This window comes from Acetobacter sp. A11-2 (assembly GCF_040208445.1).
Taxonomy (GTDB): domain Bacteria; phylum Pseudomonadota; class Alphaproteobacteria; order Acetobacterales; family Acetobacteraceae; genus Acetobacter; species Acetobacter oryzoeni.
In genome coordinates this window covers 245,862-303,532 of record NZ_CP157843.1, presented here as the reverse complement: position 1 = coordinate 303,532, position 57,671 = coordinate 245,862, and the positions used below count along the sequence as shown (strand labels likewise).

Below are 57,671 nucleotides of genomic sequence, written 5' to 3'. Positions count from 1 at the left end.
GATCCAGAATTTCTGGCACGTTTGCCAGATAGTTGCCGGAGTAACACACCACATCGGGCTGAAACTCATCCAGCATTTTCCAGTAATCTTCATGCGTTTCAGCCTGAAGATCCAAAAGCTGTACATCATGCCCCGCACTGCGGGCCGCACCAGCCACCAGCTCCAGGCCAAGAGGCTCCAGACGGAGAAAGACCCGCGTGTACATCAGGGCGCTGGGGTGAACCGCCAGAACTTTCATGTCATTCCTTTTCGCTCGCAAAGCCAACAGCGCGCGGAGGCTTCCTCAACACGCAGCCGGAAAAATTCTTTGGATGCTTACATATTAGAGGAATGCTTATAGAGCAAATGTTAGGCGTGACCCCATCTTTGCAGCCACACCTCCCATGCAAAAGGTGCTTACCTCTTGCATACTGCGCCCAATAGGCCGGCCGCAGCAATATATATTTATATAGCTCTGGCTGGCAGCCTAGGCACCAGCCAGAGTAAATCCGAAAAAGCGGATCAGGGCAGGATTTCGGTTTCCGCAAAGAAGAAGCGGATTTCGTTCGCTGCGTTTTCTGCGCTGTCAGAACCGTGCACGGAGTTTGCTTCAATGCTTTCAGCAAACTGAGCGCGGATGGTGTTGGGTTCAGCCTTTTTGGGGTCTGTTGCGCCCATCACTTCACGGTTTTTGGCAACTGCATTGTCACCTTCCAGAACCTGCACCACAACCGGGCCGGAGATCATGAAGGACACCAGATCGTTATAGAACGGGCGTTCTTTGTGCACTTCGTAAAATGCGCCAGCCTGAGCCGGAGAGAGCTGAATGCGCTTCTGGGCAACAATGCGCAGACCTGCATCTTCAAACACGGCATTGATCTTGCCGGTCAGGTTGCGACGGGTTGCGTCTGGCTTGATAATGGATAGCGTACGTTCTTTAGCCATTGGGTTTCTCCTGTTTTCTGGCATACCAGCACCATAAGGGTGGCAGCCGTAGCGCACCATCTAGAGCATATCGGCGCGGGCTGGTAGGTACCATGCCGGATGTAATGCACGATTCATAAAGAAACGAGAGTTGCGTTGAGCCTTCTTGTCATATCCGATCTTACCCTGCGTATGGCAGGCCGCACCCTTCTGGACCAGGCTAACCTGTCTATAGAGCCCGGGCGCAAGGTAGGCCTTATCGGGCGCAATGGGGCCGGAAAATCCACCCTATTGGCCGCAATTGCGGGCGATATTTCCCCAGATGGTGGTGAAATTCGCCTATCCGCCCGCGCCCGCATGGCACGCGTAAAGCAGGAAGCCCCGGCAGATGGCGCATCGCTTCTGGATACCGTGCTGGCCGGTGATACCGAACGCAGCACCCTTCTGGCAGAAGCCGAAACAGCAACCGACCCCGTACGTATTACGGAAATACATGAGCGTCTGCGTGCCATACGTGCAGATAGCGCACCAGCACGCGCGGCCTCTGTTCTCGCTGGGTTAGGGTTTAATGCGGCCGCTCAGGCTCGCCCTGTTTCAGACTTTTCCGGCGGTTGGCGCATGCGTGTTTCCCTCGCTACCGCCCTGTTTCTTGAACCAGATTTGCTGCTGCTGGATGAGCCCACCAACCATTTGGACTTAGAAGCCACCCTTTGGCTGGAAGATTGGCTACGTCGATTCGCTGGAGCTGCGCTGATTGTCAGCCATGACAGGGGGCTGCTGGATTCCTGCGTGGATGCCATTGCGCATCTGGACCACGGCAAGCTCAGCCTAACACCGGGTGGATACGAAAATTTTGTGCGCATCCGTACAGAGCAAGCCTTACAGCAGGCCCGGCAGGTTGAAAAAATTGCGGCCCAGCGGGCGCATATGCAGTCCTTTGTGGATAGATTTCGAGCCAAGGCTACCAAAGCCAAGCAGGCACAGGCCCGCCTGAAAGCTTTGGAAAAACTGCCCGTTATCGAATCCGTAGTGGAAGAAACGCCTGCGCACTTTTCATTCCCCGAACCTGAGCAGCTTCCCCCTCCCATTCTGACCATGAACCGTGCCAGCGTGGGGTATGACGGCAAACCTGTGCTCAGCAATCTTTCCCTCCGGCTGGATATGGATGATCGCATTGCCCTGCTTGGCGCCAACGGCAACGGTAAATCCACCTTTGCCAAGCTTCTTGCTGGCAGGCTAGAACCACTATCTGGCACGGTAGAGCGGAACCCTCGGCTTAAAATTGGGTATTTTGCCCAGCATCAAGCAGAAGAACTACGCCTGAACGAAACACCTATAGACCACATGGCGCGCGCCCTACCCAAAGCCACGCCTCCGGTTGTGCGTGCCCAGTTGGCACGCTTTGGGCTGGATGCAGAACGCGCTGAAACAGCGGTAAAAGACCTTTCGGGCGGAGAAAAAGCACGCCTGCTGCTGGCTTTGGCAACGCGAGATGCCCCACAACTTCTGCTGTTGGACGAACCCACCAACCATCTGGACCTTGATGCCCGCGATGCGCTTATTCGTGCACTGGCAGATTATGAAGGTGCTGTGGTTCTGATCAGCCATGATCCACATCTGGTTGAGCTTGTGGCGGATCGGCTATGGTTGGTAGGCGATGGCAAGATCACCCCATTTGAAGGTGATATGGCGGAATACCGCGCGTGGTTGATTGAACACAACCGCGCAGCAAACCGCCCCAAACAGGATACTGCGGCCCAGCCCAGCCGCAAGGATGACAGGCGTGAGCGCGCAGAAGCCCGCAAGGCCCTAGCCCCTTTACGCAAGGTTATCAAAGACGCCGAAGCACGCCTTGACAAACTGGCGCAGGAACAGCAGAAAATTGAAGCCAGCCTGGCTGACCCCGCTTTGTATAGCGAAGGAAAAACGCAGGACCTCACGCGCCTGAACACACGCCTTGCTGCCCTTAAAAAAGAACAGGAAGAAGTGGAAGAACGCTGGCTGGCCGCCGAAGCTGAAATGGAAGAAGCCGCCAACGAGGCCTGACCTCCAAATTGGCGTGAGGCATTTTTGCCAATGCGCCAGTTTTTTGTGTCTGACTTTTCAGAATTTTCTTCTCAGATCATGAGACACATGGATAAGAATACATCTCAAACGCAGTAGCACTGCCTCTTTGTCTTACCCTTCCAAACATTCCAGCCTCAAACAGCATTCCGAAAGACATTTGCGCATGCCTTCAGATACCCCTTCTCCTGCCACTCCCCTTGCTGGCGGGCCGTATGAAGGCAAGCCGCATTCGGCAGATTGGCTACAATCCATTTCCAGAATCCTGCGCATGACCTTCAGCGGCGCTGTTATTGCGCTGGTTGTTTGGTTGATGGGCGATGTGCTGATGGTGGTGTTTGCATCAGTGCTTTGTGCTGTCGTGCTGCATGGGTTGTCTAAAATTCTGGTGCGCCACCTTCGGCTGCCATATGGGTGGGCGCTTAGTGCTGTTATCTGCGGATTAATTGGAAGTGCTGTCTTTTTGGTCTGGAACAGCGGGCCAGCCATGATCAGTGAAGCCCTGCGCCTGCAAGATGCCTTGCGCCAGCAGGAAACGGCACTGCGCAGCACCCTGCAAAGCACGCCCACGGGCCAAATGATCCTGAACTATCTCCCTGCCTCTTTAGGTGGCCATCAAGCTGGTGGGGGAGATACCAGCAGCCTTGCTTCTCTTGGTTCCCGCATTGCCGGGTCCATGACAGGCATTCTGGGGTCTGCTTTTGGGGCTATTGGCACATTGCTGGTTGTGCTGATTGCCGGGTTGTATTTTGCAATGTCTCCGGCTGTTTACGCCAATGGCTTTTTGCGGTTGGTGCCTGTTTCCAAACGCCCCAAAGTGCGTGATCTCCTGCTTAGAGCCGGGCAGACTCTTTGGGCATGGGTTGCCGGGCAATCTTTAGACATGCTGGTGGTTGGCACGCTTTCTGGCCTTGGCCTGTGGTTTATTGGCGTGCCTTTGGCGCTGGCGCTGGGTGTGCTTGCCGGGCTGTGTAATTTTATCCCGTATATTGGCGCCATTATGGGAGCTGTTCCTGCGTTACTGCTGGCCCTTTCTCTGGGCACGCGGGAAACCATTATGGTGGCTGTGCTTTATAGCGTGATCCAGTTTTTAGAAGGTAATGTGCTGGCCCCGGTTATTCAGCGCCACGCCGTGCAAATGCCCCCTGCCCTTACAGTGCTATCACAGACCCTCTTTGGCGCCATCTTGGGGTTTCCGGGCCTGATTTTTGCCTCTCCGCTTACGGCTGTGTTGATGGCAACGCTGGATGGCCTCACCCCCAAGTTGGACGAAAAAGATCAGATTTGAACGCGGGCAGTGACATGATTGTATAATTATCGTAAGGTTTTGGTAATACGCTCTGGATAATGTAAGGTCTGGATCATGCGCGTTCTTCTTGTTGAAGACGATCAAACAGTTCGCAATTTTGTTGCCAAAGGCCTTGCAGAAGCCGGACACCTGGTTGAGCAGGCTGAAGATGGCAAAAACGGCTTATCTCTGGCTGCTAGCGAAAAGTTTGATGTCATTATTTTAGATCGCATGCTGCCGGGTGGTGTAGAGGGCCTTCACATCCTGCAAACATTGCGAAATCAAAACAACACAACCCCCGTACTGCTTCTTTCCGCTTTAGTAGATGTAGATGAAAAAGTGGCCGGCCTGAAAGCCGGTGGGGATGATTATGTTACAAAGCCTTTTTCCTTTTCCGAGCTTCAGGCCCGTCTGGAAGCACTGGTCCGCCGCAACAGAAACGAGGCCCAACCCCAGACACGCCTTACAATTGGGGATCTGGAAATAGATCTGCTCTCGCGCAATGTAAGGCGCGCTGGACAGAAAATTGACTTGCAACCGCGTGAATTCCGCCTCTTGGAATTTTTGATGCGTCATGCCGGTCAGGTTGTTACGCGTACTATGCTGCTGGAAGGAGTGTGGGATTACCATTTTGACCCCCAGACAAACGTGATCGACGTACATATTTCGCGTCTGCGCCAGAAAATAGATAAACCCTTTCAGCGCGCCCTTGTGCATACCATCCGCAATGCTGGGTATATGCTGCAAGAATGAATTAAGTGGCACCAAAGGATTAAAGGGAGAAATCCTTTTACCACGGTTTGATTGGATCAGCCGGAACTTGAGGCTTTAATCTCTACAAGCTGGGTAGGAATGATCCGCAAAATGGTCCATCGCATTCTTCATTTCCTCCACCAGACCACCAACGCAATTATGCGCGGTGATCTTTCTCAGCGTATTCCACTGACTGAAAATGAAGATAAAAGCGATGAGGTTGCCACCGCCATAAATGCCATGCTGGATGGCATTAGCCAGCAAATGGATGGCTTACGGCAAACTTCCAACGCCATCGCGCATGATCTGCGTGCACCCATTGCACGCGCGCGCGCTGAACTGGAAGATGCCGTTGTACACGCACATACTGAGGTGGCACTACGCACAACCATTGACCACGCGATTGCGCATCTTGATCATGTTACCAGCATTTGTGATGCCTTATTACGTATCGCGCAGATAGAAATTGGAAGCCGCCATTCTGCCTTTACATGGTTTGATCTGATACCTGCCCTACAGGACGTTCTGGAACTTTACGCTGCCGTTGCAGAAGACCGGGAGATAACAATTAAGACCAATTTTCCCGAAAAACTTCCATTTTATGGTGATCGCGCCATGCTTCAGCAGGCTATGGCCAATGTGCTGGACAATGCCATTAAATTTTCCCCTGCCCAAAGCCTCATTACTTGCTCTGCACAGGTTCTTTCACCAAAACGCCATTCAAAAAATGGTGGCACCATACGGCTTAGCATAGCAGATCGCGGTCTCGGCATGACACCGGAAGACATGGCACATGCCACAAAACGTTTCTTTCGGGCAGAACAGTCACGCCATATTGCTGGCTCGGGCCTTGGGCTTTCTGTTGTGCAGGCTATTGTGCAACTGCATGATGGCCAACTCCATCTAGCCGATAACAATCCGGGTTTGATCGTACGTATTGATATGCCCTTACCCCGCACAGAAAGTGACAACGTAACGGAAATAAACCGTTAATCTATGTTTTCGACACAACTTTTTCTTTGCGGCAGATATATACCCCTCTGCCTTGAACTTGCCTCACTGATGGATTGTTATCTTAACAGCAAGCATTCACCCGTTGTGGCAGCCTGCGTTATTTTATCAGGCTACTGATCTTAAAAGGAAACATATCCTGATGCGTTTTTATTCTCGTTCCATTCTGAGCCTGCTTTCCGCAAGCTCCTGCGCATTCATGGCACTGCTCCCTGCAGCTCATGCAGAAGATACAAACACCTTTACCAAGCTTGAACTCTCTGCTTCTGGCACAACAGATGCAGCGCCAGACCAGCTGACTGCTACATTCCGGGCAGAAGCACGCAATAAAAATGCGGCAACTGCTCAGCAGGCTGTCAATGCACTGGTGCAGAAAATTACTGAACAGACAGGCAAAAATGATGCCGTGCAGTTAGCGGTAACTGGATACGATGTTTCTGAAACACGCCCAGACAAAGACCCCGCTTTTTGGACAGCCACCCAAAGGTTGAGCCTAAAAGCCCAGAATGGCAACGCACTCCTCCCCTTAGCCGGGCAGTTGCAAGCGAATGGCCTTATTCTGGAAAGTCTGGATTGGTCTATCTCTGATGATAAACGAGACGCCCTGCTTCTGGATGCTGAAAAGAACGCTATTGCTGAGCTTAAAAAGCAGGCAGATACGGTAGCATCATCTCTGGGCTTGCATGTCGTGCGTTTTTCAAACGTAACCATGTCTGAAAACCCAATCATGCGCCCCATGCCTATGATGATGTCTATGGCTCGCAGCGCAGATGCCCCAGCAGCCCCATCCAGCACAGCACAAACCCAGCACGTTCGCGCAAACGCGCACGCAACTATCCTGCTTGGTCCGTAAAACAGAAAACCCCAGCCTCCTTAATAAGGAGGCTGGGGTTTTTCCGGAAATCAGACTGAAAGCACGGTTTAGCGCGGGGCCAGAACCATGATCATCTGGCGGTTTTCAAGACGTGGCATCTGCTCCACCTTGGCAACCTCATCCATTTCGCCACGAATGCGTTCCAGAACCTTAATACCCAGTTCCTGATGCGCCATTTCACGACCACGGAAGCGCAGCGTAACCTTTACCTTATCACCTTCACCAATAAAGGTTTTCACAGCACGCATTTTAACCTGGTAGTCATTTTCGTCGATATTCGGACGAACCTTGACTTCCTTGATTTCAATGACCTTCTGCTTCTTCTTGGCTTCGTTACGCTTTTTCTGCTGTTCGTATTTGAACTTGCCGTAATCAAGAATCTTGGCAACAGGCGGCTCAGCATTCGGGCTTATTTCTAGAAGATCCAACCCAACACTATACGCTTTTGCCAAAGCATCGCGCACGGTCATGATACCGGCCATTTCGCCATTTTCATCAATAAGGCGAACCTGCGGCACACGGATTTCTTCATTCACTCGCGGCCCTTCTCGGCTGGGCGGCGCGGGATACGGTGATCTGGCTATGGTCGGCTCCTGTAGTACATTTCAATAACTTGCAGACACACCTCTTCAGGTGCTTCTGCCTATCGTTAGTATGTGCGCAATTATCCGCGCTTTATCAAGCAGGGCAAGCACAAAAACATCTTCATTGCTGCCCTGCTGTAACAATAAAACTCTGCTTCACCCTTTTTTGCGCAAATCTGGCGGTGTTGCTTCGTTTTTCAGGCGCGTAACAGCCTCATCCAAACTCAGAGTCTCCTGCGCCTGCGTGCCAAGGCGGCGCATGGCAACAGTACGTTCTTCTGCCTCACGTCGGCCAACCACCAAAATAACCGGAACACGTGCCACGCTGTGCTCACGTACCTTGGCGTTGATCTTGTCATTCCGCACATCGGCTTCCACAGCCAGCCCGGCTTCACGCAGGGCAGCAGCCACTTCCTCTGCATAAGGTGCAGCATCGCTTACGATAGAAGCCACAACCACCTGCACAGGCGCTAACCAAAGCGGGAAACGCCCTGCGTGCTGTTCGATCAGAATACCAAGGAAGCGCTCGAAAGAACCCAGAATGGCACGATGCAGCATAACGGGGCGATGCCGCCCGGAGTCTTCACCAATGTAGCTGGCATCGAGTCGTTCTGGCAGAACCAGATCAACCTGCAACGTACCGCACTGCCAATCACGCCCAATGGCATCACGCAGCACAAATTCAAGTTTGGGGCCATAGAACGCACCTTCACCGGGGTTATGTTCATATTCCACCCCAGCCACGGTGCAGGCTTCTTTCAGGGCATTTTCAGCCTTGTCCCATACCTCATCACTGCCAGCACGCTGTTCTGGGCGATCAGCAAACTTTACACGCACATGCTCAAAGCCCAGATCCTGATACACATCGTGCAGCATCTTCACGAAACGCACAGTTTCATCTGCAATCTGGTCTTCGGTGCAGAAAATATGCGCATCATCCTGCGTAAAGCCGCGCACACGCATCAGGCCATGCAATGCCCCTGATGGTTCATAGCGATGGCAGGCACCAAATTCCGCCATACGCAGCGGCAGTTCACGATAAGAGCGCAGACCGTGGCGGAAAATCTGCACATGGCACGGGCAGTTCATAGGCTTGAGTGCGAGTGTTTTATTCTCGTCCTCAACCGTCGCAATGAACATGTGGTGGCGGTATTTGTCCCAGTGGCCAGAAGCCTCCCACAGGGCACGGTCAACAAGCTGCGGTGTACGCACTTCCTGATACCCGTGGCGTGTTTGGGCGCGGCGCATGTAATCCTGCAACGCGGTATAAAGCCGCCAGCCTTTGGCATGCCAGAACACCTGCCCTACGGCTTCCTCCTGAAAATGGAACAGGCCCATTTCCTTGCCGATCCGGCGATGATCGCGCTTTTCTGCTTCTTCCAACTGGTGCAGGTGCGCATCCAGTTCCTTCTGATCACGCCATGCCGTACCATACACACGGGTGAGCATGGGGTTACGGTGGTCCCCACGCCAATAGGCACCTGCCACCTTCATCAGCTTGAAAGCAGTGCCAACATCCTTGGTGGTGCGCAAATGTGGACCACGACACAGATCCAGCCATTCACCCTGCCGATAAATGGAAATTTCTTCATCTTCCGGCAGATCGCGGATCAACTCAGCTTTGAACTTTTCACCACGCTCTTCAAAAAAGCGGATCGCATCATCGCGCTTCCAGACTTCACGCACAAAAGGCTCAGCCTTGGCGACAATTTCGCGCATCTTGGCTTCGATGGCCGCGAAGTCTTCCGGGGAGAACGGTTCGGAACGATAGAAATCGTAATAGAAGCCGTTTTCAATGGACGGGCCGATTGTAACCTGAGTGCCGGGATACAGCGCCTGCACGGCTTCTGCCAGCACATGGGCGGCATCGTGCCGGATAAGTTCCAGCGATTCCGGGTCCTTACGGGTAATAAACCGCAGGGCAGCATCTTTGTTGATGGTCTGGCGGATATCGCACAGCTTTCCATCCACTTCCATGGCCAATGCGGCTTTGGCAAGACCGGGGCCGATAGCTTCCGCCACCGTCGTGCCTGTAACCGGCCCGTCAAAACTACGAACAGAACCGTCAGGCAAGGTAATGGCGGGCATGGTCAAAGGCTCCAGAAAAGAAAATCAGAAACTGATGGAAGATGCTTAATGACGCCACCAGAGCGCGGCTGCAACCCTTTGCACACAAAGCAATGCAAGATCACGCACACGTAGTACGCGCACCTGCCCTGCCTGCCAGCCTAACGGGGCTGTAAGCGCTGGGTTACTATCAGCAGAAAATAGCACAACACAGCGGCAGCCCATAACGGCAGCCAGATGCATGGGGCCTGTATCATTCCCCACAGCGCACTGCGCCCGTGCTGCCAGCCCTGCAAGCTCTGGCAGAGTGGTTTTGCCCATTAGGTTTAACGCTTCGGGGCAATATTTCAGGATGTCCTGCGCCAAAGGCTGCTCGGTTTCATGCCCCACCAAGACAGGTTGCAAACCACGGCGAAAAATTTCTGCTGCCAGTTCACCATACCGTCTGGCAGGCCAGCGCTTGGCGGGCCGATGCACAGCCGCCCCGGGCACAATCAACACATAGGGCTCATCCAGCTTTGGCCCTTTATCACGCAACCAAGAAATATCTGGCTGCGGCACATCCTTAATGCCGGCCATAGAGAGCTGATCACGCTGGCGGGCACGGGTGTGCATTTCATCGCGCCACGGGTTTAAATGGGCGAGATGCCCTTCTCCCACATGCCCACACCATGAAACAGGCCGCCCAGCCAGCACAAAATACCGCGCTGTGCGGGCTGATGTCTGCAAATCATAAACCCGATCATACCCACGCAACATCTTACGCAGGGCGAGAATTTGCGGCACATCTGTCCAACGTGGGCGTGTATCCGTCAGCACCTCATCAAACCAAGGCGAAAGCCTGGCCAGCTCAACAAACGGCACGGTTGTGAGCAAGGTGATATGTGCAGCAGGAAATGCCTGCCGAATGGCCTGAAACGGGCCAAAACTTTGCACGAAATCTCCCAACGCCCCCAAACGGATGACAAGAATGCGCTGCGGTATGATGCCTTGAGCTTTTTCAAAGTGCATGAGGGGCTTCATGGTGTATCCGGGTCTGCAGCCATAACGGCAAGATCCTGCCGCGCCAGATCTGCCTCATGGCTATCTGGCGCCAGATCAAGCACGCGCTGCCAATCTGCCTGTGCACCGGTGGCGTCTCCTTTGCGTTCACGCACAATGCCGCGTTCCAGCAAGGCTGCCGGGTTTTCCGGCTCTATCTCCAAAGCATGGGCCACATGTGTCGCCGCTGCATCAAGCTGCCCTACGCGGCGCTCTGCCGATGCCAGCAACACATAGGCTTCGGCCCCGATATCTGGCTTTTTAGCCACCAGCGCAGAAAGTTCTTTAACCACTACATCGGCCTGATCCTGCGCCAGTAAGGCACGGGCACGCAGCAGATGCAGGCGGGTATCATCCTCAAACGCCAGCCCGTAATCTACACTGCTCAAGGCTTTTTCTGGTTGCCCGGCAGAAAGCCAAGCATCTGCCGCATCTTCCTCTAACCCTGCGCGAAAGCTGGAAGGTGCACGCTCTGCATGTTCTATGGGTTGGTGGGCAAGCTCATCCAGTTCCTGCGCCGCGCTTTCTTCATCTCCGGCTTCCAACAATGCCAAGGCGTGGCAATGCTTAGCCTCCTGCCCTCCGTTGCCGTGGCGCTCCCAGTCCAGCGCGTAATCTCTTGCGCCAAAAGGATCATCCCCCACCATGGCCATACAGGCTTCGACCGACCATTTCTGCCCATTAACTGGCCCGGATGCTGCCGCCGCATGGCCGCGTGCCGTGGCCGCCATAACAGGTACGGATACAAGCAAAGCTGTACCTGCAACCACGCAGGGAAGATGCCGCCGTGTAGGCACAAAAGAAAACTTCATCCTGCCTCCATACCAAACAGGTTCATTCACGCACAGGCCGGGAACCTGAAAAGGAAGAACAGTTCTGCCCTACTGTCTCTTATGGCACAAAATGTGCAAATTGTGATAACACCCTGTTCATGAGCAGTTTTCTGGCCTCTGCCTCCATTCTGCAAATCCTGCCCGCTTTGGAGCAGGGCGGAGTGGAAAGAGGCACCATAGAAATGGCGCAGGCCATTACACAGGCTGGGGGCAAGGCGCTTGTTATCAGCGCTGGCGGGCGTATGGAGCCTCTGCTACGACATACTGGTGCTGAGCACATTACCCTTCCCGATTGTGGCAGCCGCAACCCTTTGAAAATTGCCAAAAACAGCCACTTCCTCAGCAATATCATTCGCCAGCATAATGTGCAGCTTGTTCACGCGCGCTCACGCGCGCCGGCATGGGTTGCCAAAATGGCCTGCAAGCGCACGCAAACACCTTTTGTAACAACATGGCATGGCGTGCACGCCAACAGTTTTCCCGGCAAACGGCATTACAATGCCGTTTTGGCATCTGGTGATCGCGTTATTGCCATCAGCAACCACATCGCCCAGCGCCTTGCAGAAGAATACCATGTCGGGCCAGATCGGCTGCGCACCATTCCGCGCGGGGCAGATACCGATCAGTTTTCTCCTCAAGTAGTGTCCGGCCAGCGTGTGCACCGTTTGGTGGAGGCATGGGCACTTCCTGCGGATGCCCCGGTTATTCTCATGCCCGGCAGGCTGACAGCATGGAAAGGCCAAAGCCTTGTGCTGGATGCTCTGGCGCAACTGCTTAACCTGTTACCAGACGTAAACTGGCACTGCGTATTTGCTGGTGGTTGCGCCCCAGAAGATAAATATGCACAGGAACTAAGCACCAAAGCAGCACAACTGGGCCTGACTGACCGTGTCCGTTTTGCAGGCCATTGCGATGATATGCCCGCCGCCATGATGCTTGCAAACATGGTGGTTGTACCCTCCCTCCGCCCGGAACCTTTTGGACGTGTGGTAGTAGAGGCACAAGCAATGTGCTGCCCGGTTATTGTGGCGCATCATGGTGCCGCGGTGGAAACCGTCGCCAATGGCCAAACGGGCTTTAGCTTTACCCCTGCACATGCTGATGAACTGGCACAAACCATCCATAACGTGCTGATTGCGCCGCCAGAAATTCTAGAAGAAATTGGATACGCTGCACGCCAGATGGTACTAAACCATTACAGCACCTTTGCCATGCAACATGCCACGCTGGCTGTGTATGATGAACTGCTTGGCACCACGCTGGCAGAACGCTTTGCCTGCATTAAAAATGATGCTGCCCTCTTTCAGGAACCAACATTTGCAGGATAAGGAAGGAAGACTTTAATTTTCCTGACCTGGAAGGAAGCAGGACACAGGCATGACTGCTACTTCTCTTACAAACCCGCCCTCAATTTTTATGCGGCCTCCACAACATCTGGCATTTATGGCGGCCCCTACAGAAACCGCCCGGGATGAACTTGATCGGCTGGTAACCCGTTATGGCAACTGCCACCCCGGTGAGGCAGACGTTGTGATCTGCTTGGGTGGTGACGGCTTTATGCTGGAAACCCTGCGCGTTATTCTGGAAGCGGGACTGACCACGCCAGTTTATGGCATGAACTGCGGTTCTGTTGGGTTTTTGATGAACCCCACCGATGAGGAAGACCTTCCCTATAGATTAGCGCATGCGCAAGCGGCGGTTATTCACCCCTTGCGCATGAAAGCCGTAACGGCACATGGTGAATCGCACGAGGCTCTGGCGTTGAACGATGTTTACCTGTTCCGCCAGACACGGCAGGCAGCAAAACTACGCATTGATGTGGACAGGCTGGTGCGTATTCCCGAACTGATCTGTGATGGCGCCTTGTTGGCCACACCAGCCGGTTCCACCGCCTATAATCTTTCTGCCCACGGGCCTATTGTGCCGCTTTCTGGCAATTTGCTGCCACTTACCCCTATCTGCCCTTTTCGGCCACGCCGCTGGCGCGGAGCACTTCTGCCTTCCTCAGCCCATGTCGGCTTTAGTGTTCTGGAACACGATAAGCGCCCTGTTGCAGCCGTTGCCGATTCGATAGAAATTCGGGATGTTGTTTCTGTACAGGCATGGGAAGACCGAGAATTGGCTGTAACCTTGCTGTTTGACCCCGGGCAAACCCTTTCCGAACGTATTGCGGCAGAACAGTTTTCTGCATGATGCCGCAGTGTAGCCGCTTTCAGGCACCAAAAGCAGGTTGCCACTGTTCTTCTTCCTCTTTTTCTGGATTAGTCTTCCATTTAATGCAGAACATGTTTCCTTTCTCTCGCCGCCTTGTGCTTCTGTGTGCTGCAAGCCTGCTTGCCACCAGTGCGGTTTCACATGCTCAGATTGTCACCAACAGTCAGGCTCTGGACAGTTTAGGTGGTGCAGCGCCTGTAGCCGCGCCCCCAACACCCGCGGCACCTGTGCATGAAGCGGCTCCGCGCCGCACAACAACGCCCGCGCACACTGAAACGCGCCGCCGCGTTGTAGAAAAGCCGCAAACCACCACAGCGCAGAAAAAAGAAACATCCAGCGTAAAAAATACGCAGCCGGCTGCAACGGCACCTAAAAGTGCGCCTGCCACCAAACCGGTAACCAAGGCCCCGGCTGAAACCAAACCATCTGCTGCACCTGCACCTGCACCTGCACCTGCACCTGCACCTGTGGCTAAGGCCGCGCCTGCCCCGGCGCAAGAAACTAAAAGCGTTACACCTGCGGCCCAACCACGTAAGCCCCCGCCGCCAGCAACAATACCAAATGCACCACCACCGCTGCCGCAGTTGACTCCTGCACCATCAGACGTGGAAGTTCATCCTTTCTCGGTGCCACCACAGCCCACTGTGGACCTGAAAGCCCAAGGCACCGTAACGCCTATTGAAGGCGGCGTACGCATTACCTTTGCACCAGAAGCAGCAACACTTAACCCGGAAACACATCAGGCCATTCTGGCATTTGGGCAGCGTTTGTCTGACAAGCCGCATGTGCGTGCCCTGATAGATGCCTATAGTTCTGGTGCAGTGGATGATCCATCATTGCCACGACGCATGGCATTGGCGCGCGGGTTAGCGGCGCGCAGCGTGCTCATGAATGGCGGCACACCTTCTACCCGCATTTATGTGCGCGTTATTGGGCTGCCCAAACAGTCAGCCCCCAACACACCGCAGGATTATATTGATATTTATCAGTCTGACGTTGAGCCCTGAGAACGGGCTCTTTAGTTCTGCGGCACCTTAAAGGGATGTGGCCACACCAGCAGCGTGTCGCTGCCTATACGTATTTCCCTTTGTACAGGCCCAAACTGTGTTTGCGCCTGCTTGGCCTGATCTGCACTTTCACACACAATAAAATTGCCGCCCATTTCATACCATTGCCGCTTGCTAAGAGTATGAAATGCTTTGATGCCTGATGGCGTGAATTCAACTGGTGCAAGACGTGCCGGAAATGGCAGACTATTGCGCGCTGCGCTCCAATATGGCGCGAAACCTTGCTTTAGCCCCATTTGTTCCAGAGTGCGATTGACCGGAAAATTCTGATTTGCCGCTGCGTATCCCACAACCGGGCGCGGCAAAATTGTTGCCGCATACAAAATACAGCAGCTACCCAACAGCAAGCCGTAGCCATGGGGCACCTGCACATGCCGAATAACCAGCAAAACAGACAACAAGCATGGAAAAACCAGATAGCGAAATGACTGCTCATCCATTGTCAATTCGCCAAAAACAAAGGCTGCCAACATAATAACAATGGCAAATACGGATGAGAGATCAAACAAGCCCCATTGTCTGTTCTTGCGCAGCGCATAAAAGCAGCCCCATACCATGCCACCAGCACAAGCCAGATGAAACAGCTCGCGCCCAGAGCCTGAAAGCGTAATCGGCTTTCCAAAAAAATCGGCACCAAAATACTGTAAAAAGCCGGAAAACAGGACACTCAAATTGTACGAGGCCCGGCTTTGTGAACCAAAAGACGAGCTCCACAACCCCGGCACATGAAAGGCGCCATTATGGGCCAGCACTGTTTTAATAACGTGCTCCAATAGCAATGCGCCCACCATGCTGCTGGCAAGCCCGACATATTTTGGAGTGCGCTGTTCCAGACTGCATCCGATGGCAGCCAAAACAACCGGTAAAGCCAGAGTGTATTTTACCAGATCATCACTGCTCAGCAGCAGCGCAACAAACAGAACGGTACCACTCCAACGCGCGCAGGTGCCGAACAAACTTTTAGATTGTAGGCAGTGAGGCTTCTGCGACCACATCAGCCAGAACAGCAACATGCCCACATAAGCGCCAACATGGTAACAGGGTGACAACACCAGATGAACAGCAAAGGCACTCGGCGCTGCTAACAAAACAAGAAGCGGCCACCCCGTATTGCCCGTTGCCAAACGCGCGATACGAAACGCCAGCAACATGGCAATGGCCCACAGTATGGCGGGCACGATGTAATAAAAAGATACATGCCAGCCAAATAGGCCAAACATCACAACGTAAGGCAGAACTTCAGTAAAATAGAAGGATTGGGTGGAAAGGTCCCACCCCTTCAGCAAAACATTGCCGTGCAGAATATCCTGCGCTGCCAGCAGGGTAGAAACACTGTCTGAATTAAAGGGCTGCGTCATACCCAAAGCGGCATACAGCAGCGTTAACGCCACAAATGCCACCATATATCCGGCTACGCTTTGGTATGCTTTGCGTTCAGCCACAGTGATTTTTCCCTCACAATGCCCCATGAAAAAACCGGCCTTTCAGCCGGTTTGTTTTTAGCTCTCTAAAAGAGACTGTTCTATTTTTTCCCGGGCTTCTGTTGCCAGTTGGTCCACCCGTTCATTTTCTGGCACGCCGGAGTGTCCTTTTACCCAATGCCATGAAACCTCATGCCGTTTGGCTACGTCCAGCAACCTGCGCCACAAATCCATATTGGCTACCGGATCACCCGATGCATTACGCCAATTCCGCCTTACCCAGCCGGTATGCCACCGAGTAATGCCATTGCGCACATATTCACTATCTGTGTGCAGGTTCACCACACAAGGGCGCGTAAGCGCTTCCAGCGCTTCTGCGGCGGCCGTGAGTTCCATACGGTTGTTGGTGGTTTCACGCTCACCGCCAGAAAGCTCCCGTTCCACACCTTTGCAGCGCAGCAGAACGCCCCAGCCACCCGGGCCGGGGTTTGGGCGGCATCCGCCATCTGTCCAGATTTCAACCGCCAGAGCAGGTTGTTCCGTTGCGGTGCTGTTTTCAGAATCCGTAGGCATCAGCACTATCCGTTTCCAAATGGAAGCGCAGGCGCTTCAGGTAATCCATAGGATCTTTGGGCGTCACCAAGGCATCTGCTGGCGTGTTGATCCAGTCATACAGCCGGGTGAGCAAAAAGCGCATGGCCGCACCTCTGGCCAAAACAGGCATAAGCTGACGCTCTGCTGGCTCTAACGGGCGTATTTCCTCATACCCTTGCATCATGTGCCGGGCAAAAGTGATGTTAAACGCCCCATCAGCCTGAAAGCACCATGCGTTCAAACAGATGGCAATGTCGTAGGCCAGAAGATCCGTGCAGGCGAAATAGAAATCAATCACGCCTGAAACGGCATGATCCAGAAAGAAAACGTTATCTGGAAACATGTCTGCATGAATTTGCCCGCGCGGCAGAAGCGGATTATTCCCCCGCCCCGGCCAGAATGGCAAAATATGCTCAAGCGCGTTTTGCAGTTCATCCCGCAAACCTGCGCACACATTATCTGCGCCCGCACCGCAGCTTTGCAGCAACGCAAACCACGCATCTGGCCCCAAGCTGTTCTGACGTTCCGGCTTGTAAGAGCGCCCTGCCACATGTAGCTGCGCCAAAGCACGCCCAAGCGGGCGACAATGCTCAAGCCGCACTACGCGCGGCCAAACACCGGGCAGGAATGTGGTTATGGCAGCGGGCCTGCCTGCCAGTGTTTTCAGCACATGGCCTTGCGAATCAGCCACGGGTTGGGGACATGTTACCCCCTCACGCGCCAGATGCTGCATAAGGCCCAAAAACCAAGGCAGATCCTGCGCATTCACCCGCTTTTCGTACAGGGTAAGAATGTAATCTCCATCTGTTGTACGCAGCTGGAAATTACTGTTCTCCACCCCTTCGGCAATACCGCGAAACGCAACCAGAGACCCTATGGCGTAATCCTGCAAAAACGTTTCCAGGGTCTCGTTCCCAACGTCCGTATAGACGGCCATGCAGCACCTTTAGCCCAGCGGTGCGGGAAGGCGGAACGTTACGTTTTCTTCCTTCACAATCCGCTCTTCAATGCACAGCGTGTAACGCTTGGCCATTTCTGCCAGCATTTCCTGCACCAGTGCTTCCGGCGCAGAAGCACCAGCCGTAATGCCCAGCGTGTTCACGCCTTCCAGCACGGACCAATCCAGAGAATCCAGACGCGGCACCAAAAGCGCACGCGGTGTGCCGGAACGTTCCGCCACTTCACGCAGACGCTGGGAGTTGGAAGAATTGGGAGAGCCAATAACAATAACCAGATCGCACTCAGGGGCGATGGTTTTGACGGCTTCCTGACGGTTTGTGGTGGCGTAGCAGATATCTTCGCGCTTTGGCCCTTCAATCAAGGGGAAGCGAGCACGCAGAATATCTACGATTTCTGCCGTATCATCCACAGAAAGCGTTGTCTGGGTGATAAAGGCCAGACGAGTTGGATCTTCCGGCTCTACCGTGCGGGCTTCTTCTGCATCGTTAATCAGCGTCATGGCGCCGGGTGGCAGCTGGCCCATTGTGCCAACCACTTCCGGGTGGCCTGCATGGCCAATCATCAGAATATGGCGGCTTTCTGGCCCACCACCAGCAAAATGACGCTCAGCTTCACGGTGCACCTTGGAAACCAGCGGGCACGTGGCATCTAGATACAGCAGGTTACGGCGTTCGGCCTCAACCGGCACGGTTTTGGGCACGCCATGAGCAGAGAAAACAACATGGCCATCTACGGGAACTTCATCCAGTTCCTCAACAAAGATGGCGCCTTGTGCTTCCAGCTCTTCCACCACTGTCCGGTTATGGACAATTTCGTGGCGGACATAAACAGGCGCACCGTAGCGGCGGATGGCTTCTTCCACCACACGGATGGCGCGGTCCACCCCTGCGCAGAAACCACGTGGGCCTGCCAGCAGAACCTTAAGAGATCTGCCGTGCTGAGCATCTGCGCTCTGGGGCGGGGTAAGGGTATCAGTTTGATCGGGCATGGTGTTCCCCAAAGTTGCAGCGGACTGTATAGAAGAAAACTGGCTATGAAGAAGCATATTGAAAACAGGCTATGCCCGAAACCCATAAAGGTGACGGAAGTTGTGGCCTACGCAAAGGACGCATGGGATGCAACCCGTTTTACGGCATCAAAGCCTTGAAAAACATACCTATGTGGGTGTGATAGCTGCTATCTGCTGTGTTCAACCCGTTTTAACCGATAATGCCGGATCCATACATGTTCCCTAATCACAACCAACGGCGCAGCCTGTTCCCCCGTATTGCCGCCCCGGGTCTGGCAGCACTTGGGCTGCTGGCCACCCTTGGCGGCTGCGGTGATGGTGAAAGCAAATCCATGGATTTTGCGCCCACCTGCCCCATTACGCATATTCCCTCTGAAGCGGCGGATTACTACCTCTACCAAGGTAAGCAGACAGGCTTTAAAAACATGGTGGCCCGCGCCAGCATCCTGCAATTACAGGGTGATTGCCTTGCCGCAGGCCCCAAGGACCTGAAAACCCGAATCGTGCTGCGATTTGTGATTGAACGCGGCCCGGCCGCAACAGCCAATACACTCACCCTCCCGTGGTTTATTGCCGTGCTGCACGGAGACAGGATTGTGAACAAGCATGTGTTCCACCACACCGTGTCCTTCCCGGCCAACCTCTCTACCTTTGAAGACGACACAAAGGTAATTACGGTAGATCTGCCTATTCCACCCAAAAATGTGGATTCAGATTATCGATTTGAAATTGGCTTCCAGCTAACCAAGGACCAGCTTGAATATAATCAGGTCCATCTGAAACGCGCAGCGTATCAGGCTTACTGATATTAAGCGGTAGAACTTGGCTGGGGGTTTTATCACCCCCAGCCAAAATATCTTTTATCGGGAAGCAGACTGCGTTTCTGGTGGAAAATGTGCGGCCTTGACGGCTGCCTGCTGGCGCTGTGCCAAAGCCTGCTCATCAAAATCCTGCACAATTTCATGGAACAGCTGATACCAGTTCATCTTAACCTTCAGCCGCATGAATACAGACCCCAGCCCAAGGGCTGAACGATCAACCAGCACAAATTCACGCGGCAGGCGCACCCCTCCTGCTTTTTGCAGCCCCTCGTGCACCTTGGACAGAATTTCCCGCCCAAGGGCCGGGTTATTGTCATCCTGAATGTAGCGTTCTTCATCCACCATCAGCGGTGCGTATAACAGCCCCGCCCATTCGTTCAGAACAGCCACTTTCTCACGCGTCAGGTCACGGAAGCCCCATGCTTCATAAGCATGCGCGGCCATGTCCATATCCTTGTTACGGAGCGCGTAATAGAGATCTATATTTCCCTTGATGAACGAAGGCTGGAAAATACGGATAGCCCCAAAATCCAGCAGGTTCAGGCCGGCATCTTCCCGCATGGTGAAGTTACCCATATGCGGGTCACCGTGCACCACGCCATACTGATAGAGTGGCACATACCAAGCCCGGAACAGCGCACGCGCAATGCGTTTTTTCTGTTCCTCTGTCAGACCGGCCTTGATGGCTGCATTGAGGTTTTGCCCCTGCACCCATTCCATTGTCAGCAGCCGCTGCGTGCAGAGCTCATCTATTGGCAGGGGCACCGTAACTTCCGGACAATCTGCCAGCACGGAGTGATAGAGGCGCATATTGGCGGCCTCATGCCGGTAATCCAGCTCTTCCCGCAGCCGTTCAGAAAGTTCCTCCACCACGTCATCCTGCCGGATGGCGTTATCCAGCTTGTGGTAAACCCCAATAGCCATACGGAACTGGCGCAGATCGGCCTCAACAGCCGCCTTCATATCCGGGTACTGCAATTTGCAAGCCACGCGGCGGCCATCGGCCAGCACAGCCTGATGCACCTGCCCAAGGCTGGCTGCCGCAGCAGCTTCCCGCCCGAAGGAGCGGAAGTTCTTTTCCCACCCCGGGCCCAGTTCAGCCGTCATGCGGCGGCGCACGAAGCTCCACCCCATTGGTGGCGCATTAGACTGAAGCTGCGCCAACTCATCGGCATATTCATCGGGCAATGCACCGGGAATAGTGGCCAGAAGCTGTGCTGCCTTCATGAGCGGGCCTTTTAGCCCACCCAGCATGGATTTAAGATCTTCAGCGTGAGAAGCCCCGCCAGAACGCAGGCCTATCTTGTTGCCTGCCAGGCGGGCTGCAATGCCACCAACGGTTCCGGTTGTTTGCACCATACGGCGCAGTTCACCAAAAACGCCGGTATTATCCATATCTCGCGCCATAATCAGCCCTGCTCCAACTGGTCAATAAAGCCGGAAATTACATCCAGCCCCTTGCGCCAAAAGCCCGGATCGGATGCATCCAGCCCGAAGGGGGCCAGCAGTTCCTTGTGGCGGAGGGTGCCGCCTGCTTCCAGCATGGCAATGTATTTATCCTGAAAACCCGGTGCGCCTTCACTGAACACCTGATACAGCGCGTTCACCAGACAATCTCCGAATGCATAGGCATATACATAGAACGGAGAATGGATGAAGTGCGGAATATAAGCCCAGAACACATCGTATTCCGGTGTAAAATTAAAGGCCGGGCCGAGGCTTTCTGTCTGCACACTGCGCCAGATAGCGCCAATCTGTTCAGGCAGTAGCTCACCTTTTTTACGAGCATCGTGCACGCGGGTTTCAAATTCATAAAACGCAATCTGGCGCACCACGGTGTTGAGCATATCCTCAACCTTGGCGGCCAGCAGCAGACGGCGGCGCTGCGGATCTTTTTCTGCATCCAGAAGAGACTGGAATGTCAGCATCTCGCCGAACACACTGGCCGTTTCAGCCAATGTCAGCGGCGTGTCGGACATGAAGTAGCCCTGCTTTGCAGCCAGAACCTGATGCACACCGTGGCCTAACTCATGCGCCAGTGTCATGACATCCCGGATACGGCCATGATAGTTCAGCAGGATGTAAGGATGTGCTGAAGGCACGGTAGGATGCGCAAAAGCGCCGGGAGATTTGCCCGGTGCTGGTGGCACATCAATCCACGGGTTCGTCAGAAAAGTGTTGATGACCTTGCCCATACGCGGGTCAAAACCATCATACGCCTTTTGCACAATATTCTTGGCTTCAGACCACGGAATCAGCTTGTCATCATTACCGGGCAGCGGGGCGTTACGGTCCCAGTGCTCCAGCTTGTCCAGCCCCATCCACTTGGCTTTTAGAGCATAATAGCGGTGGGAAAGGCGCGGATAATCAGCCCGCACGGCAGAAACAAGCGCATCCACCACCTCATCTTCCACCATGTTGGAAAGATTGCGCGATGAGGTTGGCCGCGCAAAATGCCGCAGATTATCCGAAATGGATTTATCCTTGGCCAGCGTATTGGTGATGAGCGCAAACAGGCGGACATTTTTTTCAAACACGCCGCCTACGGCTTTGCCTGCCTGTTCTCGCGTGGCCCGATTTGTATCAGACAAACGGTTAAGCGCATCCCCTACCGTAATTTCCTGCCCATCCAGTGTGACGCGCAGGGCTGCAATGGTTTCATCAAACAGGCGGCACCATGCCTGCCCACCAGTTACGGATTTTTCCAGCAGAACCTTTTCCACATCATCCGAAAGCTGATGCGGGCGATACATGCGGATATCACGCAGATAAGGCTGCCAATGCGCCAGTGCTGGGTCTTTCAGCTTTTCCTGAAGATCAGCTTCTTCCAGCCGGTTTAGTTCCAGCGTGAAAAACAGCAGATGGGTGGAGATAGCCGTCAGCCGTTCATTGATGGACTGGCTGAACTGGCTAATGGAAGCATCTGAAGAATCGGCTGCAAATAGCAGGGAGGCGTAAGAGCCTGCCTTGCCCAGCATTTCCTCAATAACTTCAAAGGTTGCAATGGCGTCTGCCAGTTCCTTGCCAGAAAGGCCGCTGATTTTGCCCTGATACTGCTTGGCAAAATCCTGTGCCTTTTTTTCTGCTTCAGCCAGATCAGCATGCAGCTTCGGATCATCCATCCCCGCGTAAAGGGCTGAAAGATCCCAACGCGGAAGAGAGGCCGCCCCCTGCCCTGCAGGTGTGTTGGCAACAGTACCGGCTTGTGTTGCAAAAACCGGAAGCGGATGTGAACGGAGGGAATGCGCTGTGTGTTCCATATTGAACACTTTACAGTGCATTTCTGCTGGAAGCGAGAGGCCGTGAACACAAGCGCGGTTCACATGCACAACAGACATGAAAAACAAATGGGCGGAAGGTTGCCCCTCCGCCCATCTGCGTATGTCAGCTTACATTCAGCCTTATGGTTCAGGCTGTTTTTTCCAACTGCTGTTCCGGCACTGTAAAGCCGATAATACGGGCGTAATCCTTGGGAACAACGTGCCAGAAGTGCGGCAGAACCTCATCCCATTTATGCAGCAACATGCTGGCATAAGCAGAACCTGTTTCTTCCACATGCCGCTCAACAAGCCCACGCAGCATCTGCTCCCATTTGGGTTCAGTGACGCGCACCCACAGCAAGGATTCGGGGTTTACCCGGCTGTCGAACACATTGTCCTTATCCAGCACAAAGGCCATGCCGCCGGTAAAGCCTGCGCCAAAGTTATCACCGACATCATCCAACACCACCACGGTGCCGCCAGTCATGTATTCACACCCGTTGGAACCACAGCCTTCTACAACTGCGGTTGCGCCAGAGTTACGCACGGCAAAGCGTTCACCCGCCTGCCCTGCGGCATACAGTTCACCCGCAGTGGCCCCATACAGAACCGTGTTGCCGATAATGGCGTTCTTGTTGGACACCAACGTGGAGGACGGAGATGGACGCACCGTAATGGTTGCGCCAGAAAGCCCCTTACCCACGTAATCGTTGGCATCACCCAGCACTTCCAGCTTGAGCCCCTGCACGGCAAACGCCCCCAGAGACTGACCGGCAGACCCACGCAGACGCACTGTAAGATGCCCCGGCGCCAGTGTTTTCATGCCAAACTGACGCACGATCAGAGAGGAAATGCGCGTGCCAATGGCACGCTGGGTGTTCTGCACATTGTAGTGCAGCTGCATTTTCTCACCGTGGTCGAACAGCGGCTTGGCATCGCCAATCATCTGCGCATCCAGCGTATCCGGCACTTCGTTCCGGCCATCCAGCGTGCAGTAGCGGGCAAACGGCCCCGGATCTGCCTGAGACAGCAGGGAGTTCAGATCCAGATCATCCAGATAATCATCCCCGCGGGAAACCTGCCGCAGCAGATCCGTACGGCCGATGATTTCATCCAGAGAGCGGAAACCCAGCGAAGCCAGAATATTCCGCACGTCCTCTGCAATGAAGGAGAACAGGTTGATAACCTTTTCGGGCGTGCCTTCAAACTTGGCGCGCATTTTGGGGTCCTGCGAACACACGCCTACCGGGCAGGTATTGGAATGGCACTGGCGCACCATAATGCAGCCCATGGCCACAAGACTGGCTGTGCCAATACCAAATTCCTCGGCCCCAAGCATGGCGGCTATCACCACATCACGCCCGGTTTTGATGCCACCATCGGCCCGCAAACGCACACGATGGCGCAGGCGGTTCAGCATAAGCACCTGATGCGTTTCTGCCAGCCCAAGCTCCCACGGCAGGCCCGCATATTTAATGGAGCTGAGCGGGCTTGCGCCCGTGCCACCACAATGGCCGGAAATAAGAATGGCATCAGCTTTTGCCTTGGCCACACCAGCTGCAATGGTGCCAATGCCGGAACGTGCCACCAGTTTAACGGTAACCGTTGCTTCCGGGTTAATCTGCTTCAGATCGTAAATCAGCTGCGCCAGATCTTCGATCGAATAGATGTCATGATGCGGCGGCGGGGAAATCAGCGTCACACCCGGGGTTGCATGGCGCAACTTGGCAATCAGCTCCGTAACCTTAAAGCCCGGAAGCTGCCCACCTTCACCCGGTTTGGCACCCTGTGCCACCTTGATTTCCAGCTCACGGCAATCGTTCAGATACTGTGCCGTAACACCAAACCGGCCAGATGCCACCTGCTTGATGGCGGAGGATGCGTTATCCCCATTCGGGCGTGGCTTGGCGCGTGCCGGATCTTCCCCACCCTCACCAGAATCGGACTTTGCGCCGATGCGGTTCATGGCGATGGAAAGCGTTTCATGCGCTTCCGGGCTGAGCGCGCCCAAGGAAATTGCCGGGGAAATCAGGCGTTTACGCAGCTGCGTAATGCTTTCCACTTCTTCAACCGGAATAGGCGTGCGCCCATCGCGGAAGTCCAGCAGATCACGCAGGGCTACAGGTGGCTGAGCATGCACGGCATCTGCATAGCGCTGGTAGATGGTGAAGCTGCCTGTGGCCACTGCTGTTTGCAGCATATGGATAAGGCCGCCATCAAAGGCGTGCTGCTCCCCACTCCGGCGCAGCTTGTAAAGACCGCCGACAGGCAAGGTGAGCGTATTTGTTGCAGCCCATGCGTGTTCGTGCAGTTGCAGCACATTGCGTGCAATACCGGAAAGCCCAATACCGGAAATACGTGAAGGCATACCCGGGAAGAATTCTGCCGTAAGCGCGCGGGAAAGGCCCACAGCCTCAAAATTACAGCCGCCACGGTAAGATGCCACGATGGAAATACCCATCTTGGACATAATCTTGAGCAGGCCTTTATCCACCGCCTTACGGTAGCGTTCCATGCACTCACGCAGGCTCATCTGCCCAAACAGGCCACGGCGATGCCGGTCTGCAATACTTTCCTGCGCCAGATAGGGGTTAACCGTGGTGGCACCTACGCCAATTGTCACCGCAATGGCGTGCACGTCCAGCGCCGTAGCTGTGCGCACGTTCAAAGAGGTGAATGTACGCAAGGATGTGCGCACCAGATGCGTATGCACAGCACCTGTTGCCAAAATCATGGGGATAGATGCACGCTCGGCAGACTGATCTTCATCCGTCAGAAACACGTGGGTGCACCCACCACGCACGCCTTCTTCTGCTTCACGGCGAATACGGGCAATGGCTTCGCGCAGCCCTGCTTCCCCATCTTTAGCAGGGAATGTGCAGTCAATCACGCAACCAGACGTACCCGTAAAGTTACGCAGCCCTTCATACTCACCAGATGTCAGCACCGGGCTGGGCAACTGGAGCATGTCACACTGTTCGGGAGACTGATCCAGAATATTACCCAGATTGCCCAGCCGCGTTGTCAGGCTCATCACGCGGGATTCACGCAGGGAATCGATGGGCGGGTTGGTAACCTGGCTGAACATCTGCCGGAAGTAGTGCGCCAACCCACGATACCGCGGAGAAAGCACGGCCAGTGGCGTATCATCCCCCATGGAGCCAATGGCTTCACTGGCGGTAGATACCATCGGGTGCAGAATGGCTTCCAGTTCTTCCAGCGTGCTGCCCACAGCCAACTGGCGGCGGCGCAGTTCTTCGCCTTCATAATAAACTGGCTCCGTCACATCCGAACGGACGATATGGCCAATTTTCTGGGTACGTTTGATCCAGCTGGAAAAATCCTGCCGTGCAGCCAGCAGATCAAGCAGTTCGGTATTACCATACAGCTTGGCTTCCTGAAGATCGACGCCGATCATCTCACCCGGCCCAAGGCGGCCACGGCTGACAATGGCGTTTTCAGGCACACGCACCATGCCGGTTTCAGAACCAACAATCAGCAGGTTATCAGTTGTGACCGTATAGCGCAGCGGGCGCAGGCCAGAGCGATCCAACCCAGCCACAACCCAGCGGCCATCTGTGGCGCACAGTGCTGCAGGGCCATCCCACGGTTCCATGACTGCGTTGCAATACGTGAACATGTCACGGTGTGCGGGCTTCATGGAGGAATTGCCGCCCACACTTGCCGGGATCATCAGCGCCTTGGCAAACGGAGCATCACGCCCTGCAAAAGTCAGCAGTTCGTAAACGTTATCCAGCGTTGCGGTATCGGACCCACCAGCCTGCACCAGCGGCTTGATATCCGCCATCCACGGATCAAGATCTGGGTGAGAAAGCCGTGTTTCATGGCTTTTCATCCAGTTGATGTTGCCAGAAATGGTGTTGATTTCACCATTATGCGCAAGGCGGCGGAATGGCTGCGCCAGCTTCCATGTGGGGAAGGTGTTGGTGGAATAACGCTGGTGATAGATAGCAAAGCGGCTGACAAAGCGTTCATCCAGCAGATCTGGATAAAACTCTGTCAGATGCTCGGCAAGGAACATGCCTTTATAGATAACGGAGCGGCATGACAGCGAGCAGATATACAGATCAACCTGCGCGGCAATGGCAGCTTTTTCTATCCGGCGGCGGATCACATACAGATCACGCTCAAACTCTTCTTCCCCTTTGTTGGGAAGATTGCGGATAAGGATCTGCTCAATTTCCGGGCGCGTTGCGTTGGCTTTTTCTCCAATGCAGGACGTATCAATCGGCACCTGCCGCCAACCGTAAATGCCGTATCCAAACGCCAAAATCTGGGTTTCGATAATCTGGCGGCACTGTTCCTGCGCAGCCAGATCGGTTTTGGGCAGAAACACCTGCCCGACCGCAATCCGGCTTTCATCCGGCCGATCACCTGTGCTGGTAATGGCATCTGCAAAGAATTCCTGCGGAATTTCTACATGAATACCCGCGCCATCGCCTGTCTTGCCATCGGCATCCACAGCACCGCGGTGCCAAATCGCTTTCAGCGCGGCAATACCAGCTTCAACCACCTCACGCCGGCGCTTGCCGTCCAGTGCGGCCACAAGGCCCACACCGCAGGAATCGCGCTCATCAGCGGGATCATACAGTCCATCCAGCGCGGCCACGTTGGCATCCCACGCTTGCAGAAATTCCTCGCCACTTTCAGCGGAAACGGTGTTGGGAAACTGTTCCATATCCATTAGCCCTGCTCCGCCTTGGCGGTAGCCGTTACATTTTCCTGAATCCATGCGTGCATGCTAGCGGCGGCATCGCGTCCATCACGGATAGCCCACACAACCAGACTGGCCCCACGCACAATATCCCCTGCGGCAAACACGCCCGGCAGAGATGTCATGAAATCTTTCTGACCAACCTTGAGCGTCCCCCAACGGGATACGGCCAGATCCTTCTGCCCCCACAGTTGCGGCAGAGGTTCCGGGTCAAACCCAAGAGCCTTGATAACCAGATCGGCATCCAGCGTGAAAGAAGAGCCTTCCAGCGGCTCAACTGACTGACGGCCCGTAGCATCTGGCAGGCCCAGCTTCATCCGCACGGCACGCACGCCAGAAACATGGCCATCACCCAAAAAGGCTTCTGGGGCTGCCAACCATTCAAACTGCACGCCTTCTTCTTCCGCATTTTTTACTTCACGGGCAGAACCGGGCATGTTGGCTTTATCACGCCGATACAGGCATTTCACGGATTTTGCACCTTGGCGAATAGCCGTGCGCACGCAGTCCATGGCGGTATCACCACCGCCCAGAACCACCACGTTTTTGCCCGCTGCATCCAATGCCTGTGCTTCTGGCGGCAAGGTATCGCCCAAGGAGCGCCGGTTAGACGCCGTAAGGTAGTCCAGCGCCTTTTCAATACCTGCCAGCCCAACACCGGGGCCACCGATTTCGCGCGATTTATAAACACCGGTTGCAATCAGAACAGCATCATGGCGGCTACGCAAATCTGCAAAAGACAGTTCGCCTTCACCATCCCCAATGCCTTGGCCAAGATGAAAAACCACGCCGCCTTCTTCCAGCAACTGATGGCGACGCGCCACAATGTGTTTTTCCAGCTTAAAGCCGGGAATACCGTAAACCAGCAGACCGCCTACCCGGTCATACCGATCATACACATGCACTTTATAACCCTGCGCACGCAGCTGATCTGCCGCTGCCAAACCAGCCGGGCCAGCACCAATAATGGCAACAGACTGGCTACGCTCCAGCACCGGATTAACGGGTTTAACCCAGCCTTTTTCAAACGCAGTATCGGTAATGTAGCGTTCTACCGCACCAATGGTCACGCTTTCGAAACCCGGTTCGATAACGCAGTTGCCCTCACACAGCCGATCCTGCGGGCAAATACGACCACAGATTTCTGGGAACGTATTAGTAGCGGAGGAAACGCCATAGGCCTCTTCCAACCGCCCCTGTGCTGTCAGCATCAGCCAATCAGGAATATTGTTGCCAAGCGGACAATGAACCGAACAGAATGGCACGCCGCACTGTGAACACCGGCTGGCCTGCTGGGCTGCTTCTGGTGTTGCGAAGTCTTCATAAATTTCATCAAAATCTGTCCGCCGCGCCGTAGCCGCGCGCTTGTCTGGCTGCTTTTGCGGCACAGAGACAAATTGAAGCATCTTGGTCGTCATGTGGCATCCCCGGAGAAAGGGCGCGCCAGACAGACTCCGCCCCTAAACTTTGCTGGGGCTAACGTGCTTGTTCTGTGTAAATATAAAAAGACAGCAATGCTTACCTTTTTATATTTTTCATCATGATGAAACCTAAATTCGTCTAATCGGTCAGATAAAAAGGTAACTTTCCGGACCTTTTTATCTTCAACCCATTATACAGGAACGGATATGTCTTTTTGGGCTTCACCGCCCCTAAACCGTGCCAAGTAAGACGGTACAATAGCCCCAACACTTTGCGGCACTATATTCAACGCCTCAAAACCGGATTGGCCCGCCGGCACAACGTTATCAGACGCCAACATCCGTAGCTGATCCTGCGTGAGAAAATGCCCCGGCAGCCGCTCCAAAACCATAGCCTGCAATTTTGCCAGCGTTGCCGGCACAATAAAAATGGGCTTATGCCGCCGCGTTACACGCAACACAAAACGGGCAATATCCAGCATGGTCATTTCCTGCGGGCCACCCAACAAAAACTCCTTTCCCGCGAAGGCTGAAGACTGTGCTGCCATGAATATTGCCTGCGCCACATCCCCCACATACACGGGCTGTAAGCGCGCATGTGCACCGTAAACCGGTAAACACGGCAAATACCGCGCAAGGCCCGCAAACATATTAAAGAAATGATCTTCCGGCCCAAAAATAACCGAAGGCCGTATAATCACCGCATCCGGCCGATATTGGCGCACCGCCTTTTCGCCCGCAGCGCGACTTTTACCGTAATCTGAAAGAGCTGTTTCCGAAGCACCAAGTGCGGACATTTGCACAAACACCGGCACATTTGCTTCTGCAGCTATACGGGCCACCCGCCCTGCACCTTCCACATTAACAGCTTGGAGCGTTTGCTGCTTTACGGAAGTTAAAACAGCCACAAGGTTGATCACCACATCCGCACCCTGCACGGCACAGGCCACAGAAGCATCATCCACAACAGATGCATAAAAAGGTGCAATCTGCCCTACACGCCCCAACGCACGCAAACGTGCCGTTAAATCTGGCCGGCGGCTGGCCACGCGCACCTCATACCCAGCGCGTGCCAGATTTTGCACTACATAACGCCCTACAAACCCGCCACCACCCAATACGGTTGCAATTTTACGCGCACCCATAAGTCACCCTCGTTTTCTAGGTTTACCAAGCATTTTGTGCACTGTGTGCCATTCCCTCCGCCCACGCCAGAGAGACAAATGACACAAATCTGTCAGAAAAATCATTTTCCCTGTTGACGCCCCCATCACAGCGGGGTAAACGGCTCATCACCAGCCGGGAACACTCCTGGTTGCCATTTGAGCCCAGATGGCGGAATTGGTAGACGCGCAGGTTTCAGGTACCTGTGGCCGCAAGGTCGTGGAAGTTCGAGTCTTCTTCTGGGCACCAAATATCATATATAACTTATATGATATTTTCTTCTCCCTAAATGGTAAATATAAAGAATTGGGTATTCAATTCAGCCTTCGGGCTGTTTATGACACCTCTTTATTCTTTTCACTTACGCGCCTTTAGGCAGAGCAAAACACATGAAACTTAGCCCGCTCACCAAGGGCCTGCTGCTGTCTTTATTGGGGTTTGCAGCTTTTTCCATAAGCGATGCTTTCTCCAAACTGCTGACCGGCAGGCTTAACCCATTTGAGGTTGCTTTTTCTGGTGGGGTTTTTGGGCTGCTACTGGTTCCGTTTGTTAAAACACGCGGGCAATCGTGGCTGAATATTCTACCCATTCAAAAACCGGGCATGTGGTGGATTCGGGCTGCGACTACCTTTGTTGCCACAGCCGCCAGCGTAGAATCCTTCATGCTTCTGTCCATGCCAGAAGCGCTCTCGCTGATGTTCCTTATGCCCTTTATCGCCACCATTCTTTCTGTGGTGGCTCTTAAGGAAAAAGTGTCCCCTTGGGGCTGGGTTGCTGTGGCAATCGGGTTTGCCGGTGTTCTCATCGTGTTGCGCCCCGGTGTGCGGCCACTTCATTTTGGGCATGCCTGCGCATTAGCCGCCGCTATTGCCAGTGCTGTAAATGTTATTGCTTACCGGGTAGCTGGTACAGGCACGACAAAACTGGGCGTTCTTGGCTCCAGCTTAGCCGGACCGCTACTGGGAGATGGCCTTCTGGCCCTTCCCAATTTTACATGGCCCGAAACGGTTGCAGATTGGGGAAATCTGTTTGGCTATGGGTTTCTGGCCGCCCTCGGTCAGTTACTTATTATGTTGGCGGCTACCCTTACCCCTGCCAGCCGCGTTGCGTTGCCTCAATATACCCAAATGGTTTGGGCGGTGCTGTTTAGTTACACACTGTTCCATGAACCGTTGGATAAATGGACAATTATTGGCGTAACAGTTGTTACACTATCTGGCATGCTAGATTGGTTCCGCAAACATCTGCTGATCCTTAAGCAACGCCGTCTTGCCCGCAAGCAAGCGCGCCTTCAGCCTGCCAACCCTACGCCAGCTGATGCAAAATAACGATTAACGGCATCTCGCATGGCCCCGGCCACCATGGCCCGGTGGCCAGCCTGACGCAACGCGGCCTCATCCATCCGGTTTGACATAAAGCCCATTTCAACCAGAACAGAGGGGATTTGGGCAGATTTCAACACCGCAAAAGCAGCATGCCGATGTGGATGCGGCAGCAGCAACACCCGAGAATTGAAAGCCGACACAACAGCCTGCGCCATGTGGGCTGACCCTTTGCGGGTCTCCTCTGTTACCAGGCTAGCAAGAATCTGCTGCACCTCTGGCGATGCACTGTGCACCATTGGCCCACCATATCGGTCTGCACTGTTTTCAGTCTTGGCCAAATCTGCTGTCTGACTGTCTGATGCTCCGTGCGAATGGGTGTAAACACTTGCACCGCGCACCTGTGGGCTGTGCAAGGCATCGGCATGCATGGAAATAAACAGTGAAGCTCCGTGCTGCTGCGCCAATTCTACCCGGCCATCCAGCGGCACAAAATGGTCTCCGGCACGTGTCATGGCCACGCGGTAACGGCCTGTTGCCAATAATTGCCGCTTCAATTCCTGCGCGGCAGCTTCTGCTACATGCTTTTCATATGTGCCGGTATACCCAATGGCACCTGGGTCTTTACCGCCATGCCCGGGGTCTAACATTACAAGCGGAGCAGCAGGCCGTGCCTTGCCAATAATGGCCGGAGCGGCCAGCTTATGCCCTGTTGCCTGCTTACTTGCAGCCCAAACATCTGCCGGCACACTGGCAGCAACAAGTCCGCCACCACCCAAATACAGCAGGCCGGAACGGCGCGTTACGCCCTTCTGCACCGCTGCAGAAGTAACAGTTTTGCCGTCCATCTTGTCTGCCTGAAAAGCCATTAAAGTGCTCCTGTTCACTTTATGCCAAAGTGTGCACTGAAAATGACAGAAAAAAGGTGTATCGGCACCCTAAAACAGTGTTTGTTACGAATGGCTTGCGATTTATAGTTATTTGAGCCATGTTCACACAGCGTGGCAACAAGGGTAGAAATGCCCGTCATGCGCTTTTTCCGCTCCGTCCATGCCGTGAACGGGGGCCGCCGGTTACATAAATACCGCGCCCGCACGCATAAAGATCAGGGGCAGAAAACACTGACTGAAGGATACATGACCATCGCCCGCCCCTCCCCTTTGCTGAAAACAGCCAGACCGCAGGCCGTACCATGCCTGATGGATGCTGATACAGGGGCAGCTGTGGAAACTTTGTACGCCTTCCAATTTTTATCGCACGCCTGTTTATATCCGCCGGAAGAGCCCCTGCTCCGTCGTGCCATGCCATTTACGCGGCAGCACCACACAGGCTGGCCACCGGCGCACCGGAGTTTTTCTTTTTATGTCAAAGCGTATGCTGATCGACGCAACACACGCGGAAGAAACGCGCGTTGTTGTGATGGACGGAAATCGGCTTGAAGATTACGATGTTGAATCTGCTGCCAAAAAGCAGCTTAAAGGGAACATCTACCTTGCCCGCGTTGTTCGCGTAGAGCCAAGCCTGCAGGCCGCCTTTGTAGAATATGGCGGCAACCGCCACGGCTTTCTGGCTTTTAGCGAAATCCATCCTGATTACTATCAGATCCCGGTTTCTGACCGCGAAAAGCTTCTCGCTCTGCAAGCTGAAGAAGAAGCTCTGCTGGAAAACGGCGCTGATGAAGATGATGCCCCAGAAAGCGCAGAAACACAGGCATCTGACGCTGAACAGGACACTTCTGAATCTGACTCCTCTGCTCAGAATGAGGAAGACGAAGGTTCAGAACAGGGCCAGCGCTCTGCCAATAAGCAGGATGCACCTGATTATGTAGGCGGCGAAACAGATACGGGTGAAGAAGCCCTTATTCAGAAACGCATTGCCCGATTCCTGCGCAACTATCGCATTCAGGAAGTTATCCGCCGCCGGCAGGTGCTGCTGGTGCAGGTGGTTAAGGAAGAACGCGGCAACAAGGGCGCAGCCCTGACCACCTATGTTTCTCTGGCTGGGCGCTATTGCGTGCTTATGCCTAATGCCCTGCGTGGTGGTGGTGTTTCACGCAAGATTACATCTGTGGCAGACCGCCGCCGCCTGCGGGATATTGTTTCTGACCTGAACCTGCCCCGCGGCATGGCCATGATTGTGCGCACGGCAGGTGCCCAGCGGCCCGGCACCGAAATTACGCGAGATTGCGAATACCTGCTCCATCTGTGGGATGATATCCGCGAGCATACGCTTCAATCTGTTGCACCTGCGCTGATTTACGAAGAAGCGAGCTTGGTAAAACGCGCCATCCGCGATGTTTACACCCGCGAAATCAGCGAAATTGTGGTGGATGGAGAAAACGGCTGGAAGGCCGCGCGGGACTTCATGCGCATGCTAATGCCTCAGCATGCAGAAAAAGTCCGACTGTGGAACAAGGAAAACCAGCCCCTGTTCACGCACTACCACGTGGAAGGGCATCTGGATGCCATGTTCTCCCCCGTGGTGTCTCTGCGCTCTGGCGGTTATCTGGTTATCAACCAGACAGAAGCCCTGGTTGCCATTGACGTAAACTCCGGCAAAGCCACCAGCCAGCGGAATATTGAAGAAACAGCCTTCCGTACCAATCAGGAAGCAGCTGATGAAGTGGCCCGCCAACTGCGCCTGCGTGATCTGGCTGGGCTGATTGTGATCGACTTCATTGATATGGAGTCCCGCCGTCACAACTCCATGATCGAACGCCGCCTGAAAGATGCCCTGCGGCATGATCGGGCCCGTATTCAGATTGGCTCCATCTCCCACTTCGGGTTGCTGGAAATGTCGCGCCAACGGCTGCGGCCATCTGTGGCAGAAGCCGCCTTCATGCCCTGCCCGCACTGTAATGGCACAGGCATGATGCGCAGCATCGAAAGCTCCGCCCTGCATGTTCTGCGCGCAGTGGAAGAAGAAGGTGCGCGCCGCCGTTCTTCCGCCATTACCGTGCATGTTGCTGCGGATATTGCTTTCTATATCCTGAACAACAAGCGAGACTGGCTGACCCAGATTGAGCAGCGCCACCAGATGGAAGTGCTGTTTGCCGCAGACAACACGCTGCCTGCTCCAGAAGTTCGGATCGAACGTCGCCAGCATGCCCGTCCGCCACGGATTCAGCCCCCATTGCCACCAGTTGAAAACATTGTGGCAGACGAGGTTGTTGCAGCCACGCCAGAACTTCCGGCGGCAGAACCTTCTGCCATTCAGGAAGCTGTCGATAATTCGGATGAGCCACGTCGTCGCCGTCGCCGTCGTCGCCGTCGGCGGAGTGATCAGGATACCAATCAGACATCTGCGACACAGACGCAGTCTGATGCCGTCACACCGGAAGCAGATGAAGCTGCGCCAATTGCAGCCTCTGAAGATGCAGCAGAACCTGTTGCAGAAGCAGATGCAGAAACCAATCTGGTGCCGGGCCGGCGTAGAACCCGCCGCTCCCGCGTGCGCAAACCGACTGAAACGCGTACAGAAATCCACGTAGATATCGAAGAAGGTCCGGCACCACGGCCCACTATGCCAGCATGGGAAGGCCCAATACCGGCCAATCCATTTGGCGGTGCGCCAGATATTTTCGAGCTGCTGGAAAATACTGCACGCCAACAGGCTGCCGAAGTTACACCTGAACCAAAAGCGGCAAACGTGCAGGAAGAAACTGCAAGCACTCCTGCTGAACCAGCAAAAACAGAAGAGGTTACGCCTCAGCCTGTTGCGACCGCAGCGGAAGAGCCTGAAAAAACGGAAGAAGCGCCTAAACCACGCCGCCGCCGTACACGTAAGAAGGTAGAACCCGCAGCAGAAGAAACTGCCGAACAGGCTGAAGCTCCTGTAGCAGCACCGGCAGATGAGACTGCCTCAGCTGAAGCAGAGCCGCCCAAAAAGCCTGTGCGCCGCCGCACAACCCGCCGCAAAACGGCGGTAAAGGATGAGACTGCGGAAACAGCAGAACCTTCCACAGCAGAAACTGCCGAGGAAAAGCCGAAGAAAACAACACGTCGGCGTACTGCTCGCAAAAAGGCAGAACCTGCACCTGCTACGGAAGCTGCCAGCGAAAGCGAAGCTGTAGCTGCCCCTAAAGCAGCCGTAACTGAGGCTTCTGATAAACAAACGGAAGAAGCTATTGTTCAGCCTATCGTGATCGAAGATAGCCCGCCGGCAACGCGCAGGCGTACCGGCTGGTGGAAGAAGTAAATCACACCATGCCTCTACCAGATCTAAAGGGTTTTCCCTTTAGATCTGGCGGGTAGCCATATCTGCCAGAAGCAAACAGATGGCAGATGTGGCCACTACATATTTTTCTTCTGCTGCACCTTGTGGTAGGAGTGCAGGCCTAATTTGACACGCCTTGCCTCCGCCGGAGTTTTCATGAACCATCCCCGCCCTGCCCATCAGACCGAAACATCTTTCGGCACGGAAGATAACGGGCGCATTGTTCTGGCTCTACCTAAAGGCCGTATCCTCAAAGCCGTGTCCCCCCTTATGTCTGGCACAGGCATGGCCCCTGCCCCGGAATGTTTGGGCGGAGATAGCCGCAAACTGCGCTTTCCCACGCAGGACCCACAGGTTGATGTGGTGCGCGTGCGCTCGTTTGATGTGGCAACCTTTGTAGCCAGCGGTGGTGCTCAGGTTGGCGTTTGCGGCGCTGATGTGCTGATGGAATTCGATTACCCCGAAATTTATGCCCCGCTTGATCTGGGTATTGGCGCATGCCGCATTTCTGTCGCGCAGCCTGCCCACCTTCCGCATGATCCGCAGGAATGGAAGCGATGGTCTGAAGTGCGCGTGGCCACCAAATACCCGGCTATCACGCGGCGCTTTTTTGCAGCACGGGGCATTAACGCCACCATCGTGCATTTGCACGGCGCTATGGAACTGGCCCCCATGCTTGGGCTTTCTCGTCTGATTGTGGATCTGGTAGACACGGGCTCTACCCTAAAAGCCAACGGCTTGAAGGAAGTGGAAACCATCGCGCAGGTTACCAGCCGCGTAATTGTTAACCGCACGGCCCTTAAAACCCGCCCGGAACAGATTGACCGCATTCTCTCCCGCTTTCGCACGGCGCTTGCTGCATCCTCGCCCGTTGCGGAAAATGTGTAAGGCAGACGCATTCCATGAAACGGCTTGATACGCGCGAACCGAATTTTGAAACCGAATTTACCGCCCTTCTTTCAAACCGTGAGGAACAAGGGCAGGAAGTTCATAAACCGGTTGCGGATATTCTGGCTGCCGTGCGCAAAGAGGGCGATACTGCACTTTGCGCCTTTACGGAACGCTTTGATCGCCTGCCCCTTACGGCTCAACAGCTTGCCTTTACAGCAGAAGAAATTGAGCAAGCACGTGCAAAAGTAAGCCCGGAGTTGCTGGAAGCTCTGGATGTTGCAGCACAACGTATCGAGTCCTTCCATAAAAACCAGCTGCCTTCTGATATCCGTTACACAGATGATGTTGGTATGACATTGGGCATGCGCTGGATTCCGCTGGATGCTGTAGGCCTGTATGTGCCCGGTGGTAAAGCCGCATATCCCTCTTCCGTGCTGATGAACGCCATTCCCGCCAAAGTTGCTGGGGTAAAGCGTTTGGCCATGTGCGTGCCCACGCCTGATGGAGTTATTAACCCACTGGTGCTGGCCGCCGCGCATCGCGCCGGTGTTACAGAAATCTACCGTGTTGGTGGTGCGCAAGCAGTGGGCGCCATGGCTTACGGCACGCAAACCATTCGCCCGGTTGACCGGATTGTTGGCCCGGGCAACGCATATGTGGCCGAAGCCAAGCGTCAGGTTTTTGGCTACGTGGGCATAGACAGCATTGCTGGCCCATCTGATGTGGTGGTGATTGCCGATTCGAATACAAATCCACGCCTCATTGCTCTGGACCTACTGGCACAGGCTGAGCATGACGAATGCGCGCAGGCCACGCTCATCACCCCCGATGCGGCGTTTGCAGACACTGTGATTGCGGCTGTGGAAGCTGAACTGCGCGTGCTCTCCCGCGCTGCTATTGCCGGTGCAAGCTGGGCCCGTAACGGAGCGGTGCTGATCTGCCGTGATATGAAAGAAGCGGTGGAACTGGCAAACCGCCTTGCCCCCGAACATCTTGAACTGATGGTAGATGACCCGGAAAGCCTGTTTGCCCATGTGCGCCATGCCGGGGCGGCTTTTCTGGGCCGTTTCTGCCCAGAAGCAGTTGGGGATTACGTAGGCGGCCCCAACCATGTGCTGCCGACTTCACGCACCGCGCGTTTTGCTTCTGGCCTGTCTGTTTTTGACTTCCTGAAGCGTACAACGTTCCTTTCCGGTGGGCCTGATGCTCTCCGCCAGATTGGACCTGCTGCTGTAGCATTGGCTCAGGCCGAAGGCCTGGAAGCCCATGCACTTAGCGTTTCCGCCAGACTGGATGCACTGGCAGCCTCAACACCTAATGCTTGACCATAGGCTGCCGGTCACCCATATCTGCTCACCAAGATTGACCTTTAACGGCTCTGAAACATACGAAGGATGCAATGTCTAAAGAAGACATGATTGAATTTAGCGGCACGGTAACTGAACTGCTGCCTAATGCCATGTTCCGCGTAAAGCTGGACAATGAACACGTTATTTTGGCGCACACCAGCGGCAAAATGCGTAAAAACCGTATTCGCGTTCTGGCGGGTGACCGCGTGAATGTTGAAATGACACCTTACGACCTTTCCAAGGGTCGCATTACGTTCCGCTTCAAATAAAGCCGTGACAGTTTCCGGCCAGCAGAACTCCGTTAAAGGAGAGTCACCTCTCCTTGTACTGGCATCTGCTTCGCCCCGGCGGGTAGATCTGCTGCGCCAGATTGGCGTAGTGCCTGACCGCATTGTTCCGGCTGATATTGACGAAACACCCGCAAAAAACGAACTTCCTCGCGCTTATGCGCGCCGTATGGCGTTAGAAAAAGCGCGTGCTGTGGCTGCCTGTGTGACCGAACCCGCATTAATTCTTGCGGCGGATACAGTGGTTACGTTGGGGCGGCGTATTTTGCCCAAAGCCGAAAACCGTGAAACAGCGCAATTCTGTCTGGAACGTCTTTCTGGCAGACGGCACACGGTCATCACATCTGTTGCTGTTATGCCCAGTGCCACTTGGTCAAAAGGCAAAGCAGCGGACCGGCTGGTAGAAACAGCAGTTACGTTTAACCGCCTCACGCCTCATCAGATCAATGCCTTGTTAGATGCAGGTGATTGGGAAGGCAAAGCAGGTGGTTATGCCCTGCAAGGCCATGCAGCCAGCTTTATTCGCTTTCTATCTGGTAGCAGCTCAGCTGTTATTGGGTTACCCCTGTTCGAAACAGCCCAACTTTTACGTGGGCAACCCGGGCACTGGCTGGCGTGATGCAATATTTGCGTGTTGCCACCTTTCCGGGTGAAATGCGCCTTGCCGTTACCCAAGATGATGCGCTGCTGGATTACGCACTCTGGCGACCAGCTGCCCCGGATCTTGTTGGCAATATTTATGTTGCCCGCGTGGCGGCACAAGCTGCCTTTATGGGTGGGGCTTTTGTTGATCTGGGCCAAGGCTTGCAGGGCTTTCTATCTGATCAGAAAGCGGTCTCTCATCTTACCGAAGGCCAAAGCATAACAGTTTGCGTTTCTCGCGCAGCACAAGGTGGCAAGGGTGTGCGTGTGCGCATGCTGGAGCCTTCTGCACAAGGTAAGGATATTGGCCTTGTAACTGCTGGCCCAACACCTTTAGAGCGTTTGGCCAGCCAATGGCCTAAGGCAACCATTGTAGTAGATACCCCACAAGCAGCTGCCCGCGTGCCTCTATCCTTACGCGCAAAAAGAGAATCCGGGTTTACACCCATGCCACCAGAAATCATGGCTGCATGTCATGCTCTGGAAGACAGCACTGTAGAACTGCCCGGCAATATGCAGGCCACCATTACGCCCACCCCTGCACTTGTTGCCATTGATATGGATGCCCCACCTGTTGCGGGGTCTCGGCCCAAACAGACCGCACAATTTGCTGCAAATCGTGATGCATTGCCTGAACTTTTGCACCAAATTCGCCTGCGCAATCTTTCTGGCGCTATTGTTATTGATCCAGCAGGCATGGCCATGCGCAAGCGTCAGGCCTTGCAGGATGTTGTGCAGGCAGCCTTGCAGGCAGACCCTCTTCGCCCACGCTGCCTTGGTGTCAGCGCTTTAGGGCTGATTGAAATTGTGCGCCCGCGTATTTATCCTTCTCTTCCAGAGCTTCTAAACTCTTCCCATGGGCATGCGCTTAAGGCGCTCCGCACCATTTTGGCAGAAGCTCCTACAGCAACCATCTTACGTGGCAGTATTCCCCTTATTCGGGCACTGGAGCAGGACCCGCAGGCTGTAGCAGACTGTGTGCAGCTCCGTGGGAAGCCTTTAACCCTAAAGGCTGATCCTGCTTTGCCTGATTTTTTCTGGACGGTTCAGGACGCATGACTTCTAAACCCGCTAAATGCCCCGTATGCGGCAAACCTGCACAGGCTGAATTTCGCCCTTTTTGCTCAAAACGTTGTGCGGATGTGGATCTCGGCCGCTGGTTTTCTGGCGACTATCGTATTCCCGGTGCGCCTGCTCCGATTGAAAATGATGAAAAAGCTGAAAGAAATGACGAAAGGTGACTTGATCTCCTGCAAAGAGTGAGATACATGCTCTCTCACGCCGCGAGGCTGCGGTGCCCAAGTAGCTCAGTTGGTAGAGCATGCGACTGAAAATCGCAGTGTCGGTGGTTCGATCCCGCCCTTGGGCACCATGTCATATTTTTTCCCTTTAATTACAATGCGTTGCGGGCTGTTTTTGCCCCACTCTGCATTTTCTGCTTCATTGTGGGACAATTCTTGTCCCTGCATACGTGCGAACGCACTCGCTGCCAGTCGCTTCTGATCTGCTGCAAGCGTGTAGCGTTGAACCTCTTTCAATGACCGGTGGCCTGTTACAGCCGCGATCTCATGCGCTGTGCATCCAATCTCTGCCATCCGCACCGCTGCTGCCTTACGCAAGCCGTGCGCTGCGCAATGCGGTAGCCCTGCTTCGTTGCACCATTGGCGAAACCGATTCCCAAAACCTTCTGGCGTGTATGGGTTGCCATAGGTGCTTTGGATGAATGTGTTTCCCTCCAACGCGCCTGGTGTTGCCTCTATGATTTTCTTGAGTTCAGGGAAGATTGGCAGCGTGAGTGTGACAGGCTTCTTCTTGATGTTCTTTTCTTGGGTGAAGGTGATGTATCCATCCCGCACATCCTTGATGCCCATCTGCACCACATCACCACGGCGCTGCCCTGTGTAAAGCAGCATGGCAAAAGCCAATCTGGCAGGCGTTCCAATCGGGTGGATATTTTCGAACTGCTCAATTTCTTTTTCTGACCAGCTATGAAAACCCGTTCCTGATGATGGAATATAAGGCACGTCCTTGGCTGGATTTTTGCTTAACGCGCCAATCTGAACACCATATGCAAAAAGCTGGCGTAAGGCTTTGAGAATGCCGTTGCTTGCCGCTACTTTGCCCTGCTTGCTATCTCGCAACGCCAGAACATGCCGCGGCTGGATGGTAGCAACCTGAAACTTGCCGCATGTTTCACACAGACCATCCAGAACGCCATGCCGGACATACTGGGTGCGACCATCCAACCGTGCAAATGTGGCCGAACCAAAATAGCTTATGCACAGATCCCGAAAACTGCCCGGAATGACGACTTCTCTGGTTGGCGTGGCTGGCAGGATTTCGCCTGCCATTGCCTTGCGGTATTCTTCATCAAATTCCGGCGTTCCGGGTATCTGATGCAGTCGGACTTTTCTCTGGCCCGGACGGCGCAAATACACACGCACATTGCCGTGCCGGTCTATATCTTCTGACACGTATTTATAGCGCCGCTTCACCTGTATCATTTTTTAACGATTGCATCCCATTCGTTAGGTGCATCCTGCATTTCTGCCTGGGCAGAATATTGCAGTTCTGTGCCGGTCATTCTTGCCGCCGCTGCTACTAAAGCAGGCCGGAACCAGATTGATATTGAGCCTATACGCGCCGGTTTAGGGATAAGTCCCTGCTCAACCATTTTGTCAAAAGTGCTTTCGCTTACATCAAAAAATGCCGATGCAGCCTTACGGCGCAAAACAATAGGCAAAAGACCGGGCGGCAGATGGTCATAACGCGATTTCACGCTGCATCCTCCTGCTTGGGATTGTATCCTTCCTGCTCACGAATTTCGTTCACGGTCAGAATTTGATTCTGTATGGCAATGCCATAGGACTGCCAGCGGGTTGCGTAGTCACCACGCATCATACTGGACAGGTCTATGTGCATTTCGAACGGGCTGGATGCACCAAACACTGAACGCTTGAATTCAGCTTCAATCTTGCGTGCCCAAGGCAGCAACGTATTGGTGGCAAACCACAAGCTGGCCTGTGTTGCGTTCGTAAACGTGTTGTTGCTGTAGTCCTGCACAATCGGTGGTGGCACACCATAGACACGGCACAGTTCCTGAACGCTGAACTTGCGGCTTTCCAATGCTTCGGCATCTTCTGGGCTGATACCGATAGATTGCCACTTCATGCCATTGGACATAACCATGACCTGACGTGCATTGCCGGTGCCAGAAAACTTGTTGCGGACTTCCTGCTTCAATTCATCCAGTGCGGCTGGTGCAGGCCGTGCATTTTCGAATGTGATGATGCCGCTCGGTGTGGCTTGGTTCTGCCACATGTTCAGGCTGTAATCTTGCAAGGCAGCAGCAGCCGTATGCACATCTCTTGCGCGGCTTAACCTGCTACGTCCCATCAGCCCATCATCTGAACGGTCGCGCAGGTGGAAAACCTCATCATCCAGATAGGTGCGTGTGATACCTTGCCATGCAATGACCGTGTAGCGCAGGCGACCTGATGCCAGCCTATCCACCTGCACGCATTGCCACGGCACAGGTGTTAACCCCGTGGGACGGCCTGCACCATCATACTGGATGGTCAGCAGCGCGTTGCCTGTCAGCAGAACACTACCCATGAGCCATTCCACAAGATCAGGCCATGTCTGATTTTCGTTTGGCTGGCGTATCAGCCGCGCTACTGGATGGTTTGGGGCTTCTGTTCTGGTATCGCCAGATGTGTTGTAAACATGCACATCCAGCGAACCAATGCCGCTGCCTATCGCATTGACGCAAGCCAGAACAGTTGACAGTCCTTCTGGATTGCCGGGACCGCGTGGAAACCACATGCTGGGCAAAACAGGTTCTGCTGATACCGTATCGCGCTTTTCTGTGCGGCCAAAAAGGCGATCAAGAAAGCTCATCAGATTGTCTCCAAGAAGCGCAGCCGTTGTGCAGGTGTCAGACCAACCAGACGGCTACGTGCTGATATGGTGGTATCGGCATAGGCAGGAAACGCCTGCACAACGCTGATCTCCACCAGATCGACTGCACGCAGTTCCCGTTGATCTGACGCGGGCCACGCTTCATCTTTGACGCGGAAACCAAAAGACATGCCGCCCAGATCACGCCGCTCGGCCAAAGCCAGAACATCATGACCAAGCTGGGTGTCTGGGATTGCCAGTTCAAAATGCAGCCCGCGCGTGTCTTCCGCCAGTTTGAGCGAACCAGACGCCGTGCGTGCCAGCAGCCTAGTAGGGTCATGATCTACCAAGGCAAGAATATCCGGGTTGCTCTGGAGCGTTTGTGAAAACGCCCCAGAACGGATGGTTTCTGAAAAACTGCCAATGCGAGCTGATGCCCCAAACACTGCGGCATAGCCTTCCAGCTTGCGACCGGCGGCGCGAAATTCCACGCCACACGAACGCCTTTCCACGCTGCCAGTCGCGCCCGTCATTGCGTAATGCCTGTCAGGGTCAGCAATGTTTGTGGCCGCACAACCAGAACGTCTGCACGCATCCATGCCACGAAGCCAATCTGCCCGTTTTCTGCATACAGTTCGTTCAACACGCTAATCTGCAAGCTGGTGCGCATACCAACATAGACCTGGGAAAAGTCACCCATGACAATGCTGCTGGCATTTTTATCCGTGCCTTGGTCAACTGGAACACTTGTGGTTGTGAGGCGCGGAATAGTGGAAACATCGGCCGGGGCAGATAATGGGTTGCCGTTGGCATCCTTGAAACCACGAATTGCACGGTTGGTGCGCGGCGCCATAATCATGGCAGACACCTTGCCTGCATTCACGTTTTCCAGATCAAGCACGGCATCAAGAACCGGGTCCCAGTTTGTTAGCTTGCCGTTGAGAGCTGCTGTCTGGATGTTTGGCGTGTTGACGATGCCAAGCGGGCTGTTGGCGGTGCCATCACCAAACAGAATGGCCTGATCTAATGCCAAAGCACCAGATGCAGCAAAGGCGGAACGGATAATGCTATCCACATTCTGCCCATCTTCCAGCAGTTCGCGGCTGATCTTGCAGCGCAATGCCCATGACTTGGCGGTCATTTTCACCTGGTCAAAGGTGCTTTCATCTTCAACAATGGCGGCATTTTCTGCCCGCCATGCACCTACTGGTGTTTTGGTCAGCCGCCCGAATGTAAGAGACTGGGAACCCATCGGCACAGTGCGGCAACCAGCACGGAAAGAAACCGTTGCTGCTCGCAGTTCATCAAGAATACCGGCAGCGACTGGCACAGGCACAAGTGCACCGCCTGAACCAATGCTGCTTTCTGACATGACGCGGCGTTCAAGTTCAGTCTGCGGGCCACGATAAAGCGCACGCAAGAAGCCACCAAGGCCGAGTTCTTGTGCGCGGTTTTCTGTTGCAGGCAGGAATGATGCAAGACTATGCCGCGCCTCCAAAACCGGAACAGTCTGACCTTCTTGTGTGCGCAAGAACAGGCCGTCAAAATTCTCTGGCGTTCTGGCTGGTTCATCGAACCCGGCAACACGGATTTCTGGCTGCACTGGCGCACCACCGCCTATGCGATCGGCTGGCGCTGTTCTGTCTAGTTCATCAATTTGCGCCTGACGCGCCATACGGCTTTCCAAACCGGCCAATTCAGTGGACAGTTCTGTCCAACGGGTCTGCGCTTCGGTTGGCAATGCATCTGGATGCGCAGTATTCAAGGCACGCAGTTCAGTTGCAATTTCTGCTTTACGTGCCTGCATTTCGCGGAGTGTCATTTACAGCCCTTCCATTTCATAAACAAAGCCAAATTCGTTGACTTCTTCACGGTAAAATTCCTCAAAAACCCGGTGTGGGTTCATGTCCTCCACAAGTTTGGATACGAGGCTGCCAATGGTTTGAAATGGCGAAAGTTCTTTATTTTCACTCATTGGATGAATTCCACTTGTACTTCAGCTATGCCTCGCTTACACTTGAGGAGTGAGGCATAGTTACCTGTTTCATTTAAAACAGCGTACAGAATTTGACGGCAAAATCAGTCTCTGTGCGCTGTTTTCATCGGTATTACTTTGAAAAATGCCTCGCGAATTGCAAGACTTACATTTACTGTGCTGCGGGTTAGCGCATTTTCTCTAATATTCTGCCACTTATTTAGTTCATCTTCTGTGACAGACCATGCATGAGTAATATTTGGATAATTTCCCTTATCCCAATTATTTATTTTATATGCAGCTTGTAAATGCGGGTCTAAAATATTAATACCTGCTAAATTAGATGTAGACATATAAATAAGTGAATTATCGACAATCTCCATAAGAAGATCACCATGTAATGTTTTCTTTTCATATTTTAATCCACTTGCGAGAAGAACCTCTAAAAATTTAAACTCTCTTTCTGTAGCAGGAAGGTTCCCAATATAATCAAAATCTTCATTCCATAAATAAATATCTTCCCGCACTTTTCTGGTTACTAAACTTCCACAATTAGAAGGAAGGTCACCCTTCACTTCTCCATATGGCTGTTCATTTGCAAAAAGATACGCCAGCCTTGCTGATGGAATGATACCTATCCCTAACTTGCTAATCGCACCAATGAGCGCAAGCCGCTTCAGGCCCAATACAGAAAGACTACGTGCTATACCGCGCCCTTTGGAAAAATCTTCATCCCCTAAAGTTTCCGAGGCATTATTCATTATCATCACAATGTGAGCAGGCGTTAACCCAGATGCCTTAGACAAATCTGAAATATAAAAACGCATACTCACACCCTTCTTAGATAGAAATAAACCTATTTATATCTATGCAATCTGATTCTTATAAATCAGTTTACAACCTCATTTGCAAGAACAAAGGTGGGACAATTTTTATCCCTTTGCCTCGGCAACGAAACAGGGAATGGAACTGGTGGAAGTTCTGGTTTTGGCTCGCAGGGATGGCGGAAAAACATCCTTACGCCTCCTGCTCGCTTAGGCGTGCAATATCTTGGATAATGGACAGAGCAAGGCGCGTTTCATTGCTCTGGTTTTCCATCACATGGAAGGCGCAATAATCTGTAAATTCCTTGTTAGCAACTTGTGCTTTTGCTTTTACATCTGCCCATGTTTTTGATGGAACATCCGCCATAAAGGCCGCTGCATCCCATGCTTTTTCTAGCAGACTAAAGTGCTTTCTATCCCATATTTCGTAGTCTGGATGGCTGGGGTATGATTGTGGTGGATTGCCTGCATTCATTGCATCTGCAAGGCGAATATTTTTGAAATATTCATGACGGGCAGCAATAATTGGGCTGTGCCCTTCCGGCTTCGCAACTGGTGCGGCGGTCAGGGTTTCTGATTTTGCCAACCCGGCGGCGGCAATGCCTGCCAGTGCGGTGGCTCCAAATGCGGGAAAAATGTCACGACGAGACAATGAGCGCATAGCGTGCGACTCCTAGAGCAAGGTTGCCGAAGGAACACGCCGATCAAAGCGCACGCCTCCGGGGGTTGATCGCCTGGCTCTAGTCAGGCCGAGGGTTTTTAGGCTTGCGCCCTGGACAGCGCCCACGCCCCCGGAGAGAATTTCAATATGCGCGGATACCGCGTTACGTGCAGTCACCGCTAGAGCCATAAGGAGCGATCAAACTCCGTTACTGAACCTGCCAAAACCCGATTCCTGTGTCAACATCACAACGCGATCACATCGAAAAATAGTTCTTCCTCGGCGGGTTCACTTGCAGCCAAGCCTACGGCCACCACACTGGCAACCAGTGGGTCAATACGGCCTCTGGCACGCTGCTTGCTCAACTTGCGATTGCCCGCCGGGTCAGTGTCCAAAGCCGCGTTCGATACAGCCCAGCGCAGCAATGGATTGCCGCCGTGTTGCAGCGTGCCTTGCAGAACCACGGTTTCAAAAGCCGTTATGGCTGGTGACTGATCTTTGAAGCCCATGCCCACGGGTGACAACGGCAGGCTTATGCCCTCACGGTCTGCAACGGCCTCCAAGTCTTTCAGGTTCCACCTATCCAGCCCGATAGCAACCACATCCAGCCCTTCTATGGCTTGCGCAACCCACATCAGAAGCCATGCACGATCAATGGCACGCCCTGGTATTGCTTCAATCAGACCAGCCGAAAGCCATTCCCGATATGGTGCGTGATCTTCAGATTGCTTCACGTCCACCAGCTCACTTGGCAAGAATGCCTTGATGGTCAGTTTTCCGGTTTCCGGCCAATAGAAGCTAAAGGCCGTCAAATCAGATGCGCCTGACGCCAGATCAAGCCCGCAATAACACGGGCCTGCTGCTTCGGCCTCTCCCGCGCAGGCATCCCAATCATCAGGCCGCAGAAACCGCACGTCTGCTGTCACCGGCTGGTTCAGGGTGTAAGCGCGGAATGCTGCTTCCTGTGACGGCACGCGCATGGCCTGCATTGCCTGGGAGCGTATGTCCTCCACGCTGCGGAATGTGCCCAGCGCAGGGTTTGCCATGCGCCACGTTGCCTCAACCCACGGGTCTGCATCCATAGGCGCGGACCAGACAAAGGACTTGAACGTCCGATCTGGGAAGGTGCCATCTGCCACACTGGCACCGTAACGTAAAAGCTCCTCAAGTGGGTTATCTGCATCTGGTGATCTGGTGGAAATGCCCAGCAGCAGGCTTTCCCTGTGCGCACCGCCGCCGGTCTTGAGTGCGTCAAACAGATCACGGTCGCGCCACTGGGCAACCTCATCCGCAATCGCAAAGGTTGGTGAAAGGCCGTGTGCCTTACGAGCATCTGCTGACAGTGCCTTATAGACCGAGCCGGTCACGGCATCTTCTACGGTTTTATTGAAGGCCCGCACCACCAGACGCGCTGCAAGCTGGGGCTGTTCCAGGGCAAAGGCCACCATCTCATCAAACACAATGGACGCCTGCCCGCGATCTGCGGCGGCACTCAACACCTGCCCACGTTTTACAGCTTCCGGCCCGCACAAATGGGCAAGCGCCAAAGCTGATGCCAGCCCTGTTTTACCGTTCTTCCTGCCCATGCTGATAACGCCGGTGCGCACAAAGCGCAGGCCGTTTTCATCTGTCTCATACAAGGCGCGGATGATATCTTTCTGCCACTCATCCAGCCGCATGGGCTGGCCTGCCAGAGCGCCACTGGTAATTGTCAGGCGTTCTATCCAGCAGATCAGCCGCTCTGCACGCGTTTCTCCTACCAGTGGAAGTTCACCGGTGCTTGCAACTTGGTCCCCACCGGGTGCATCACCAAAGAGCGGTAATGGTGCCGGGGTCTTTGTCTTTAAAACCGGTTTGGCACCGGGTCCACGAAGGCCCATTTTTTAAAATCCCAATTTTGAACTAACTATTTTTTGACCCCCAGCACGGTCGAGAACCCCAAGCCCTGAGCGATTTTTAAGCCACATGAAAGCCGCGCCAAGGGTCAAGGTTTTCCAGCATGTCAGCCCATCCGCTAAGGCCAAAGCTGGTTGCGCCCACACCTTCGGTTTGGTCTTGGGTGATAGACCGATCACGCGCTGCCTGATGGTAGATGGCTGCTGCAATGTCCATCACTGTGCGGGTGATGGTCTGCGGCATCGGGTCAAGGGTGGTCACATCCTGCCCGCAATAATCGGATGCAATGCCCCATGCCTGATTTAAAGCCATTGCAACACGATTGGCATCTACGGTTTCAGATTGGGCGGTCAGATCAGCAATAAAAGTTGATGTCAGGTCTGTAGTCATGAATTCCACCAGTGGTTTGGGTCTACGGGCTGACCATTCGTGTTGCAGCCCTTGAGGTATGGTTCATTGCCGTGTCTGCGCATGTTGTGGTGCCGAATGCATAGACCACGCAGGTTTTCCAATGCGTCTGCACCGCCTTTGGAGCGTGGTATGATGTGGTCAGCCACTACAGCACGGGCATTGCAGCCGGGCGTTGTGCATATCCGGTCACGTTTCAGGCACGCAGCACGCAAGCGTTTCCAGAATGTGGTTTTGTAAAAGCTCGTCATTGGACTGCTTTCTGACGCACTGACACACTCTGACGCACTTCTCTATAGAAGGGTTTGTCCGTGCGTATGTGTGCGCGCGCACGCATGGGCGCTCTATAGGAAAGTGCGTCAGTATGCGTCAGTGCGTCAGTAAATTCTGTCATCATGTAGTGACGCAGTGACGCACTGTGACGCACTTTTCTATAGAAGGGTATGTCCGTGCGTATGTGTGTGCGCGCACGCATGGGCGCTCTATAAGAAAGTGCGTCACAGTGCGTCACTGCGTCACTAATCAAGCGTCCTAAACCCATCGTGAAGTCTCCCAAAATCTTACGCCGCCGTTTCCTCGGCTGCCACGCTTCCAACCAAGGCGTTCCAGAATTTTAGCAATTCGGCGTTGGTCTGCTGTGCCTATCTTCTTGTTTTCAAAGAATAAGCAGTCATGCGCCACCTGATGGATGGTGACTTTATTTCGGCCAATCAAATGGTTTGCAATCAAGCCTTCCCATTCATCCTGCTCAAAACGTGCTTCTTGCTCTGGTTTGATGAAAAACTTCTCAAAACTGGCATCTGGCCACCATTGCGCACCATGCCGAAACGCATGAACAGCCTCGGCAAGTATCTGGTCACGATCAGCCGCCAGATCATCAATGGAAATTTCGCCTATCTTCACGGGCCAATATCGGCGTCCGCCTGTCTCATCAGACAGGTAGACGGATTTATTGGTGGTTCCGACAAATAGACATTGCCTTGGCTCTATCACCTCACACCGGCCAAATGGTGGCCTGAACCGTTCTGTTGTTCGTGTGATGAAATGCTTGAGCATCTCGTTTTCGGCTTTGCCCAAGGCTGAAAGCTCTGCAATTTCCAGCAGCCATTTGCCGCGCAGATGCATTTGCACATCTTTGCCGGTTTTCAGGTCTGGCATACCATCAGAATACCATTCACCGCCTAGAATGGCGCAGGCTGTAGACTTTTTTGCACCCTGTTCGCCTTCCAGCACCATCATGTAGTCTGCCTTGCATCCGGGTTTGAAAATGCGAGCAACCATTGCAATCAGGAACATGCGGCCAATACCGGCATGGTATTCTGACATTTCCGCACCAAGGTAATCTGTCAGCCACGTATCAAGTCTGGGTATTTTGTCCCATTGCAGGCCGTTCAGATAATCACGCACAGGATGGTAGGCGCGTTCTACGGCTACACATCTGACAGCTTGGTGCATGATTTCGCTGCTAACACGGCGTAAACCGGCAATCTGCAAGCGTTCCTGAACGTGCGTTACATCTTCATCCGTGATCGGACGTGGCGTGAACGGCTCCGCCTGCGGGCCGAGTGGTTGTGCCAAGTATGGCAGGCAGACCATCTGGTTGTATGCGAATTTCCCTGAATATGCAGGGTCTGCACGCAAAGCCAGAAGCACATTTGCTACGTTGGGAATCGGCTGCCCGCGATCATCACGCAAGCACATTTCCAGCCAATCTGGTGAGAGAATTTCCTTGGGTTCCACATCGGCAGCATCATAATCTGGCGCTGCTTCTGCAAGTGCTGCCAGTTCTTGCGCACCGTGTCCGGCCTCTAACCAGTCGAATACATCACCTTTTGCTGGCAAATCTGGCAATGTAAGGATGCGCACACGCTTGGCCTTGCCATGCAATGCTTTGGCGACTCGGTTTGCATGATCTTTGCCGGGTGCATCATTGTCCGGCAGGATGACTACATCTGCACCGCGCAAGCTGCTGGAATAATCTGCACGCCATTTTCCTGCACCGCCGGGACTACATGTTGCCGCAAAGCCATATTCAGCCATGCGTAAGGCTGATTTTTCGCCTTCTACAACATAGATCGGCTGACCTGCCTGCATGGCTTGCTGGATTTCCGGCAAACGATACAAGACACGCCGCACGCCTTTGGTTTGCCAAGACCATTTGCCGCCTTCCAGTGGCCTGCGCTGGCGAAAGTCCTTCGGCTCCATCCGGCAGACCTGAAAAAGCAGTTCACCATCCTCGCTCACATAATCGTAAGTCTGGACAATCTGGCCTTTCTGGGTCGGTTTGCGTTCTAATTTTTCAAGGTATCCGTGGTCTTGCAGCCACTTAATGGCTTCTGCCTTGGGCACACGCTGTTCACGCATGACCAGGGCAACAACACCGCCACCTTCGCCGGTTTCATTGTCAAACCACGTTCCCTTGCTCACATCGAGACAGAACGAACCACGACTTCCCCAGCGCCATTCTGTTTTTGTGGACTGGCTTTTGTTGGGTTCGCCAAGCAAGCGCCGCGCAACATCGCTAGCACACGCTTTGAAGGCCGTATTCCCGGCGGCACTCATAGAGTCGCACCGTGCCGAATTTGTGGGACAGAACCCCAAAAAAACGCTATAAAAAAGCGGCCGAGGCTTTTACCCACTGCGCTGTATCTATTTGTTTTTATTGGGCTTATGAAGGCCGCCCTTGGGCACCATTAAACGGCAGTAAACTGCCAATCCCCTGATAGTTTGGTGTAATTTGGTGTAGTCACATTTCTGTGAATACATACTTTATAGATATGGGCCGCCCTTGGCTCCATTTAACGGTGAAACCGTTCTTCCTTTAAAAATTTAATAATGCTGCAATTAAGTGGCTTTCTATCCATTATCTTAATATGCGCGCAAAATGCGTAGCACCTCATGCGCCCTGTTCTCCCTTTTTGCGCGGCTATGTAACCGTTTTCCCCCTTATTTGTAGCCACAAAGCCTTTCTTCCGCCCTGATTGTTCGAAATAAAGAAAGCATATTCTTTCAACCTCCTTAGGTTGAGAAGATAGGCTATCCGTGTATAGTCATTTCACTATCGAACAGTTTTCAGGAGTATTTTATGAAAAAGACCGTTCTCGCTCTGCTAGCAGCTGTTACCGGGGGCGTAGGCTTTTCCGGTGCGGCGCATGCAGCGGCAGATGGCGCACAGCTTTATGCAACGCACTGCGCCATGTGCCACCAGAGCAGCGGCGATGGCGTTCCTGGGCAGTTTCCTCCCCTGAAAGGACGCATTGACAAAATTGCGGCTTCTCCTGAAGGCAAAACCTACGTGACGCACGTACTGCTGAACGGCCTTGCTGGCAGCCTGAAGGCAGCTGGTGGTTCCTACATGGGGTACATGCCTTCCATGTCATCCATGTCTGATGAAGAAATTGCCGCTCTGCTGACTTATGTTTCTTCCCTGAGTGGCGCGGCTTCTACGCCCACCTTCTCGGCTGATGATATTAAAAAGGAACGCGCTACACCGCTGCAGCCGGGTGTTGTGCTGGAAGAGCGTGAAAAGCTGAACGCTGCTCACCCTCTGCCATAAATAAAACAAGAGCCAGTCATTGCGATAAATGGCTGGCTCTTTTTAATTCTCTTTAATTTTTAAAAATATTTAGCCGCTAACGTCTGGATTGCCTTCGCTAGCATCTACTGTGCCTGCTCTCTTTCGGCGTCCATCTACAGCTTCTGCAATTTCAGACACCAGATCCAGATATTTCTCCCGATCAGTTTCTACAGAAGAACCAAACTGATTGAGCAAGGCGAGAATCAGGTCCTCCCGTGTTGCATGTTTTTTCTCCCTCCGTGGGGAAAAGTGCTTTTTACCGGACATGAAATTTCACTCCTTTACACCTGCATGCAGCTGCATTTACTGCTTTGCTTATTGTGCAGTGTAACCACCATCAATCACCAGTTCACTTCCGGTAACAAATTTGGATTCATCCGAGGCAAGATACAAAATACCATAAGCAATATCGTTGGGTTCACCCAAATGGCCAATGGGGTGCAGATCCACCAGTTTTTGGCGTGCAGCGGCATCTTCCTTGGTGAGGCCGGCCACCATTGGTGTCCAGATATAACCGGGATGCACTGAATTGACGCGAATCTTGTAACCAGATTTGGCACAATGTAGAGCCGCAGATTTTGTAAACAGCCTTACCCCACCTTTACTGGCATTATAAGCAGCCAATGTTGGATCCCCAACCAAGCCTTCAATAGAAGACAGATTGACAATAGACCCACCACCAGACTTCTTCATGGCCTCAATAGCCACCTGTGTGCCCAGAAATACGCCATCCAGATTGATGGACTGAACGCGCCGCCAATCTTCCAGAGATGTGCTTTCCACACTGCCAGAATACGCAATGCCTGCATTGTTCACTGCAATATCCAGCCGCCCATAAAGCTTGAGCGTCTGCTCAATAGCAGCCTTCCATGCAGCCTCATCCGTTACATTCAATTTGACAAATACGGCTTCACCACCTGCAGCCTTAATTTCTGCAACGGCTTTCTGCCCGTCTTCTTCTTTCAGGTCACCAATAACAACCTTAGCGCCTTCCTTGGCCAAAAGCTGTGCTGTTGCCTTGCCTATGCCGTTAGCGGCGCCAGAAACAATAGCCACCTTGCCTGCCACACGTGCCATAATACTTTCCCCCATTTATGCATTCTGTTGCATTGCATGCTGATCCCAGCCTGAATCAGATATCCCAACCATGACCTGCATCAATTCTTGCAAATGTGTATTTTGGAGCATCTCAAAATACCCCAAAGATTGGGACAAACTTCTGCCCTGAACATAATGTGCCAGGACAATGATAGTTTCTTTCCGAGCCGTTCACGGCTTCTTTGAGTCTGCCCCGTACCCAATAATTGCTTTGGTTTCCAGAAACTCTGCAATTCCAAAGCGGCTGCATTCACGGCCATTGCCAGACAGACCATAGCCACCAAACGGGGCCTTTACGGTCCACGCTGCACCATTAAGGGTAACTGTGCCGGCCCGGAGTTTACGCGCAACCCGGTGCGCACGCTCCTCGCTGCCAGATTGCACATATGCCGCCAAACCATATGGCGTGCTATTTGCCAGCCGGATGGCATCATCTTCATCCGCATACCCCATGATGCACAAAACCGGACCGAAAATTTCTTCCTGCGCAATCACCATATCTGATGTCACGTGACCAAACACGGTTGGGCGCACGTAATAGCCTTGCGCAAGCCCTTCTGGACGCCCTACCCCGCCAGCAGCCAGAATGGCTCCTTGAGCCGTGCCTTTTTCAATCAATGCCTGAATACGCTTAAACTGGCTGGCACTTACAACGGGGCCAAGCTCTGTCATGCTATCAGCCGGATCGCCCACACGCAGACCATTCGCAACTTTAGCAGCAATATCCATAGCCTTTTCCATCAGATCATGCGGCACCAACATACGGGTTGGTGCATCACAGGACTGACCAGAATTTCCAAAACACTCTTGGGCACCCCGTTCTACTGCATCTGCAAAATCCGTATCAGGGAAAATAATGTTGGCAGATTTGCCGCCCAGTTCCTGCAAAACACGTTTAACCGTAGGTGCTGCGGCCTGCGCCACGGCAATACCGGCCTGTGTTGACCCGGTAAAAGACACCACATTGACCAATGGATGACTTGCCAAGGCTTCTCCGGCCACAGGGCCATCACCCTGCACCATGTTATATACACCAGCGGGCAGACCTGCTTCATGCAGGATTTCTGTAAATATCATGGCAGATAAAGGTGCAATTTCACTGGGTTTGAGCACAACAGTGCATCCGGCAGCCAAGGCAGGCATAACCTTGCAGGCTATCTGGTTCATGGGCCAGTTCCATGGCGTAATCAGCCCGGCAACACCTATGGGTTCATGAGTGATGAGAATATCATCCTCACATTCCTCAAACTTGTAGTGGCGCAAGGCATCTAGCGTTTCTTCTATATGCGCCAAGCCTGCCGGTGTCTGACTTTCCCGCGCGATAGTGATGGGAGCCCCCATTTCCAGAGAGATCGCCCGCGACATCTCTTCCGCTCTGCGCTGATAGATAGAGGGAATACGGCCTAGAACCTCTAGCCGTTCTGCACGCGTTGTGGTGCTCCATGCCTCAAATGCCGCATGAGCAGCCTCAATAGCCCGATTCACATCCTGCGCGTGGGCCAATGCAATACGGCCACATGGCTTCTCTGTTGCTGGGTTGATAATGTCTTTTTGATCTTGAGCAGAAGGCAAAACCCACTGCCCATTGATAAAAAATCTTTCAGAATTTTCTAAACAATCCATTTCATCACCCTCCAGTAACCGCCTGATGCGTTGGGCATTTCAGGATAATACGACAAACGCGCCCCAACATGTTATAACAGCCATGCGTTACCAGAAACGGGGGTAGCCAAAGACTTTCTTGCTTGCCTATGCCATGTTTCTTGTCATTTGTTATTCACGGCGCAATATCAGGCATAACCGTGAAAACAGCTTTACGTTATACTCTTGCCGGTATCTGAAACACGACCTCCGGCTGCCGTAGAAAGGATTTATGCGTGACAACCGCCGCAGAAAACAACAAACAGCTGATTGAACAGCTGAAGAATATAGCTGGCCAGCACCATGTCCTGACCGGAGAAGACAGCACATATCGCTTTACCCATGGTTTTCGCTTTGGCGCGGGTAAGGTGCTTGCTGTTGTCCAGCCGGGCTCACTTATCGAACTTTGGCGTGTTGCTCAGGCCTGCGTAAATGCTGATAAAATTATTATCATGCAGGCCGCCAATACGGGTCTGACTGGTGGTTCCACCCCCGATGGCAATAATTATGACCGTGATATCGTGCTTATCAGCACGTTGCGGCTGGATAAATCTCACCTGATTGGCAACGGCAAGCAGGTGGTGTGCCTACCGGGTGCCACGCTTTACGAACTGGAAAGCAAGCTGGCTGCCATTGGGCGCGAACCGCATTCTGTTATTGGTTCCTCCTGTATTGGTGCCTCTGTTTTGGGTGGTGTAAGCAACAACTCTGGTGGCGCATTGGTGCAGCGCGGCCCCGCCTATACAGAAATGGCTGTGTTTGGTCAGGTCGGGCCGGATGGTAAACTGCAACTCGTTAACCACTTGGGTATCCAACTGGGGAATGACCCGGAAGCCATACTGCAGAAGCTGGAAGCTGGCACCTTTACAGAAGCAGATATTGATTGGAACGCCGGCAAAGGGCACGATGGCAATTACATCAACCACGTGCGCGAAATTGATGCCGACACCCCTGCCCGCTACAATGCAGATCCGGCACGCTGGTACGAAGCTGCAGGCTGCGCGGGCAAGCTGGTTGTGTTTGCTGTGCGCCTTGATACCTTCCCTGCCAATAAAGACACATCTGTTTTTTATATCGGCACCAACAATACGGATGAGCTGGAAAACCTGCGCCGCCATGTACTGACAGCATTTAATGAACTGCCGATTGCGGGGGAATATATCCACCGTGATGCGTTTAATATTGCTGAAAAATACGGCAAGGATACCTTTGCAGTTATCCGTTATTTTGGCACCAAGTTCTTGCCAAAAATGTTCGCCATGAAATCACGGTTTGACATTTTTGCCAAAAAACTTGGCTTCCTGCCCGACCACCTGAGTGATCGGATCATGCAGGCTGTCAGCTACCTGCTGCCTCGCCAGTTGCCTAAGCGGATGCTGGATTATCGGGACAAGTTTGAACACCACCTCATGCTCAAGGTCTCGCACGATCTAGCTGGACCTATGCGCCAATATCTGCAGACATATTTTGGCAGTGTTACTGGCGAATATTTTGAATGCACGCCAGAAGAAGGCAAACTTGCCTTCCTGCATCGTTTTGCTGCTGCTGGCGCGGCTGTAAGATACCGCGCAGTGCACCACAAGGAAGCAGAAGACATTGTGGCGCTAGACGTTGCCCTGCGCCGGAATGATCGGGAGTGGTTTGAAAAACTTCCGCAGGATATTGAAAACAAGCTGATTGTTAAACTCTATTACGGCCACTTCCTCTGCCATGTCATGCATCAGGACTACGTGGTGAAGAAGGGTTACAATGCCATAGCTGTTGAGCATGAAATGCTGCCCGGTTTGGATGCCCGTGGGGCACGCTATCCGGCTGAGCATAATGTGGGCCACCTGTACAAGGCTCCGCAAAACATGCTGGACCACTATCAGCAGCTTGATCCCTGCAACTGCATGAACCCCGGCATTGGCCAGGCAACAAAACGCAAAAACTGGGTTGCAGAAAGCGTGTAATCGCAACTTTCTGTTAGCCTAGCATAATACTCAAAACCCGATGCGGCTCCTTTGGCTGCATCGGGTTTTATTTTGCGCATATATCAAGCCCACACGTCCCAAGGGTTTATGATTTATTCTGAGCACCTCGAATAAGATCATGAATGAAATGCAGTTTGTGTAGAACGCCCTGAGTTAACGTAAATGGATAAAAATCTGGCAAACCCATGGAACGATTCAAATTATTGACCGCATAAGTGAGCGGAACCCATGCGTCGATAATTTCCTCAAAAGGCATGGTTGTATATGGATCTCCATGTGGAGAATGAGGAGCATCTCCACCAACTGTAGCACTTACCGTCATATCGTAAGCCAATGCTGTTTCTAGTGTAGAAACGATATGGAAGTAATGCGCCCATGTTTCCGCAAAATCTTCCCATGGGTGAGATGTCGCATAAAAGCTTACAAAATTCTCACGCCAGTTCTGTGGGGGAGATTGCGCATAATAAGTTTGTAACGCAGCCTGATAATCTGCACGATCATCACCAAATACAGCACGGCAGGCATCCAGCTTCCCACCGTCTCTTACCAGAACGTTCCAGTAATAATGCCCAATTTCATGGCGAAAATGCCCAAGCAGAGTACGGTAATACTCTCCCATTTCAATGCGCATCTTTTCACGGTAGGCATCATCTGCCTCCTTAGTGGCAATCGTGATAATGCCGTTGCTATGGCCTGTCATGACGGCAACAGAACCATCTGCCGCATCATCCAAAAAATCAAATGCCAAACCGTTTTCCGGGTCCTGCCGCCGGTTTTTAAATGGAAGCTTCAAACGCAGGATTGTGTAAAACATCCTGTGTTTTGCAACTTCCAGTTTGTACCAACGGTCTTTGTTTTCTGGTACATTCAGATTGGGGATCACACGGTTAAATTGACAGGCAATACAGAACCCGGCAGATGCATCATT

Annotated in this window: 51 protein-coding genes, 2 tRNA genes and 1 pseudogene (2 of these 54 cut by a window edge); 22 read left to right on the top strand and 32 right to left on the bottom strand. The window is 53.4% G+C overall.

The window, feature by feature from the left end:
• On the bottom strand, nt 1-238 hold the beginning of the coding sequence (hpnR, locus tag ABNV41_RS01495; RefSeq protein ID WP_050818349.1) for a hopanoid C-3 methylase HpnR. The gene continues 1,322 nt to the left of window position 1, outside the view; 238 of the gene's 1,560 nt are visible here — the first part of the coding sequence; its start codon is at nt 236-238; its stop codon lies off the left edge, out of view.
• Nucleotides 239-501: 263 nt separating this feature from the next.
• Complete coding sequence (gene ndk / locus ABNV41_RS01490; RefSeq protein ID WP_035362113.1) at nt 502-924, bottom strand: nucleoside-diphosphate kinase; 423 nt, start codon at nt 922-924, stop codon at nt 502-504.
• A 135-nt stretch (nt 925-1,059) separates the two neighbouring features.
• Between ndk and abc-f the strand changes: the two genes are divergently transcribed.
• The 5 genes from abc-f (at nt 1,060) to ABNV41_RS01465 (ending at nt 6,872) form a co-directional block, all read left to right on the top strand.
• Nucleotides 1,060-2,949, top strand: a complete 1,890-nt coding sequence (gene abc-f, locus ABNV41_RS01485) for a ribosomal protection-like ABC-F family protein (RefSeq protein ID WP_050818350.1) — start codon at nt 1,060-1,062, stop codon at nt 2,947-2,949.
• Nucleotides 2,950-3,133: 184 nt separating this feature from the next.
• The gene (locus ABNV41_RS01480) at nt 3,134-4,255 is read left to right on the top strand and encodes an AI-2E family transporter (RefSeq protein ID WP_050818351.1); all 1,122 of its coding nucleotides are present in this window, start codon (nt 3,134-3,136) and stop codon (nt 4,253-4,255) included.
• 75 nt (nt 4,256-4,330) lie between these two features.
• The gene (locus ABNV41_RS01475; RefSeq protein ID WP_050818352.1) at nt 4,331-5,008 is read left to right on the top strand and encodes a response regulator transcription factor; all 678 of its coding nucleotides are present in this window, start codon (nt 4,331-4,333) and stop codon (nt 5,006-5,008) included.
• Nucleotides 5,009-5,107: 99 nt separating this feature from the next.
• Entirely contained in the window at nt 5,108-6,001 is an 894-nt protein-coding gene (locus ABNV41_RS01470; RefSeq protein WP_349934874.1) for a HAMP domain-containing sensor histidine kinase, read from the top strand.
• Between the two features lie 160 nt (nt 6,002-6,161).
• Nucleotides 6,162-6,872, top strand: a complete 711-nt coding sequence (locus tag ABNV41_RS01465) for an SIMPL domain-containing protein (RefSeq protein WP_050820246.1) — start codon at nt 6,162-6,164, stop codon at nt 6,870-6,872.
• Nucleotides 6,873-6,940: 68 nt separating this feature from the next.
• On the opposite strand, the gene infC is transcribed toward ABNV41_RS01465, so the two are convergent.
• The 4 genes from infC to ABNV41_RS01445 form a co-directional block, all read right to left on the bottom strand.
• A complete protein-coding gene (gene infC, locus ABNV41_RS01460) occupies nt 6,941-7,477 on the bottom strand; it encodes a translation initiation factor IF-3 (protein ID WP_035351884.1) in 537 nt (178 codons plus the stop codon).
• 156 nt (nt 7,478-7,633) lie between these two features.
• Nucleotides 7,634-9,565: a threonine--tRNA ligase gene (gene thrS, locus ABNV41_RS01455; protein ID WP_050818353.1), complete on the bottom strand. Its 1,932-nt coding sequence runs from the start codon at nt 9,563-9,565 to the stop codon at nt 7,634-7,636.
• Between the two features lie 45 nt (nt 9,566-9,610).
• A complete protein-coding gene (locus ABNV41_RS01450; protein WP_196332573.1) occupies nt 9,611-10,567 on the bottom strand; it encodes a glycosyltransferase family 9 protein in 957 nt (318 codons plus the stop codon).
• Nucleotides 10,564-11,427, bottom strand: a complete 864-nt coding sequence (locus ABNV41_RS01445) for a tetratricopeptide repeat protein (RefSeq protein ID WP_050818354.1) — start codon at nt 11,425-11,427, stop codon at nt 10,564-10,566. Before ABNV41_RS01445 ends, ABNV41_RS01450 begins: the two co-directional genes overlap by 4 nt.
• Nucleotides 11,428-11,516: 89 nt before the next feature.
• Here ABNV41_RS01445 and ABNV41_RS01440 point away from each other — a divergent pair, with 89 nt between their 5' ends.
• Genes ABNV41_RS01440 through ABNV41_RS01430 form a run of 3 tightly spaced genes read left to right on the top strand, consistent with a single transcriptional unit; the run spans nt 11,517 to nt 14,639 of the window.
• The gene (locus ABNV41_RS01440; protein ID WP_050818355.1) at nt 11,517-12,746 is read left to right on the top strand and encodes a glycosyltransferase family 4 protein; all 1,230 of its coding nucleotides are present in this window, start codon (nt 11,517-11,519) and stop codon (nt 12,744-12,746) included.
• Between the two features lie 49 nt (nt 12,747-12,795).
• Nucleotides 12,796-13,611, top strand: coding sequence for an NAD kinase (locus tag ABNV41_RS01435; protein WP_050818356.1), 816 nt, complete (start codon nt 12,796-12,798; stop codon nt 13,609-13,611).
• Nucleotides 13,608-14,639: a hypothetical protein gene (locus tag ABNV41_RS01430; RefSeq protein WP_349934873.1), complete on the top strand. Its 1,032-nt coding sequence runs from the start codon at nt 13,608-13,610 to the stop codon at nt 14,637-14,639. Before ABNV41_RS01435 ends, ABNV41_RS01430 begins: the two co-directional genes overlap by 4 nt.
• Nucleotides 14,640-14,650: 11 nt before the next feature.
• On the opposite strand, the gene ABNV41_RS01425 is transcribed toward ABNV41_RS01430, so the two are convergent.
• Genes ABNV41_RS01425 through ispH form a run of 4 tightly spaced genes read right to left on the bottom strand, consistent with a single transcriptional unit; the run spans nt 14,651 to nt 18,662 of the window.
• On the bottom strand, nt 14,651-16,168 hold the full coding sequence (locus ABNV41_RS01425; protein WP_050818358.1) for a hypothetical protein: 1,518 nt from the start codon (nt 16,166-16,168) through the stop codon (nt 14,651-14,653).
• A gap of 30 nt (nt 16,169-16,198) precedes the next feature.
• Complete coding sequence (rnhA, locus tag ABNV41_RS01420) at nt 16,199-16,693, bottom strand: ribonuclease HI (RefSeq protein ID WP_050818359.1); 495 nt, start codon at nt 16,691-16,693, stop codon at nt 16,199-16,201.
• The gene (locus ABNV41_RS01415; protein WP_349934872.1) at nt 16,677-17,651 is read right to left on the bottom strand and encodes a homoserine kinase; all 975 of its coding nucleotides are present in this window, start codon (nt 17,649-17,651) and stop codon (nt 16,677-16,679) included. Before ABNV41_RS01415 ends, rnhA begins: the two co-directional genes overlap by 17 nt.
• Nucleotides 17,652-17,660: 9 nt before the next feature.
• Nucleotides 17,661-18,662, bottom strand: a complete 1,002-nt coding sequence (ispH, locus tag ABNV41_RS01410; RefSeq protein WP_026019375.1) for a 4-hydroxy-3-methylbut-2-enyl diphosphate reductase — start codon at nt 18,660-18,662, stop codon at nt 17,661-17,663.
• 221 nt (nt 18,663-18,883) lie between these two features.
• Between ispH and ABNV41_RS01405 the strand changes: the two genes are divergently transcribed.
• Entirely contained in the window at nt 18,884-19,489 is a 606-nt protein-coding gene (locus ABNV41_RS01405) for a hypothetical protein (RefSeq protein ID WP_196332574.1), read from the top strand.
• Between the two features lie 54 nt (nt 19,490-19,543).
• On the opposite strand, the gene ABNV41_RS01400 is transcribed toward ABNV41_RS01405, so the two are convergent.
• The 5 genes from ABNV41_RS01400 to ABNV41_RS01380 all read right to left on the bottom strand — a co-directional run bounded on the left by ABNV41_RS01400 (nt 19,544) and on the right by ABNV41_RS01380 (nt 30,065).
• Complete coding sequence (locus ABNV41_RS01400; RefSeq protein WP_050818362.1) at nt 19,544-20,911, bottom strand: AarF/ABC1/UbiB kinase family protein; 1,368 nt, start codon at nt 20,909-20,911, stop codon at nt 19,544-19,546.
• Between the two features lie 2 nt (nt 20,912-20,913).
• Nucleotides 20,914-22,851 carry a M3 family oligoendopeptidase gene (locus ABNV41_RS01395; RefSeq protein WP_050818363.1) on the bottom strand — a complete coding sequence of 646 codons (1,938 nt, stop codon included), beginning with the start codon at nt 22,849-22,851 and terminating at the stop codon, nt 20,914-20,916.
• A 61-nt stretch (nt 22,852-22,912) separates the two neighbouring features.
• Nucleotides 22,913-27,469 (bottom strand): glutamate synthase large subunit, encoded by a 4,557-nt coding sequence (gene gltB, locus ABNV41_RS01390; RefSeq protein ID WP_050818364.1) that lies wholly within the window; start codon nt 27,467-27,469, stop codon nt 22,913-22,915.
• A complete protein-coding gene (locus ABNV41_RS01385) occupies nt 27,469-28,917 on the bottom strand; it encodes an NAD(P)-dependent oxidoreductase (protein ID WP_050818365.1) in 1,449 nt (482 codons plus the stop codon). Before ABNV41_RS01385 ends, gltB begins: the two co-directional genes overlap by 1 nt.
• A 194-nt stretch (nt 28,918-29,111) precedes the next feature.
• A complete protein-coding gene (locus ABNV41_RS01380) occupies nt 29,112-30,065 on the bottom strand; it encodes a complex I NDUFA9 subunit family protein (RefSeq protein ID WP_050818366.1) in 954 nt (317 codons plus the stop codon).
• 181 nt (nt 30,066-30,246) lie between these two features.
• On the opposite strand from ABNV41_RS01380, the gene ABNV41_RS01375 reads away from it, so the two are divergent.
• A tRNA-Leu gene (locus ABNV41_RS01375) sits at nt 30,247-30,333 on the top strand.
• Nucleotides 30,334-30,473: 140 nt separating this feature from the next.
• Complete coding sequence (locus tag ABNV41_RS01370; protein ID WP_349934871.1) at nt 30,474-31,412, top strand: DMT family transporter; 939 nt, start codon at nt 30,474-30,476, stop codon at nt 31,410-31,412.
• On the opposite strand, the gene ABNV41_RS01365 is transcribed toward ABNV41_RS01370, so the two are convergent.
• On the bottom strand, nt 31,376-32,275 hold the full coding sequence (locus ABNV41_RS01365) for an N-acetylmuramoyl-L-alanine amidase (protein ID WP_050818368.1): 900 nt from the start codon (nt 32,273-32,275) through the stop codon (nt 31,376-31,378). The two genes, ABNV41_RS01370 and ABNV41_RS01365, sit on opposite strands and share 37 nt — an antisense overlap.
• A gap of 334 nt (nt 32,276-32,609) precedes the next feature.
• Here ABNV41_RS01365 and ABNV41_RS01360 point away from each other — a divergent pair, with 334 nt between their 5' ends.
• The 8 genes from ABNV41_RS01360 to ABNV41_RS01325 all read left to right on the top strand — a co-directional run bounded on the left by ABNV41_RS01360 (nt 32,610) and on the right by ABNV41_RS01325 (nt 40,162).
• The gene (locus ABNV41_RS01360; RefSeq protein ID WP_050818369.1) at nt 32,610-35,603 is read left to right on the top strand and encodes a ribonuclease E/G; all 2,994 of its coding nucleotides are present in this window, start codon (nt 32,610-32,612) and stop codon (nt 35,601-35,603) included.
• 174 nt (nt 35,604-35,777) lie between these two features.
• Nucleotides 35,778-36,509, top strand: a complete 732-nt coding sequence (gene hisG / locus ABNV41_RS01355; RefSeq protein WP_003623223.1) for an ATP phosphoribosyltransferase — start codon at nt 35,778-35,780, stop codon at nt 36,507-36,509.
• A gap of 14 nt (nt 36,510-36,523) precedes the next feature.
• The gene (gene hisD / locus ABNV41_RS01350; RefSeq protein ID WP_050818370.1) at nt 36,524-37,837 is read left to right on the top strand and encodes a histidinol dehydrogenase; all 1,314 of its coding nucleotides are present in this window, start codon (nt 36,524-36,526) and stop codon (nt 37,835-37,837) included.
• A 74-nt stretch (nt 37,838-37,911) separates the two neighbouring features.
• On the top strand, nt 37,912-38,130 hold the full coding sequence (gene infA / locus ABNV41_RS01345; RefSeq protein WP_003623225.1) for a translation initiation factor IF-1: 219 nt from the start codon (nt 37,912-37,914) through the stop codon (nt 38,128-38,130).
• A 4-nt stretch (nt 38,131-38,134) separates the two neighbouring features.
• Nucleotides 38,135-38,767 (top strand): nucleoside triphosphate pyrophosphatase, encoded by a 633-nt coding sequence (locus tag ABNV41_RS01340; protein WP_050818371.1) that lies wholly within the window; start codon nt 38,135-38,137, stop codon nt 38,765-38,767.
• Complete coding sequence (locus ABNV41_RS01335; RefSeq protein ID WP_050818372.1) at nt 38,764-39,849, top strand: ribonuclease E/G; 1,086 nt, start codon at nt 38,764-38,766, stop codon at nt 39,847-39,849. The genes ABNV41_RS01340 and ABNV41_RS01335 overlap by 4 nt, the downstream gene beginning before the upstream one ends.
• Nucleotides 39,846-40,031 carry a DNA gyrase inhibitor YacG gene (locus ABNV41_RS01330; protein ID WP_003628614.1) on the top strand — a complete coding sequence of 62 codons (186 nt, stop codon included), beginning with the start codon at nt 39,846-39,848 and terminating at the stop codon, nt 40,029-40,031. Before ABNV41_RS01335 ends, ABNV41_RS01330 begins: the two co-directional genes overlap by 4 nt.
• A 55-nt stretch (nt 40,032-40,086) precedes the next feature.
• Nucleotides 40,087-40,162, top strand: a tRNA-Phe gene (locus ABNV41_RS01325).
• A gap of 187 nt (nt 40,163-40,349) precedes the next feature.
• Here ABNV41_RS01325 and ABNV41_RS01320 read toward each other — a convergent pair.
• Nucleotides 40,350-40,703 (bottom strand): annotated as a pseudogene (locus ABNV41_RS01320) (tyrosine-type recombinase/integrase); the annotation flags it as partial.
• 237 nt (nt 40,704-40,940) lie between these two features.
• On the opposite strand from ABNV41_RS01320, the gene ABNV41_RS01315 reads away from it, so the two are divergent.
• Nucleotides 40,941-41,261 carry a hypothetical protein gene (locus tag ABNV41_RS01315; RefSeq protein WP_259328732.1) on the top strand — a complete coding sequence of 107 codons (321 nt, stop codon included), beginning with the start codon at nt 40,941-40,943 and terminating at the stop codon, nt 41,259-41,261.
• Between the two features lie 29 nt (nt 41,262-41,290).
• Here the strand turns inward: ABNV41_RS01315 and ABNV41_RS01310 are convergent, their stop codons facing one another.
• The 11 genes from ABNV41_RS01310 to ABNV41_RS01260 all read right to left on the bottom strand — a co-directional run bounded on the left by ABNV41_RS01310 (nt 41,291) and on the right by ABNV41_RS01260 (nt 51,016).
• The gene (locus ABNV41_RS01310) at nt 41,291-41,569 is read right to left on the bottom strand and encodes an AlpA family transcriptional regulator (RefSeq protein ID WP_124297184.1); all 279 of its coding nucleotides are present in this window, start codon (nt 41,567-41,569) and stop codon (nt 41,291-41,293) included.
• Entirely contained in the window at nt 41,566-42,690 is a 1,125-nt protein-coding gene (locus ABNV41_RS01305) for a phage portal protein (RefSeq protein WP_124297185.1), read from the bottom strand. Before ABNV41_RS01305 ends, ABNV41_RS01310 begins: the two co-directional genes overlap by 4 nt.
• Entirely contained in the window at nt 42,690-43,181 is a 492-nt protein-coding gene (locus ABNV41_RS01300) for an HK97 family phage prohead protease (protein WP_240322958.1), read from the bottom strand. The genes ABNV41_RS01305 and ABNV41_RS01300 overlap by 1 nt, the downstream gene beginning before the upstream one ends.
• Nucleotides 43,182-43,219: 38 nt before the next feature.
• Nucleotides 43,220-44,512: a phage major capsid protein gene (locus tag ABNV41_RS01295; RefSeq protein WP_124297186.1), complete on the bottom strand. Its 1,293-nt coding sequence runs from the start codon at nt 44,510-44,512 to the stop codon at nt 43,220-43,222.
• Entirely contained in the window at nt 44,513-44,665 is a 153-nt protein-coding gene (locus ABNV41_RS01290; RefSeq protein ID WP_349934870.1) for a hypothetical protein, read from the bottom strand. It lies immediately after the preceding gene.
• 104 nt (nt 44,666-44,769) lie between these two features.
• A complete protein-coding gene (locus ABNV41_RS01285) occupies nt 44,770-45,492 on the bottom strand; it encodes a hypothetical protein (RefSeq protein WP_050818376.1) in 723 nt (240 codons plus the stop codon).
• Between the two features lie 190 nt (nt 45,493-45,682).
• Nucleotides 45,683-46,150, bottom strand: coding sequence for a hypothetical protein (locus ABNV41_RS01280; protein WP_349934869.1), 468 nt, complete (start codon nt 46,148-46,150; stop codon nt 45,683-45,685).
• Between the two features lie 245 nt (nt 46,151-46,395).
• Nucleotides 46,396-48,030, bottom strand: coding sequence for a terminase TerL endonuclease subunit (locus ABNV41_RS01275; RefSeq protein ID WP_349934868.1), 1,635 nt, complete (start codon nt 48,028-48,030; stop codon nt 46,396-46,398).
• A 76-nt stretch (nt 48,031-48,106) separates the two neighbouring features.
• Nucleotides 48,107-48,436 carry a hypothetical protein gene (locus tag ABNV41_RS01270; RefSeq protein WP_124297189.1) on the bottom strand — a complete coding sequence of 110 codons (330 nt, stop codon included), beginning with the start codon at nt 48,434-48,436 and terminating at the stop codon, nt 48,107-48,109.
• Nucleotides 48,433-48,705 carry an HNH endonuclease gene (locus ABNV41_RS01265; RefSeq protein WP_050818380.1) on the bottom strand — a complete coding sequence of 91 codons (273 nt, stop codon included), beginning with the start codon at nt 48,703-48,705 and terminating at the stop codon, nt 48,433-48,435. The genes ABNV41_RS01270 and ABNV41_RS01265 overlap by 4 nt, the downstream gene beginning before the upstream one ends.
• Nucleotides 48,706-48,985: 280 nt before the next feature.
• Nucleotides 48,986-51,016, bottom strand: coding sequence for a VapE domain-containing protein (locus ABNV41_RS01260; RefSeq protein WP_349934867.1), 2,031 nt, complete (start codon nt 51,014-51,016; stop codon nt 48,986-48,988).
• Between the two features lie 523 nt (nt 51,017-51,539).
• Here ABNV41_RS01260 and ABNV41_RS01255 point away from each other — a divergent pair.
• Nucleotides 51,540-52,010: a cytochrome c gene (locus ABNV41_RS01255; protein ID WP_087651857.1), complete on the top strand. Its 471-nt coding sequence runs from the start codon at nt 51,540-51,542 to the stop codon at nt 52,008-52,010.
• A gap of 69 nt (nt 52,011-52,079) precedes the next feature.
• Here ABNV41_RS01255 and ABNV41_RS01250 read toward each other — a convergent pair whose 3' ends face one another.
• From ABNV41_RS01250 to ABNV41_RS01240, 3 genes are all read right to left on the bottom strand, one after another.
• Nucleotides 52,080-52,298: a hypothetical protein gene (locus tag ABNV41_RS01250; protein WP_050818382.1), complete on the bottom strand. Its 219-nt coding sequence runs from the start codon at nt 52,296-52,298 to the stop codon at nt 52,080-52,082.
• Nucleotides 52,299-52,346: 48 nt separating this feature from the next.
• The gene (locus tag ABNV41_RS01245; RefSeq protein ID WP_050820249.1) at nt 52,347-53,108 is read right to left on the bottom strand and encodes a glucose 1-dehydrogenase; all 762 of its coding nucleotides are present in this window, start codon (nt 53,106-53,108) and stop codon (nt 52,347-52,349) included.
• 192 nt (nt 53,109-53,300) lie between these two features.
• Nucleotides 53,301-54,752 (bottom strand): aldehyde dehydrogenase family protein, encoded by a 1,452-nt coding sequence (locus ABNV41_RS01240; RefSeq protein ID WP_050818383.1) that lies wholly within the window; start codon nt 54,750-54,752, stop codon nt 53,301-53,303.
• A 254-nt stretch (nt 54,753-55,006) separates the two neighbouring features.
• On the opposite strand from ABNV41_RS01240, the gene dld reads away from it, so the two are divergent.
• Nucleotides 55,007-56,722 carry a D-lactate dehydrogenase gene (dld, locus tag ABNV41_RS01235; protein WP_050818384.1) on the top strand — a complete coding sequence of 572 codons (1,716 nt, stop codon included), beginning with the start codon at nt 55,007-55,009 and terminating at the stop codon, nt 56,720-56,722.
• Between the two features lie 106 nt (nt 56,723-56,828).
• On the opposite strand, the gene ABNV41_RS01230 is transcribed toward dld, so the two are convergent.
• Nucleotides 56,829-57,671, bottom strand: the 3' portion of a protein-coding gene (locus tag ABNV41_RS01230; RefSeq protein ID WP_050818385.1) for a putative zinc-binding metallopeptidase. The gene runs 234 nt beyond the window's last position; the window shows 843 of its 1,077 coding nt (coding positions 235-1,077); the start codon falls outside the window, past its right edge — the gene reads right to left on this strand; the stop codon is at nt 56,829-56,831.

What these genes read in the sequence shown, in the direction of transcription:
- ndk (WP_035362113.1), bottom strand. Translation starts at nt 924, where the DNA reads ATGGCTAAAGAACGTACGCTATCCATTATCAAGCCAGACGCAACCCGT.
- ABNV41_RS01480 (WP_050818351.1), top strand. Translation starts at nt 3,134, where the DNA reads ATGCCTTCAGATACCCCTTCTCCTGCCACTCCCCTTGCTGGCGGGCCG.
- ABNV41_RS01475 (WP_050818352.1), top strand. Translation starts at nt 4,331, where the DNA reads ATGCGCGTTCTTCTTGTTGAAGACGATCAAACAGTTCGCAATTTTGTT.
- ABNV41_RS01470 (WP_349934874.1), top strand. Translation starts at nt 5,108, where the DNA reads ATGATCCGCAAAATGGTCCATCGCATTCTTCATTTCCTCCACCAGACC.
- ABNV41_RS01465 (WP_050820246.1), top strand. Translation starts at nt 6,162, where the DNA reads ATGCGTTTTTATTCTCGTTCCATTCTGAGCCTGCTTTCCGCAAGCTCC.
- thrS (WP_050818353.1), bottom strand. Translation starts at nt 9,565, where the DNA reads ATGCCCGCCATTACCTTGCCTGACGGTTCTGTTCGTAGTTTTGACGGG.
- ABNV41_RS01450 (WP_196332573.1), bottom strand. Translation starts at nt 10,567, where the DNA reads ATGAAGCCCCTCATGCACTTTGAAAAAGCTCAAGGCATCATACCGCAG.
- ABNV41_RS01440 (WP_050818355.1), top strand. Translation starts at nt 11,517, where the DNA reads ATGAGCAGTTTTCTGGCCTCTGCCTCCATTCTGCAAATCCTGCCCGCT.
- ABNV41_RS01435 (WP_050818356.1), top strand. Translation starts at nt 12,796, where the DNA reads ATGACTGCTACTTCTCTTACAAACCCGCCCTCAATTTTTATGCGGCCT.
- ABNV41_RS01430 (WP_349934873.1), top strand. Translation starts at nt 13,608, where the DNA reads ATGATGCCGCAGTGTAGCCGCTTTCAGGCACCAAAAGCAGGTTGCCAC.
- ABNV41_RS01425 (WP_050818358.1), bottom strand. Translation starts at nt 16,168, where the DNA reads ATGGGGCATTGTGAGGGAAAAATCACTGTGGCTGAACGCAAAGCATAC.
- rnhA (WP_050818359.1), bottom strand. Translation starts at nt 16,693, where the DNA reads ATGCCTACGGATTCTGAAAACAGCACCGCAACGGAACAACCTGCTCTG.
- ABNV41_RS01415 (WP_349934872.1), bottom strand. Translation starts at nt 17,651, where the DNA reads ATGGCCGTCTATACGGACGTTGGGAACGAGACCCTGGAAACGTTTTTG.
- ispH (WP_026019375.1), bottom strand. Translation starts at nt 18,662, where the DNA reads ATGCCCGATCAAACTGATACCCTTACCCCGCCCCAGAGCGCAGATGCT.
- ABNV41_RS01405 (WP_196332574.1), top strand. Translation starts at nt 18,884, where the DNA reads ATGCCGGATCCATACATGTTCCCTAATCACAACCAACGGCGCAGCCTG.
- ABNV41_RS01400 (WP_050818362.1), bottom strand. Translation starts at nt 20,911, where the DNA reads ATGGCGCGAGATATGGATAATACCGGCGTTTTTGGTGAACTGCGCCGT.
- gltB (WP_050818364.1), bottom strand. Translation starts at nt 27,469, where the DNA reads ATGGATATGGAACAGTTTCCCAACACCGTTTCCGCTGAAAGTGGCGAG.
- ABNV41_RS01385 (WP_050818365.1), bottom strand. Translation starts at nt 28,917, where the DNA reads ATGACGACCAAGATGCTTCAATTTGTCTCTGTGCCGCAAAAGCAGCCA.
- ABNV41_RS01380 (WP_050818366.1), bottom strand. Translation starts at nt 30,065, where the DNA reads ATGGGTGCGCGTAAAATTGCAACCGTATTGGGTGGTGGCGGGTTTGTA.
- ABNV41_RS01370 (WP_349934871.1), top strand. Translation starts at nt 30,474, where the DNA reads ATGAAACTTAGCCCGCTCACCAAGGGCCTGCTGCTGTCTTTATTGGGG.
- ABNV41_RS01365 (WP_050818368.1), bottom strand. Translation starts at nt 32,275, where the DNA reads ATGGCTTTTCAGGCAGACAAGATGGACGGCAAAACTGTTACTTCTGCA.
- ABNV41_RS01360 (WP_050818369.1), top strand. Translation starts at nt 32,610, where the DNA reads ATGCTGATACAGGGGCAGCTGTGGAAACTTTGTACGCCTTCCAATTTT.
- hisG (WP_003623223.1), top strand. Translation starts at nt 35,778, where the DNA reads ATGAACCATCCCCGCCCTGCCCATCAGACCGAAACATCTTTCGGCACG.
- hisD (WP_050818370.1), top strand. Translation starts at nt 36,524, where the DNA reads ATGAAACGGCTTGATACGCGCGAACCGAATTTTGAAACCGAATTTACC.
- infA (WP_003623225.1), top strand. Translation starts at nt 37,912, where the DNA reads ATGTCTAAAGAAGACATGATTGAATTTAGCGGCACGGTAACTGAACTG.
- ABNV41_RS01330 (WP_003628614.1), top strand. Translation starts at nt 39,846, where the DNA reads ATGACTTCTAAACCCGCTAAATGCCCCGTATGCGGCAAACCTGCACAG.
- ABNV41_RS01315 (WP_259328732.1), top strand. Translation starts at nt 40,941, where the DNA reads ATGCCGCGGCTGGATGGTAGCAACCTGAAACTTGCCGCATGTTTCACA.
- ABNV41_RS01305 (WP_124297185.1), bottom strand. Translation starts at nt 42,690, where the DNA reads ATGAGCTTTCTTGATCGCCTTTTTGGCCGCACAGAAAAGCGCGATACG.
- ABNV41_RS01295 (WP_124297186.1), bottom strand. Translation starts at nt 44,512, where the DNA reads ATGACACTCCGCGAAATGCAGGCACGTAAAGCAGAAATTGCAACTGAA.
- ABNV41_RS01290 (WP_349934870.1), bottom strand. Translation starts at nt 44,665, where the DNA reads ATGAGTGAAAATAAAGAACTTTCGCCATTTCAAACCATTGGCAGCCTC.
- ABNV41_RS01285 (WP_050818376.1), bottom strand. Translation starts at nt 45,492, where the DNA reads ATGCGTTTTTATATTTCAGATTTGTCTAAGGCATCTGGGTTAACGCCT.
- ABNV41_RS01280 (WP_349934869.1), bottom strand. Translation starts at nt 46,150, where the DNA reads ATGCGCTCATTGTCTCGTCGTGACATTTTTCCCGCATTTGGAGCCACC.
- ABNV41_RS01275 (WP_349934868.1), bottom strand. Translation starts at nt 48,030, where the DNA reads ATGGGCCTTCGTGGACCCGGTGCCAAACCGGTTTTAAAGACAAAGACC.
- ABNV41_RS01270 (WP_124297189.1), bottom strand. Translation starts at nt 48,436, where the DNA reads ATGACTACAGACCTGACATCAACTTTTATTGCTGATCTGACCGCCCAA.
- ABNV41_RS01265 (WP_050818380.1), bottom strand. Translation starts at nt 48,705, where the DNA reads ATGACGAGCTTTTACAAAACCACATTCTGGAAACGCTTGCGTGCTGCG.
- ABNV41_RS01260 (WP_349934867.1), bottom strand. Translation starts at nt 51,016, where the DNA reads ATGAGTGCCGCCGGGAATACGGCCTTCAAAGCGTGTGCTAGCGATGTT.
- ABNV41_RS01255 (WP_087651857.1), top strand. Translation starts at nt 51,540, where the DNA reads ATGAAAAAGACCGTTCTCGCTCTGCTAGCAGCTGTTACCGGGGGCGTA.
- ABNV41_RS01250 (WP_050818382.1), bottom strand. Translation starts at nt 52,298, where the DNA reads ATGTCCGGTAAAAAGCACTTTTCCCCACGGAGGGAGAAAAAACATGCA.
- ABNV41_RS01245 (WP_050820249.1), bottom strand. Translation starts at nt 53,108, where the DNA reads ATGGCACGTGTGGCAGGCAAGGTGGCTATTGTTTCTGGCGCCGCTAAC.
- ABNV41_RS01240 (WP_050818383.1), bottom strand. Translation starts at nt 54,752, where the DNA reads ATGGATTGTTTAGAAAATTCTGAAAGATTTTTTATCAATGGGCAGTGG.